44 protein-coding genes (1 of these 44 running past the window's edge) are annotated in these 57671 nt (G+C 69.6%); 26 read left to right on the top strand and 18 right to left on the bottom strand.

Features of this window, described 5'->3' with window-relative positions:
* Window positions 1-896, top strand: partial view of an MFS transporter gene (locus tag JOD67_RS02745; RefSeq protein ID WP_205114666.1) — the 3' portion only. Its footprint begins 346 nt before the window's first position; only the last 896 of its 1242 coding nucleotides appear in the window; its start codon lies beyond the left edge, outside the window; the stop codon is at window positions 894-896.
* An 8-nt stretch (window positions 897-904) separates the two neighbouring features.
* Here JOD67_RS02745 and JOD67_RS41655 read toward each other — a convergent pair whose 3' ends face one another.
* From JOD67_RS41655 to JOD67_RS02710, 7 genes are all read right to left on the bottom strand, one after another.
* Window positions 905-1753 (bottom strand): NUDIX hydrolase, encoded by an 849-nt coding sequence (locus JOD67_RS41655; RefSeq protein WP_205114664.1) that lies wholly within the window; start codon window positions 1751-1753, stop codon window positions 905-907.
* Window positions 1750-3300, bottom strand: coding sequence for a CYTH and CHAD domain-containing protein (locus JOD67_RS02735; RefSeq protein ID WP_205114661.1), 1551 nt, complete (start codon window positions 3298-3300; stop codon window positions 1750-1752). The genes JOD67_RS41655 and JOD67_RS02735 overlap by 4 nt, the downstream gene beginning before the upstream one ends.
* A 13-nt stretch (window positions 3301-3313) precedes the next feature.
* Window positions 3314-5473, bottom strand: a complete 2160-nt coding sequence (locus tag JOD67_RS02730; protein ID WP_205114659.1) for an RNA degradosome polyphosphate kinase — start codon at window positions 5471-5473, stop codon at window positions 3314-3316.
* Window positions 5474-5539: 66 nt separating this feature from the next.
* Window positions 5540-9304 (bottom strand): S8 family serine peptidase, encoded by a 3765-nt coding sequence (locus tag JOD67_RS02725; protein WP_205114657.1) that lies wholly within the window; start codon window positions 9302-9304, stop codon window positions 5540-5542.
* Entirely contained in the window at window positions 9301-13032 is a 3732-nt protein-coding gene (locus JOD67_RS02720; RefSeq protein ID WP_205114655.1) for a S8 family peptidase, read from the bottom strand. The genes JOD67_RS02725 and JOD67_RS02720 overlap by 4 nt, the downstream gene beginning before the upstream one ends.
* Before the next feature lie 134 nt (window positions 13033-13166).
* Complete coding sequence (gene mshD / locus JOD67_RS02715) at window positions 13167-14093, bottom strand: mycothiol synthase (RefSeq protein WP_205114653.1); 927 nt, start codon at window positions 14091-14093, stop codon at window positions 13167-13169.
* 158 nt (window positions 14094-14251) lie between these two features.
* Window positions 14252-15013, bottom strand: a complete 762-nt coding sequence (locus JOD67_RS02710) for a winged helix-turn-helix transcriptional regulator (protein WP_205114651.1) — start codon at window positions 15011-15013, stop codon at window positions 14252-14254.
* A gap of 149 nt (window positions 15014-15162) precedes the next feature.
* Here JOD67_RS02710 and JOD67_RS02705 point away from each other — a divergent pair, with 149 nt between their 5' ends.
* Entirely contained in the window at window positions 15163-15423 is a 261-nt protein-coding gene (locus JOD67_RS02705) for a MoaD/ThiS family protein (protein ID WP_205114649.1), read from the top strand.
* Between the two features lie 555 nt (window positions 15424-15978).
* On the opposite strand, the gene JOD67_RS02700 is transcribed toward JOD67_RS02705, so the two are convergent.
* Together JOD67_RS02700 and JOD67_RS02695 are read right to left on the bottom strand one after the other, a co-directional pair.
* Complete coding sequence (locus tag JOD67_RS02700) at window positions 15979-16680, bottom strand: class I SAM-dependent methyltransferase (protein ID WP_205114647.1); 702 nt, start codon at window positions 16678-16680, stop codon at window positions 15979-15981.
* Window positions 16646-18811: a M1 family metallopeptidase gene (locus JOD67_RS02695; RefSeq protein ID WP_205114645.1), complete on the bottom strand. Its 2166-nt coding sequence runs from the start codon at window positions 18809-18811 to the stop codon at window positions 16646-16648. Before JOD67_RS02695 ends, JOD67_RS02700 begins: the two co-directional genes overlap by 35 nt.
* Window positions 18812-18897: 86 nt before the next feature.
* Between JOD67_RS02695 and JOD67_RS02690 the strand changes: the two genes are divergently transcribed.
* From JOD67_RS02690 to JOD67_RS02650, 9 genes are all read left to right on the top strand, one after another.
* Window positions 18898-19488 carry a sigma-70 family RNA polymerase sigma factor gene (locus JOD67_RS02690; RefSeq protein WP_443734241.1) on the top strand — a complete coding sequence of 197 codons (591 nt, stop codon included), beginning with the start codon at window positions 18898-18900 and terminating at the stop codon, window positions 19486-19488.
* Complete coding sequence (locus JOD67_RS02685; RefSeq protein WP_205114643.1) at window positions 19485-20189, top strand: anti-sigma factor family protein; 705 nt, start codon at window positions 19485-19487, stop codon at window positions 20187-20189. Before JOD67_RS02690 ends, JOD67_RS02685 begins: the two co-directional genes overlap by 4 nt.
* A 21-nt stretch (window positions 20190-20210) precedes the next feature.
* On the top strand, window positions 20211-21140 hold the full coding sequence (locus JOD67_RS02680; protein ID WP_205114641.1) for a nucleoside hydrolase: 930 nt from the start codon (window positions 20211-20213) through the stop codon (window positions 21138-21140).
* A 27-nt stretch (window positions 21141-21167) separates the two neighbouring features.
* On the top strand, window positions 21168-21617 hold the full coding sequence (locus JOD67_RS02675) for a TlpA family protein disulfide reductase (RefSeq protein ID WP_205114639.1): 450 nt from the start codon (window positions 21168-21170) through the stop codon (window positions 21615-21617).
* A 173-nt stretch (window positions 21618-21790) separates the two neighbouring features.
* A complete protein-coding gene (locus JOD67_RS02670) occupies window positions 21791-23194 on the top strand; it encodes a glycosyltransferase (RefSeq protein WP_205114637.1) in 1404 nt (467 codons plus the stop codon).
* A gap of 879 nt (window positions 23195-24073) precedes the next feature.
* Complete coding sequence (locus JOD67_RS02665) at window positions 24074-24556, top strand: DUF4395 domain-containing protein (protein WP_205114635.1); 483 nt, start codon at window positions 24074-24076, stop codon at window positions 24554-24556.
* Window positions 24553-25404: a sulfurtransferase gene (locus tag JOD67_RS02660; RefSeq protein ID WP_205114633.1), complete on the top strand. Its 852-nt coding sequence runs from the start codon at window positions 24553-24555 to the stop codon at window positions 25402-25404. The genes JOD67_RS02665 and JOD67_RS02660 overlap by 4 nt, the downstream gene beginning before the upstream one ends.
* Complete coding sequence (locus JOD67_RS02655; RefSeq protein WP_205114631.1) at window positions 25401-25712, top strand: DUF1416 domain-containing protein; 312 nt, start codon at window positions 25401-25403, stop codon at window positions 25710-25712. Before JOD67_RS02660 ends, JOD67_RS02655 begins: the two co-directional genes overlap by 4 nt.
* A gap of 170 nt (window positions 25713-25882) precedes the next feature.
* Complete coding sequence (locus JOD67_RS02650; protein WP_307782252.1) at window positions 25883-27415, top strand: sugar transferase; 1533 nt, start codon at window positions 25883-25885, stop codon at window positions 27413-27415.
* 337 nt (window positions 27416-27752) lie between these two features.
* Here the strand turns inward: JOD67_RS02650 and JOD67_RS02645 are convergent, their stop codons facing one another.
* Window positions 27753-28565, bottom strand: coding sequence for a calcium-binding protein (locus JOD67_RS02645; RefSeq protein ID WP_205114623.1), 813 nt, complete (start codon window positions 28563-28565; stop codon window positions 27753-27755).
* 163 nt (window positions 28566-28728) lie between these two features.
* Here JOD67_RS02645 and JOD67_RS41650 point away from each other — a divergent pair, with 163 nt between their 5' ends.
* Window positions 28729-31698: a helix-turn-helix transcriptional regulator gene (locus JOD67_RS41650; RefSeq protein ID WP_205114622.1), complete on the top strand. Its 2970-nt coding sequence runs from the start codon at window positions 28729-28731 to the stop codon at window positions 31696-31698.
* A gap of 155 nt (window positions 31699-31853) precedes the next feature.
* Here JOD67_RS41650 and JOD67_RS40995 read toward each other — a convergent pair whose 3' ends face one another.
* Window positions 31854-31985, bottom strand: coding sequence for a hypothetical protein (locus tag JOD67_RS40995; RefSeq protein ID WP_275577041.1), 132 nt, complete (start codon window positions 31983-31985; stop codon window positions 31854-31856).
* Window positions 31986-32069: 84 nt separating this feature from the next.
* On the bottom strand, window positions 32070-33188 hold the full coding sequence (locus JOD67_RS02635) for an LCP family protein (RefSeq protein ID WP_205114620.1): 1119 nt from the start codon (window positions 33186-33188) through the stop codon (window positions 32070-32072).
* Window positions 33189-33405: 217 nt separating this feature from the next.
* On the opposite strand from JOD67_RS02635, the gene JOD67_RS02630 reads away from it, so the two are divergent.
* Genes JOD67_RS02630 through ygfZ form a run of 3 tightly spaced genes read left to right on the top strand, consistent with a single transcriptional unit; the run spans window position 33406 to window position 35343 of the window.
* A complete protein-coding gene (locus JOD67_RS02630; protein WP_205114618.1) occupies window positions 33406-33912 on the top strand; it encodes a heme-binding beta-barrel domain-containing protein in 507 nt (168 codons plus the stop codon).
* A gap of 20 nt (window positions 33913-33932) precedes the next feature.
* Window positions 33933-34361: a Fur family transcriptional regulator gene (locus JOD67_RS02625; protein ID WP_205114616.1), complete on the top strand. Its 429-nt coding sequence runs from the start codon at window positions 33933-33935 to the stop codon at window positions 34359-34361.
* Window positions 34362-34365: 4 nt separating this feature from the next.
* Window positions 34366-35343 (top strand): CAF17-like 4Fe-4S cluster assembly/insertion protein YgfZ, encoded by a 978-nt coding sequence (ygfZ, locus tag JOD67_RS02620; protein ID WP_239553698.1) that lies wholly within the window; start codon window positions 34366-34368, stop codon window positions 35341-35343.
* Window positions 35344-36384: 1041 nt separating this feature from the next.
* Here the strand turns inward: ygfZ and JOD67_RS02615 are convergent.
* Together JOD67_RS02615 and wecB are read right to left on the bottom strand one after the other, a co-directional pair.
* Window positions 36385-37587, bottom strand: a complete 1203-nt coding sequence (locus JOD67_RS02615; RefSeq protein ID WP_205114599.1) for a choice-of-anchor P family protein — start codon at window positions 37585-37587, stop codon at window positions 36385-36387.
* A gap of 450 nt (window positions 37588-38037) precedes the next feature.
* A complete protein-coding gene (wecB, locus tag JOD67_RS02610; RefSeq protein WP_205114597.1) occupies window positions 38038-39180 on the bottom strand; it encodes a non-hydrolyzing UDP-N-acetylglucosamine 2-epimerase in 1143 nt (380 codons plus the stop codon).
* A gap of 133 nt (window positions 39181-39313) precedes the next feature.
* On the opposite strand from wecB, the gene JOD67_RS02605 reads away from it, so the two are divergent.
* Window positions 39314-40276, top strand: a complete 963-nt coding sequence (locus JOD67_RS02605; protein ID WP_205114595.1) for a WD40/YVTN/BNR-like repeat-containing protein — start codon at window positions 39314-39316, stop codon at window positions 40274-40276.
* Between the two features lie 143 nt (window positions 40277-40419).
* Here the strand turns inward: JOD67_RS02605 and JOD67_RS02600 are convergent, their stop codons facing one another.
* Genes JOD67_RS02600 through JOD67_RS02590 form a run of 3 tightly spaced genes read right to left on the bottom strand, consistent with a single transcriptional unit; the run spans window position 40420 to window position 43236 of the window.
* On the bottom strand, window positions 40420-40962 hold the full coding sequence (locus JOD67_RS02600; protein ID WP_205114593.1) for a dihydrofolate reductase family protein: 543 nt from the start codon (window positions 40960-40962) through the stop codon (window positions 40420-40422).
* A gap of 60 nt (window positions 40963-41022) precedes the next feature.
* Window positions 41023-41736: a helix-turn-helix domain-containing protein gene (locus tag JOD67_RS02595; protein WP_205114591.1), complete on the bottom strand. Its 714-nt coding sequence runs from the start codon at window positions 41734-41736 to the stop codon at window positions 41023-41025.
* 24 nt (window positions 41737-41760) lie between these two features.
* A complete protein-coding gene (locus JOD67_RS02590) occupies window positions 41761-43236 on the bottom strand; it encodes a tyrosine-protein kinase domain-containing protein (protein WP_205114589.1) in 1476 nt (491 codons plus the stop codon).
* 145 nt (window positions 43237-43381) lie between these two features.
* Between JOD67_RS02590 and JOD67_RS02585 the strand changes: the two genes are divergently transcribed.
* The 6 genes from JOD67_RS02585 to JOD67_RS02560 all read left to right on the top strand — a co-directional run bounded on the left by JOD67_RS02585 (window position 43382) and on the right by JOD67_RS02560 (window position 52684).
* The gene (locus tag JOD67_RS02585) at window positions 43382-45199 is read left to right on the top strand and encodes a polysaccharide biosynthesis protein (protein WP_205114587.1); all 1818 of its coding nucleotides are present in this window, start codon (window positions 43382-43384) and stop codon (window positions 45197-45199) included.
* Between the two features lie 22 nt (window positions 45200-45221).
* Complete coding sequence (locus JOD67_RS02580; RefSeq protein WP_205114585.1) at window positions 45222-46358, top strand: glycosyltransferase family 4 protein; 1137 nt, start codon at window positions 45222-45224, stop codon at window positions 46356-46358.
* Between the two features lie 217 nt (window positions 46359-46575).
* A complete protein-coding gene (locus JOD67_RS02575) occupies window positions 46576-47916 on the top strand; it encodes a lipopolysaccharide biosynthesis protein (protein ID WP_205114578.1) in 1341 nt (446 codons plus the stop codon).
* Window positions 47906-49351, top strand: a complete 1446-nt coding sequence (locus JOD67_RS02570) for a hypothetical protein (RefSeq protein ID WP_205114576.1) — start codon at window positions 47906-47908, stop codon at window positions 49349-49351. The genes JOD67_RS02575 and JOD67_RS02570 overlap by 11 nt, the downstream gene beginning before the upstream one ends.
* Entirely contained in the window at window positions 49348-50556 is a 1209-nt protein-coding gene (locus JOD67_RS02565; RefSeq protein ID WP_205114574.1) for a glycosyltransferase family 4 protein, read from the top strand. Before JOD67_RS02570 ends, JOD67_RS02565 begins: the two co-directional genes overlap by 4 nt.
* Window positions 50557-50572: 16 nt before the next feature.
* A complete protein-coding gene (locus JOD67_RS02560; RefSeq protein ID WP_205114571.1) occupies window positions 50573-52684 on the top strand; it encodes a hypothetical protein in 2112 nt (703 codons plus the stop codon).
* A gap of 291 nt (window positions 52685-52975) precedes the next feature.
* Here JOD67_RS02560 and JOD67_RS42340 read toward each other — a convergent pair whose 3' ends face one another.
* On the bottom strand, window positions 52976-53539 hold the full coding sequence (locus tag JOD67_RS42340; RefSeq protein WP_372442318.1) for a DUF3800 domain-containing protein: 564 nt from the start codon (window positions 53537-53539) through the stop codon (window positions 52976-52978).
* A gap of 144 nt (window positions 53540-53683) precedes the next feature.
* Here JOD67_RS42340 and JOD67_RS02550 point away from each other — a divergent pair, with 144 nt between their 5' ends.
* The 4 genes from JOD67_RS02550 to JOD67_RS02535 are packed head-to-tail and all read left to right on the top strand — an operon-like array spanning window position 53684 to window position 57580.
* The gene (locus tag JOD67_RS02550) at window positions 53684-54895 is read left to right on the top strand and encodes a DegT/DnrJ/EryC1/StrS family aminotransferase (protein WP_205114567.1); all 1212 of its coding nucleotides are present in this window, start codon (window positions 53684-53686) and stop codon (window positions 54893-54895) included.
* A 26-nt stretch (window positions 54896-54921) separates the two neighbouring features.
* The gene (locus tag JOD67_RS02545) at window positions 54922-55518 is read left to right on the top strand and encodes an acyltransferase (RefSeq protein ID WP_205114565.1); all 597 of its coding nucleotides are present in this window, start codon (window positions 54922-54924) and stop codon (window positions 55516-55518) included.
* Window positions 55515-56591: a DegT/DnrJ/EryC1/StrS family aminotransferase gene (locus JOD67_RS02540; RefSeq protein ID WP_205114563.1), complete on the top strand. Its 1077-nt coding sequence runs from the start codon at window positions 55515-55517 to the stop codon at window positions 56589-56591. The genes JOD67_RS02545 and JOD67_RS02540 overlap by 4 nt, the downstream gene beginning before the upstream one ends.
* Window positions 56588-57580 (top strand): Gfo/Idh/MocA family protein, encoded by a 993-nt coding sequence (locus JOD67_RS02535; protein ID WP_307782251.1) that lies wholly within the window; start codon window positions 56588-56590, stop codon window positions 57578-57580. Before JOD67_RS02540 ends, JOD67_RS02535 begins: the two co-directional genes overlap by 4 nt.
* Window positions 57581-57671: the final 91 nt, after the last annotated feature.

Genomic DNA, 57671 nt, shown 5'->3' with positions numbered 1-57671 from the left:
GCAGCCTGCTGTTCGGCGCCGGCATCGCCGCCGCTCCCGTCGTGGGGGTGGCGCTGGCGGCGTCTTCGACTACGGACGAAGCGAGTCGGACGAAGTCGGTCAGCCTGGTCGGTGCCGCGCAGGGACTGTCGTTCGTCCTCGGCCCGCTGGCCGGCGGCGCGCTCGCGACGGTGTCCGTGCTGCTGCCGTTGTGGATCTCGCCTTCGGTGCTGGTGGTTCTGTTCGTCGTGCTGGCCGTCGCACTCAAGCCGGCGCCGCTTGCGCAGAAGGTTGTCGGGGAGGCGCGGGCGAGGATCAGCCCGTTCGACCGGCGGCTGCTGCCGATCCTGGCGGTGGGGTTCGTGGTCTACCTCGGGTTGTCGATGATGATCGTGATCGGCTTCCTGGTCGCGGACCGGCTCCGGCTGGACTCCGAGCAGACGGCTGGCGCGGTGGGCATCGCGTTCTTCGTGACGGGCGTCGTCCTCGTTCTCACGCAGGGCGTCGTGGTCCCGCGCCTCGGATGGCACGTGCTGCGGCTGCTTCGGGTCGGCGTACCCATCGCGTTGGTCGGGTTCGTCGTGATCGCGGTCGGCGGCCAGCTCTGGTCGATCACCGTCGGCATGGCGCTGCTCGCGGCTGGCGTCGGGCTCGCGATCCCCGGCTACACAACGGCGGCGACGCTGGTCGCGCGGCCGCACGAGCAGGGCGCGGTGTCGGGTCTGGTGTCGGCGAACATCGGCCTCACGTTCATGGTCGGCCCCGTCGTCGGGACGGGCTTGTACGAGGTCGCGCCGATCGCCCCCTTGCTGGTCGGCGCCGTGCTGTGCGTCCTCGCCGCCACGTACCTGTACCTCGCCCCCTCCGCCCGCCGCATCGGCGCCCGCGCCGAGGATCCGGCGGATGCCGTCCCCTGAGGACGGCCTCAAGCCTCGTGCAGCTCGGTAGCGACGTTCGTGCGGCCGGCGCGGTGGATGACGACTAGCGAGGCGGGGGGCAGGGCGACCGGTTCGATGCCCAGCGTCTCGAAGAGGGTCGGCAACACCGGGCGGTGGCTGCAGACCAGCGTCGGGCGGACGGAGTCGAGCAGAATCGAGGCCCGTTCGCGCGTCACTGCCAAAGAGGCGTCCTCGGAGAAGGCCGGCTCGGTTTCGATCGAAAGCCCGAGGGACGACGCGTACGGCCGGACGGTCTCCAGGCAGCGCAGCGCATCGGACGACACCACGCGCGAAATCCCGTACGAGGCAAACAGCTCGACCAACCGAAGAGCCTGCTCCTCACCCACAGGAGACAGCGGGCGGTCGACATCCGCCCCGGGCCACTCCACCCGCGCCGAGGCCTTCGCGTGCCGCAGGACCACCAGCGGCGTCGTGACCAACGGCGAGAAGGCGTCCAGCAAAGCGGCGTCGTGCGCATGGGTGAGCCGCCGGCGTGCATGACCCAGCGGAACGAACTCCCGCCGGTCCACCTCCTCCGACGCCACGAACGAGGACGTCGAGACCGGCAGCCCCGCCCAGTAGTGCACGACCTTGCGCGTCCCGTTCGACAACGGGTACGACACCGGAGGCAACGGCACGCCGAGCCGGATGGCGATCGTCGTCTCCTCGTGCACCTCGCGCACAGCCGCGGCGGCCAGCGACTCGCCGGGTTTGAGCTTCCCCTTCGGGAACGACCAGTCGTCGTACTTCGGCCGATGGATGAGGGCGACCTCGACCTCCCCCATCGCGGTACGGCGCCACACCACCGCGCCGGCGGCGAGAACCTCGGTGTTCACGATCCGCCGTGCACCCACTCGCGGTACTTGCGCTTGCTGGCCTCCTGCCACACCGCGGCGAAGGACGCCCGAGCGGCAGCCGTCAGCCCGAGCTCGCGCTCGTGCAGCACCCCGAGCCAGTACGCCGTCGCGGACGGCACCCGGCCCGATAACGCCAACCGCGACAGCGTCGAGGCAGCGACCACCGAGTCCTGATGCTCACCCAACACGTCGGTCACCGACGACAGCTGGCTCCCCAGCTGCTTCGCCGGCTTCCCCAACGCCGGCGCGCAGGCGTCGGCGGCATAACGAGCCCGCTTCGCCTTGATCCGCGCCGCATGCCACACCTCGTCCGGATCCTCGAGCGACAGCTTCGACACGGCCGACGACAGCTTCTTCCAAGCGTCCTCGACCAGCGGCGGCAGCACCTTGCGCGACGAGCGCTCGGCATCGTCCTTCGTCCGCGGCGCACGCACCGCCTCGACCAAAGCCTCGTGCAGCTTGAGATAACGCGACCCGCCCAGCAACGACAAAGCCTGCTCACGAGCCTCAGAAAGCTCCGCCCCGAGCCTCCGCCGCAGGAACCGTTGTACGTCCTCAGCCGACTCCGCGGGCAACGCCGAAGCAGCATGCGACTCGAGCCGCGCCAGCTGCACCTCCGTGTCCCGGACGGGCCCGAACAGAGACGCGACGAACTGCAGCTCCTCCCGCAGCGGCTCGCTCCACGACGTGTCGAGCAGCGGCCGGAAGACCCGCAGCACCGAACGCAGCCGCCGGATCGAGACTCGGAACTGGTGCACCGAGTCCGGCAGATCCAGCCGCACCCGGATGTCCTCCGAGCGCAGCGCGCGTACGTACGTCGCCAGCTGGTACTGCAACAACGACCGCGCCGGCGACTTCTCCGACACCGGCTCCGGTGCGGGCACCTCGGGCGGCGAAGAGGCGCGACCACCCAAAGCTCGCGCGGCCTTCGAGGTGAACCCACCAGCGACAGCGCCCTCGTCGACCAGCAGCCGGCACACCTGGTCGAGCGTCTTCTCGTCGGCGTCCGGCCGCAGCTCCAGCTCCAGCTCGCGGAACTGAGCAGCCACCGCACCCTCTTCGAGCACGTTCACCCGGTCGTCGGTGAGCTCGGCCAGCTCGATGCCGGCGCCGTTCGACAGGATCCGGATCGCCCGCTCGGTCCGCAGCCGCGCCCGCGGCTCGACCGGAAGCCCAGCGGTCAAGACAGCCACCAGCGAGAGCAGCTGGTCCGGCGGCGCGGCGCCGCGCTTCCCCGACAGCGGCAGCCGGATCTCGTCCCGGACGCCCGCGCCCGACTCGTCGGCGACCTTGAGCTTCAGGTGCCAGCCCTCGTCCGAGCCGCCGGTCCGCATCCGCAGGCTCGCGCCCTCGCGGGCGAGCCGGAGGTCCGCGGTGTCGTAGTACGTCGCGTCGAGCACGACCGTGCCGCCGTCGGCAACGGTGACCAGCAAGGACAGGTCGGGAAGGTGGTACTGCCCGTGGACGCGGAACTTGTACTCCTTCTCGCGCACGATCTCGGGCGAGCCGTTCCGGCTTTGCGCCATGGGCGGTGGCCTCCTAGCGGCGTCGCAAGTTGGCGGTGATCAGGAGCTCCTGCAGGTCGCGCAGGGGGTTCCCGTTCTCGTCCAGGTGCCGCCGGGTCCACTCGGCGTCCTGCCCAAGGTGCCACGCGGCGGTGCCGGCGTCGAACGCGATGTCCAGCAGCTTCGTCAGCTCCTCGACGTGGTCGGCCTGCTCGAGCCGAGCCAGCGCCTCCACCCGGCGGTCCAGGTTGCGGTGCATCAGGTCGGCCGACCCGATCCACAGTTCAGGCTCCCCGCCGTTCTCGAAGCCAAACACGCGGGAGTGCTCCAGGAAGCGGCCCAGGATGCTGCGTACGCGGATCGTCTCGGACAGCCCCGACAGCCCCGGCTGCAGTGCGCAGATGCCGCGAATGAGCAGGTCGATCGGTACGCCGGCGCGCGAGGCTCGATACAGCGCGTCGATGATCGCCTCGTCGACGATCGCGTTCAGCTTGAACCGGATCCGTGCCGGGCGGCCGGCCTTGTGGTGCTCGACCTCGCGTTCGATCCGCTCGATCAGCCCGGCCCGGATCGAGCGCGGAGCGGTGAGCAGCCGGCGGTAGTCGGTCGTCCGCGAGTAGCCCGACAGGTGGTTGAACAGGTCGGTGAAGTCCTCGCCGAGCGCGCGGTCGGAGCTCAGCAGCCCGAAGTCCTCGTACAGCCGCGCCGTCTTCGGGTTGTAGTTGCCGGTGCCGATGTGGGCGTACCGGCGCAGCCCGTCGGGCTCGTCGCGGATGACGAGGCTCAGCTTGCTGTGTGTCTTCAGCCCGATGAAGCCGTATACGACGTGGCAGCCGGACTGCTCCAGCTGCCGGGCCCACCGGATGTTGGCCTCCTCGTCGAAGCGCGCCTTGATCTCGACGACCACGAGGACCTGCTTGCCGTCCTCGGCGGCGTCGACCAGCGCGTCGACGATCGGCGACTCGTGGTTCGTCCGGTAGAGCGTCTGCTTGATCGCGAGCACGTTCGGGTCGGCCGCGGCCTGCTCGATGAAGCGCTGCACGCTGGTGGAGAACGAGTCGTACGGGTGGTGCAGCAGTACTTCTTTCTGCCGTACCGCGGCGAACACGTCCGGCGGATGCGCGCTCTCCACGTCGGCCAGGTCGCGGTGGGTCGCGGGAACGAACGCGGGGTATTTGAGCTCCGCGCGGTCCAGGTCGGCGATCGCGTGCACGCCGGACAGGTCGAGCGGGCCGGGCAGCCGGCAGACCTCGGCCTCGTTCACGCCGAGCTCGGAGACCAGCAGCTCGAGCACGTGCGGGTCGATGTCCTCGACGACCTCGAGCCGGACCGGGGGACCGAAGCGGCGCCGGAGCAGCTCGCGCTCCAACGCCTGGAGGAGGTTCTCGGCGTCGTCCTCCTCGACCTCGAGGTCCTCGTTGCGGGTGACGCGGAACGTGTGGTGCTGCAACACCTGCATGCCCGGGAACAGCTGGTCGAGGTGCGCGGCGATCACGTCCTCGAGCGGGACGAAACGCTGGTCCTCGACGGGGACGAACCGCGGCAGGATCGGCGGCACCTTGACCCGGGCGAAGTGCTCGGTCTGGGTCTGCGGGTTCATCACGACGACCGCGAGGTTGATGCTCAGGCCGGAGATGTACGGGAACGGGTGCGCGGGGTCGACCGCGAGCGGGGTGAGCACCGGGAAGACGCGGTCGCTGAACAGCTTGTGCAGGCGTTCCTTGTGGGACTCCTCGAGCTCGTCCCAGCGGAGGATCTCGACGCCCTCCTTCTCGAGCAGCGGCACGACCTGGCTGTGGAAGCAGTCGGCGTGCCGGGTCATCAGCTCCTTGGTGCGCGCCCAGATCGCCTCGAGCACCTCGCGCGGGAGCATGCCGGAAGCGGCGCGAACGGCGACGCCCGCGGCCATGCGGCGCTTCAGGCCGGCGACCCGGACCATGAAGAACTCGTCGAGGTTGGTGGCGAAGATCGCGAGAAACCGCACGCGTTCGAGCAGCGGAAGATTGGGGTCCTCGGCCAGCTCGAGCACGCGCGTGTTGAACCGGAGCCAGGACAGCTCGCGGTCGAGGAAACGCCCTTCGGGCAGGTCGTCGGCACGGACGTCGTACGGAGGCTCGACGTCGAACTCCGACCTGCTCGCGTTCACCAGCTGCTCGGTACTCACCACGTCATCGTCGCACTGCCTGGTGAACATGTGGTAACCGTAAGGGGATCGCTGGCCGAGTCGGTCACCTGGGCTTTTGGCGCTCCCGGCGCGTTCTCAGCGCAGCTTGTACGCCCTGGTCACCTCCTGGGTGAGAACGTTCCCGGACCTGTCCTCCGCGCGCACTCGCAGGGAGGCGAACGACGCTGTCTTCGGGTGGTGAACGGTGGCCCGGTAGTCGCCTCCCGACCCTCGCAGCGAGGCCGGGCGCCACGTCGCTCCGTCGTCGTACGACACCTCGAGCCGGACCGACTTCAGCCGGGGCTTGGGCGCGTACGGCTGGCCGTCGATCGACAGGTCGAAGGTGAACGACCGCCCTGCCGGCGCGCGGTTCAGCGCGTCGAGCGGCACGTCGTACCGGGCGAACAGCATCGGCAGGTACGCGCAGTCCCGCCCGCGCCCGACCCCGCACTCGTACCAGGCCGGCAGTGCCGACGGCCGCGACGGCGCGGACGAGGCGAGGGTCCAGGCCGACTTCGTCTTCCAGCCCCAGCTCCACGGCGCGTCGGAGAAGCTGTCCACCTCCAGCCGGTACGTCGAGCCGGCGGGCACCGCCTCGAGCACCCCGCGCGCCGTACGCCGCGAGACGACGAGCTCACCGTCGCGGTAGAGCCGCGTCGCCGAGTTCTCCCACCGGGTGTCGAACGCGCCGTAGTGCCCCGCGTCCGAGCTGCCCAGGTCCTCCAGCCAGAAGAACAGCTCGTCAGCGTCCCGGCAGCCCGCGCATGGGATCGCGACCCGGTCCTGCGGCGTCCGTTCGACCCGCGGCACCGGTCCCGTCACCGCCCCGCCGAACCAGGTCCCGCGCAGCATGTCGTTTCCGGAGTAGTACCGGAACTGATCGCGCATCGGCCGTCCGAAAACGACCTCCGGAGTTTCGTAGCCGTACACGGTCCGCTGCCACAGCAGTCCCGGTCGCGCGGTCACGTACTCGGTCCGTTCGCCCGGAGTCCGGAAGTATCGGTTCGCGTCGAAGCTCCAGTCCTGCCACGGTGCGAACGCCGCGTTCACCTCCGCGGCGTCCCGCGCGAGCGCGTCCGCGTGGTACGTGCTCCGCACCGTCGCCACGTCCCGGTCCCGCACGCGCCGCGTCAACGAGCCCGACGGCACGAAGCCGTCGTAGTCATAGCGCAGGTCATACAGGAACGGGCTGTCCGGAGTGCTTTCCAGCGTGAGCAGCCGGCCGCGTTTCGCCCACGAAACAAGGGCCTCCGCCTCCGAAAGTTTCAGAGCGGCGCCCGGGATCGGCAGCCCGCGCTCGACCGAGCCGAAGTACGGATATCCGTTCCGGCTGTAGAGGAACGCGACTCGTGCACCGGCAGCAGCGGCCGCGGTGATCTGCTCGCTCCACTGCCCCTCGACGGCCTCGATCACCGCCACCTTGCCGCGGACGTCGACGGCCGAAAGTTCTGCGGGCGAGGCCTTCCCCACGTCCACGACGCGCAGCCGCAGCCGAGCCTTCGAAAGTTCCGGGGAGTAGACCAGGTACTGCGGCCGGAACTCTCGGAGCGCCGAACCGGAAGCTTCGAGGTCCGGTGTGACCAGCGAGTACTGCGTGACCAGGTGGAAGGCGCCCTTGGTCACCGGCGTGGTCGGTGCGGCGTACATCTTCGTGAACGGCTCGCCCAACGTGTAGCGATAGCTGATCGGCTCGCCCTTCAGCGGCATCCGCCAGAACTCCAGCTTCGCCGAGATGTTCTCGTTGTCCTTGCCGACCTCGACGTTCAGCGGCACCGTGCGGCGGCCGTCGAGGACGACGTTCGCGCCGCCCGGCCCGACGTTCACCTCGGGCGCGCCGACGAACGCGTAGGTGTACTCGCCGGCCTCGATCGTGGTGACGACGGCGTTCACGCTGTACGTGCCGACCGGTACCCGCAACGTCGCCTTGCCCTGCGCGTCCAGGTTCGGGAACGCGATGAGCTTCGACGAGTCGTCGACGTTGCCGACCTGGACCGTCGCGCCGCGGTTCGGCGCGCCCAGGCGGTCGAGCACGGTGAGGGACAGGTCGTACGACTCGGGCTCCTTGTTCAGCCCGAGCGGCAGCGCGACACGCACGCCGCCCGCGCCCTGGCCGACGAGGTAGCCGCTGTACAGGCCGGCGTCGCCGAGCGCGGGGTCCACGGTCACGTCCACGGTCGCCGTCCCGCCAGCCGGGACCTCGACCGACAGCGCGCTCAGCGTGACCATCCCGGCCGGCGCGGCCGTGCCGTCGGCGACCTCCGCCGACGCGGTCAGGTCGAGCGTGACCGCGGCGCCGGTCGTGTTGGTGAACGTCACGGTCCGCACGATCGGGTCGAGCTCGGTCTGTGGGTACGGCAGGTAGCCGAAGTTCAGCGGCGTCGGCCCCGCGAACACGCCCTGCGCGGTCGCCTTCGCGACGTCCACGCGCCCGCCGCCCTGCTCGTAGACGGTCAGGTCGTCGCGTGGTTTCGCGGTCGAGACCAGCGCGGCCTTCACCTGCGCGGGCGTCCAGTCCGGGTGCTGCTGGTGCACGATCGCGGCCGCGCCGGCGACATGCGGCGTCGCCATCGAGGTGCCGGTCAGGCTCGTGTAGTTCTCGTCGACCGGCGTACCCAGGCTCGTTCCGGCCGCGCGGGCGGCGACGATGTCGGTGCCCGGCGCGGTGATGTCCGGCTTGATCGCATGGTCGCCGGTACGTGGTCCACGGCCGGAGCTGCTCGCGAGCTCCTCGGCCTTCGTCACGTTGCCGACAGTGAGCGCGGCGTCGGCCGTGCCCGGGTTGGTGACGCTGTAGCCGCTCGGGCCGTAGTTGCCCGACGCGATGACGAACAGCGTGCCGGTGCTGGCCGTGAGCTCGTTCACGGCCTGGCTGAGCGGGTCGGTCCCGTCGGACGCGTACCCGCCGAGGCTCATGCTGACGACGTCGGCGCCGTTGCCGGTCGCCCACTCCATGCCGGCGATGATCCACGAGTCGTAGCCGCTGCCGCCGTCGTCGAGGACCTTGCCGTTCATCAGCATGGCGCCCGGCGCGACGCCCTTGCGGGAACCGCCGGACGCGGCGCCCGTGCCGGCGACGGTCGCGGCGACGTGCGTGCCGTGGCCGTGGTGGTCGACGGGGGAGCCGCCGCCGGTGAAGTCCTGCTGGGCGCCGACCTTGCCGGCGAGGTCCGGGTGGGCGGCGTCGACGCCGGTGTCGAGGACGGCAACGGTGGTGCCGGTGCCGTCGAGCCCGTTCGCCCAGGCCTCCGGCGCGCCGATCAGCGGGACGCTCACGTCGAGCGACGCCTCGACCTTGCCGTCCAGCCAGATCTTGTCGATGCCCTTGTCCAGTTGGCCGTTCGCGCCGTCGACCGCGGACCAGAAGCCGGCGGCGGCCTGCTTGTCGAGCGTCACGGCGGCGCCGTCGATGCTCGGCAGCGCGAGCGTCGCGTCGCTCGCGGGGAGCGCCTCGGCCTGCGCGAGCAGGCTGGACCGGGACCGCGAGGCAGTGCGGTCGTACGTGACGATCAGCGGCAGCAGCTTGGCCTTGTCGTCGGTGCGGCCCTGCTCGATCAGCCTGGTGACGTTGAACAGTTCGGCGTCGACCGTTCCGGCGCGGACGTACGGCGCGACGCGCTCCGGCAGCACGTAGGTGTCGCCGTCCTTGGTGTACGCCTGCACGGCACCGGAGACGCGGTCCACCGCGACGGACGTCTTGCCGCCGACCTCCGTGACGGACACGACGTCGCCGGTGAGCAGCGTGACCCGCTGCGACGGCTCGCCGCCGGCCACGGGCGTGACCGGAGCGGCGGTCGCCGACGAGGGTGCGAGCCCCGCCAGGACGAGCGCGGCGGCAACGAGGGTGCTGCGAACAGCCTTCATCGGGTCTCCAAGCGGTAGGCGCGCTGCACGGTCTGGTCTACGGAGTCGCCCTTGCTGTTCCAGGCGCGAACCTTCAACCAGACATAGCCATTCGTCTGCTCGAGCTTCGGATGCCGCACGCTCACCCCGAACTCGCCGCGGCCCTTCTTGCGGACAGATGCCGACGCCCAGGTGGCGCCGTCGTCGAGGGAGTACTGCACCTGCATCCCGGCCACCGGCGTCCGGTCGCCGGCGCCGGACAGCGGTGCCGCATGGATGTCGAAGCGGTACGTCCCGTTCGCCGGCGCTCTGTTGTGCAGGCTGAGCCCGAGCTCGTACCGGAGCTGGATCAGCGGCTCGAACGCGCACGCGTTGGTGTCGCCGGTGAACGGGCAGGCGTACGCCGGCGGCAGCTTCCCAGGCTGAGGCGGCTGGGAGCGGAACACCCACTCGGTCAGCACCTTCGGCGCCAGCGCGGTCGGCTCCGAGCCGGGCTGGGTGTAGTCCATCGTCAGCCGGTACGTGCCCGCGCCCGGTGGGAGTTGGAACCACCGCCATGACGAGCCGCTGCGCGGGAGCTCGGTGTCGCCGCGGAACAGCCGCACCTCCGGCGGGGCGAACCACGCGTACTCGTAGTGCTTCCCGCTCGCGTCCAGCCGGTACTTCCCGGTGACGAACCGGTCGCCCTGCCGGCAGAAGGTGCAGTCGAGCGTCGTCGGGTACGCGCCGGCGACGTCGACCGCGCCGTACGTCATCGGCGCCTCGCCCCAGGTCTCCGTCCCGCGGCGCTCACCCCTACCGGCCGGGATGCGGTCCCACGTGCGCAGGAACGTGTCCTCGAGCCAGGTCTGCCTCGTCCACCGCAGGGGCGGGCCGCTGTTCGCGACCAGCTCCGTCCAGGCCGCCGGCGCATGGAACGGCACGGCGAGCTGGGCGCTGTCCGGCATGTTCGCGCTGAATGCGAACCACGCGATTTCGCCTCTCTGCGTTGGCGAATCGCTGTGATAGCGCGCGGGGATCGTCGTCAACTCGCGCTTGCCAACGGTCGGGTCGCCCTTCGAGGGCCAGCCGCCGTCGTGCCCGAGCCGCACGTGATAGACGCGTTCGGGAGTCTGCCGTCCGTCGATGGTCAGCTTGGTCGGGCGACGTGCGATGGCCTTGCGGAGCGCCTCGCCCTCGTCCCGGCTCAGCCCGAGCTGGAGGATCGGCTCGGCGCGGACCTCGTGGGCCTTCGCGCCCGCGAGGTCGGCGTAGGCGAGCACGCCGGCGACCTCGGCGGCGGCCGCACGGTCGGTCACCCGTTGCAGCTCGTTGATGAAGTAGGAGTACGGGTACGGCTCCCCGGAGGGGATGCCGACGCGGACCAGGGCGAGTTTGCCCTTGGCTGGTTGGAAGTTCTCGCCACCTCCGGCGAAGACGACCGGCAGCGTACGCCGACCCGCGAGCGCCGGTCCGGCGGCGTACGGCCAGTACGCGGGATGCAGGCCGGGCACGCGAACGAGCTGCGAGCCGAGCACCCACTTCGTGTACGACTCCGTAGATCCCGTCTTCGGCCGCGGTCCCGGCGTGGTGAACAGCTCCCAGTCCGTCGACTCGTCGAACAGCGCGCCCATCCGGAACGAACGGCCGTCCGACAGCTGCCGGTTGACGCCGATCTCGCCCATCATCAGGTCGACGTCCTCGCCCACGCGAGGGTTGCGGCGCTTCGCCTGGCTGGCGTCGAGCGTCACCGCGGTGTCGGCGGCGACGTCGCGTTCCGACGCGACCGCGATCGTGGACTCGCGAGCCTCGAGCTGCCAGGTGGTGATCTGCGCGTAGACGTCGTACACGCCGGGCGCGACGTCGAACGTCGCGTTGCCCTCGGAGTCGGACCAGCCGAAGTGGTACCAGTTGCGGAACGGGTCGTTCGCGACGAAGCCCGGGTTGGTCTTGACGACGTGGATCGGCAGGCCGAGCTCGGCGGGCTTGCCCCGGCGGTCCTTCAGGCTGACGGTCAGCTGCTGGGTCTCGCTCGCCTCGTACAGGCTCCACGGCGTGCGTACGGTGACGCCGCCCGGCGCGGTCGCGGCGACGATCCCGCTGTAGACGCCCGCGTCCAGCAGCGCCGGCTCGGCGGTGAGGTCGACGGTCGCGGAGGCGTGCGGCGCGACGGTCAGGCTGGTCGTTGCGAGGTGGACCGCGGCGGCGGGGACGTCTCGGCTGTCCCAGCCGTTACCGGTCACGCCGAGCTCGAGCGTGACGGCTGCGTCGGTGTCGTTGGTGTACGTGAGCGTGCGGGTGACCGGGTCAGTCGCGGGGTCGGGCAGCCGGCCGAAGTCGGCGGTCGCCGGCCCGTACACCCGTTGCGCGAACGCCTTGCCGACGTCGACGCGGCCGGCGCCCTGCTGGTACGCGGTGTAGGCGCCGGGGGCAGCCGTCGAGACCAGAGCGGACTTGAGCTCCGACGCCTGCCAGTCCGGATGCGCCTGTGCGAGCAGGGCCGCCGCGCCGGCGACGTGCGGCGTGGCCATCGACGTTCCGCTGGCGCTGGTGTAGCGGTCGTCGACCGGCGTACCCAGGCTGGTGCCTGCGGCGCGGGCGGCGACGATGCCGACGCCCGGTGCGGTGAGGTTCGGCTTGACGATCGCGTCGCCGCGGCGCGGACCGCGGTTGGAGAAGTCGGCGAGCGCGTCCTGGTCGTCGACCGCGCCGACGGTGAGCGCCTCGGTGGCCGCGCCCGGCGTACCGACCGCCGCGTCCGCGTAGTCGTTGCCGGACGCGATGACGAACAGCGTGCCGGTCTCCCGCGTCAGCGCGTCGACCGCGAGGCTGCCCGGGTCGGTGCCGTCGGTCGGCGGTGCGGACAGGCTGAGGTTGACGACGTCGGCGCCGTTGGCCGCGGCCCACTCCATGCCGTCGATCGCCCACGACAGCTGGCCGGAGCCGGCGTTCGTGAGCACCTTGCCGACCATCAGGTCGGCGCCCGGAGCGACGCCCTTGTAGGTGCCGCCGTTGCCGGCGACGATCGAGGCGACGTGGGTGCCGTGCCCGTTGCCGTCCACGGGGGACGCGTCGTCGCTGAAGTTCTGCTCGGCGACGACCTTGCCGGCGAGGTCGGGATGCTCCTTGTCGATGCCGGTGTCGAGGACCGCGACCTTGGCGCCGGTGCCGTCGAAGCCCGCGGCCCAGACCGAGGGTGCGCCGATCTGCGGGACGCTCACGTCGAGGTCTGCCTCGATGGTGGCGTCCAGCCAGACCTTGCGGACGTCGTTCGCCAGGCGGGCGCCATCGCTCGTCAGCATGGACCAGACGTCGGTTTGCTTGGGGTCGTACGCGACGGCGTCGATGCTCTCGAGCGTCGCTGTGGCTCCGGCGGTCACGGCCCGGCGGGTGTTCGCGTACTGCACGATGACCGGCGGCGGGCCGGACTCGCTCAATGCGGCGACGTCGAACAGGCCCAGGTCGAGCCTGTCGGCGGCGAGGTGCGGCGCGGCGTCGGACGGGATGACGTACAGGTGCTCGCCGTCGGCGGCGCTGCTGAACGTGACCGGCGTGCCGTTGGTGCGACGGGCAGGGCGAACGGTGAACGTACGCTCACCGGTCGGCGTCGCGGCGACCGTGACCACGTCGCCGGTGAGCAGCGTGACGGTGCTCGTCGCAGGAGGCGTGGCGGCGTTCTGTGGCAACGGTTCCAGCCCGCTGTCCGCCGAGGCGGTGGACAGCGAACCGGTGATCAGGACTGCGACGACAAGGGGGACGGCAAGTCTCACAGCGCACTCCTCGCAGCGAGGGACACGCTGAAGATGACACCGAAATGCTCAACGCAGGAAGAAGATTGGTTGGCCGGTAAGCGTCACTGGCGCAATCACGACAGGTGATTTGTCCGGATCGCGTAGGAACGCTGTCAACTCAGGCTTGCGGTACCAGGGTGCCGATAGCGGACATCGGTATCGACGTGGTCGAAGCCGAGCTTCTCGTACAGCTTGATCGCCTTGTCGTTGTCGGACTCGGCGTACAGCATGACGACCGGCAGGCCGCGGTCCCGGAGACTGCGCAGACCGGCGACGAGCAGCGCCTTGCCGAGCCCGCCGGCCTGGGCGGCGGGGTCGAGGCCGAGCACGTACACCTCGCCCGCCCGGGCGTCCGGTGCCTCACCGCGTACGGGCGGCTCGTGCACCTTCGTCCAGTGGTAGCCGACGAACTGGCCGTCCCGGTCGGCGACGAAGAACCCAGCCGGGTCGAACCACGGCTCCGCGAGCCGCGCGTCCAGCTCGGGCTGCCGCCAGCGACCCTGCTCGGGGTGCTCGGCGAACGCCTTGGCGTTGACCGCGAGGAACGCCTCGTCGTCCTCGCCCGGCCGGAACGTCCGGATCGTGATGCCCTCGGGAACGGGGAAGTCGGGGAACGGCAGCGCGAGGTCGCGCCGCATCCGCCACAGCTCGCGGGCGGCTTCGAAGCCGGTGTCGGCGGCGATCTTGGCGGCGTCCGGGTGCGGGCCGTGCGCCCAGACCGCCAGCGCCTGGCCGGCTGCCGCGGCGAGCAGCTCGTCGACGAGTGCCCGCCCGATCCCGTGCCGGCGGTGCGTGGGGTGGACGACGACGTCGCCGCCGGCGGTGCCGTCGGAGCGGTGCAGTCGCGCGTACCCCACGACCGTGTCGTCGACCGAGCCCAGCAGGTGGGTGGTGTCCGGGGCGTCCCCGCGCAGGTCGATTGTGGCCTGCTCGTCCAGCGGCCGTACGCCGTCAGCCGAAGCCGCGGCGTCGATCAGCGCGACCACGTCGGCGTACTCGTCGGGGGACAGATGCTCGACCTGGCGCACAGAAACCGTCACCTGGCCCAAGGTACGCGGCCGCAGCTGCGAGCGATGTGCAGGAGCCACGTGACGGCAGGCATCGCGGGCTCCCGGTCGCAAACTGTGGGGTTCTGGTAGCAACACGCCAGCGTGTTGCTACCAGAACCCCACAGTTTGAGCTTCGCGTGGGCCGTGGGTCAGCGGGTGGAGGTTTCCGAACGGCTGTGCACCGGCGAGACCTCGTCCGCGTCGTCCTCCGGCAGCGGCTTGTGCTCCTCGCCGGACGGTGGCGCGACGAAGCGGTACCCCACGTTGCGTACGGTCCCGATCAGCGACTCGAACTCCGGCCCGAGCTTCGCCCGCAGCCGGCGTACGTGCACGTCGACCGTGCGCGTGCCGCCGAAGTAGTCGTACCCCCACACCTCCTGCAGCAGCTGCTGCCGGGTGAAGACGCGGCCGGGGTGCTGGGCCAGGAACTTCAGCAGCTCGAACTCCTTGAACGTGAGGTCGAGCGCGCGCCGGCCGAGCCGGGAGGTGTAGGTGTCCTCATCGATCACCAGGTCGCCGCGACGGATGACGTGCGGGCGCTCCTCCTCGGTGATCCGCTGCGCGAGCCGCCCCATCGTGAGCCGGAGCCGCGCGTCGACCTCAGCCGGGCCGGCCGTGTCGAGCAGCACGTCGTCCATGCCCCAGTCGGCGTTGACCGCGGCGAGGCCGCCCTCGGTCACGATCACGAAGAGCGGTACGCCGATGCCCGTGGTCCGGATCACCCGGGTCAGGCTGCGCGCCTGGACGAGCTCGCGGCGGGCGTCGACGAGGACGGCGTCGGGCTGCTGCACCTCGAGCAGCGCCGAGGCCTCGGCGGGGACGACGCGGACGTGGTGGCCGAGCAGCGCCAGCGCGGGCACGATCTCGGCAGAGGGCTGGAGCGCGTTCGTCAGGAGTAGCAATGTGCTCACCGGCGACTCCTTCTATGGGTCCTGCCGGGGCCGACCGCGCTGTCGCCCAAGTCCGACTATCCAGGCAGGATATCGAATGAGCGCGGCGCGGTGGACGTCGTGCCGAATGCTGGGCGTGACGCGTACCACATCCTGGGAGGCCGCAAACGATGGCGAACGTGACGATTCGCTACTGGGCGGCGGCCAAGGAGGCGGCCGGCCTGACCTCGGAGAACGTCGAGGCGTCGACGCTCGCGGACGTCATCGAGGCGGTCGTCGCACGGCACCCCGACCGCCCGCGGCTGGCCACGGTGCTCGGCAGCTGCGCGTACCTGGTGAACGAGCAACCGGTCGGCAAGCGCGACCCCGCCACGGTCCCACTCGCCGACGGCGCCCAGGTCGAAGCCCTGCCACCCTTCGCAGGCGGCTGAGCTCATGGCGACCGCTCGCACGCGTCGGCCGCGGACGGCCTCCACGGCGTCGGGTCGCGGTGCTCGGCGGCGGCGGGTGGCCCTGCGGTGACCAGACGACGGCCTTCGGCCGGAAGAGTCGTCCTCGGACCCCGGAAGCCGCCACCGCCGAGCGTGCTGGTTGCGGTCGTGAGCCGGATCAGCGCTCATGGCGACCGCTCGCACGCGTCGGCCGCGGACGGCCTCCACGGCGTCGGGTCGCGGTGCTCGGCGGCGGCGGGTGGCCCTGCGGTGACCAGACGACGGCCTTCGGCCGGAAGAGTCGTCCTCGGACCCCGGAAGCCGCCACCGCCGAGCGTGCTGGTTGCGGTCGTGAGCCGGATCAGCGCTCATCGCGACCGCTCGCACGCGTCGGCCGCGGACGGCCTCCACGGCGCCCCGGCGACGGCGAATGATCATGTTTACATGATCATTTGCCGCTCTACGTGGGATACACCCCGCGTAGAGCACCCACTCACCAGGTAAGGCGGCATCGGTGCCCCTCCGCCAACACCGCCGAGCGTGGTGGTGCCGCGGTCAAGCCGGCTTCTCCGCCACCAGCAGCACGGGCGTACGGCGGCGCAGGCGGTTGCCGTCGCGGGCCTCGCGGATCATCAGCTCGGCGGAGTCGCCGAGCGCCGCGCGGAGGTCGTCCTGGTGCGCCAGCCACACCTCGAACAGCCGCAGCCACTGCTCCAGCCAGCCCTCGACGGGCACCCGCGCGACCTGGGTCAGGCCGGCCTCGACCAGCAGCGGCTCCCACGACTCGATCGCGTTCGGCCGCTCCGCAGTGATCGTGTCCTCGGCGCAGGTGAACGCGAACCGCCCACCTGGCCGCAGGATCCGGCGGACCTCGGCGAATGCGGCCGCCCGATCAGGCGCGAACGGCAACGCGTCCATGCTCACCGCGCCGTCCGCGCACTCGTCCGGCAGCCCGGTGTCGGCGAACGATCCCACCTGGAACCGCGCCAGCCCGGCCGGTACGAAGTCCGCCGCTCGCCGCGACGAGATCTCCACACCGACCGGGCTGATGTCCACTCCCACGAGCGAGCACGAGAACGCTCGCGCCAGCCACAGCCCTACGCCGCCCCGGCCGCAGCCGAGGTCGGCCAGTGTCGACTCCGGCCCGAGCCGCAGCCAGGCGACGTACTGGCCGAGCGTCCACCACGTACACGAGCTGTACGGGTCGACCTCGGCCGGGAAGTCACGGCCGTAGGCCTCCGCCGTCAGCTGAGCCATCAGCGGATGGTCCGAAGCCTCGTGCGCCTGGTCGTAGAGAGCCGCGGTCTCCTCGGATGTCCTTGTCGTCGCCATGCGGAGGATTCTGCCGGCCGCGCGCCTTCACCGCCGCCGCGGAAGCCGGCAGCGGCGGCTGCTTCAGCCCGAACAGCCACGGGTCCCAGACGGCCTTCGACAGGTCGCGGCCGGCGAGGCGTTCGGACAGCTGGAGGAAGCCGTCCGTGGTCCCGTTGCCGTCGGCGTTGCGCTTGGTCCACGTGCGCAGGATCCGGAAGAACGTCGCGTCGCCGACCGTCTTGCGCAGCCGGTGCAGCACCATCGCGCCGCGCTGGTAGATCGGCCAACCGAACAAGGCCTCATGGCCCGGGTCGGTCATCTTCAGCTTCCAGAACTCGGTGTCGCCGTCGGCGAACCCGTAGTTCAGCTTGAACGTCTCCTCCTCGGTCGCGACGCCGTCATGCGCGTCCCACATCCACTGCGCGTACGTCGCGAAGCCCTCGTTCAGCCAGATGTCCTTCCACCGTGTCAACGAGACACTGTCACCGAACCACTGGTGCGCGAGCTCGTGCGCGAGCAACCCGTCCGGCGCGCCTGGTTCGAACGCCGCGCGCGGGCTGTAGATGGGCCGGGTCTGGTTCTCCAGCGAGAAGCCGAAGGACAGATCGTCGACGATCCCGCCACCGACGTGGAACGGGTACGGCCCGAACCTGCTGCCGAGGAAGCCCAGGATCTCCCCGTGCCGGGCGAACGACTGCTGGAAGATCTCGCCCTCCGCGTCCGGTGCCTTCGCCCGCGGTCCGGCGATCCAGTTGTTCTTGTTCTTCGGGCTGCCCGCCGGCGCGCTGGTCGCACGCCAGCCGTCCATCGGGCTGCTGTCGGGCTCGAACGAGGTCGTCCCCGTGCCGCCGGGACCGACGATGTCGTCCACGAGCAGGCCGGGCCGTCCGGACTCGAACTCGTCGGTCACCAAGGCGATCGAGACCTCGACGGTCCGCTTCTTGTAACGGGTCAGGTCGACGGCCCAAGGCACGTAGCGGTCCTCGTCGCCAAACCAGTAGTGCCACGCGCCGGTGCTGCCGGTCGGCCGGCAGCCGTTCTCATCCAGCGGCTTGTAGTAGTGCTTCAGGAACGGGTGGAACTGGAGGTAGTACTCGCAGAATCCCGCGTCCTCGCTGGTCGTGTGGCCGTTCAGGTCCGGCAGCGTCGTCCACTGGTCGGTGCCCGCGGGCCTGGCTTCGACGAACGCGAGGCCTCGGCCGGCCAGCCAGAACGACAGCTTGCCGCCGTTCGCGGGGACGGTGATCGTGCGCGTCAGCCGCTTGTACGACGGGTTGGCGAGCTGGGAGATCGCGTACTGCTTGCCCGTTCGCGGCCGCGGTGTGTAGAGGTCCGGGTCGACCGCGTCCCAGAACGTGATGCCGTTCTTCCGGTAGCTGCGCAGGTCGAACTGCCCGATCGTCGCGGTCGCGAGGTACGGCGCCATCGGGTCGCGCGCGTCCCAGGTCCACGTCGTCCAGCCATTGCTCGTCCGCTGGCCGACGAGCGCGCCGTTCGCGACCGCCTCGACGCCCTGGGGGACGGTCACCCTGAACGTGAACGACGCCTTGTCTGTCGGGTGGTCGTTGACCGGGAACCAGGTCGAGGCGCCGTGCGGCTCGCCGGCGACCAGTGCCCCGTCGTCGGTGGCGACCCACCCGCTGCCGCCGAGCGGGTCGTCGGGCGGCGGGATCGGGACACCGTCGTACGTCACGACCGTCGTGAACCCGACGCCGCGACGCAGGCCGCGGGACGGCGTGATGGTCAGCTCGCCGTTCGCCCGCGTCCACTTCGCCTGCCTGCCGTTCACCGTGACGGCGCGGACGGTGAGGCCGTCGAGGTCGAGGTTGAACCGGGACAGGTTCTGCTTGGCGCGGGCGCGGATCGTCGCCTTGCCGTTCAGCACGTCCGTCTTCGGTGTGTAGCGCAGGTCGAGCGCGTAGTGCTGGGCGTCGTACCCGCCGTTGCCGTCGAGCGGGTAGTACGGATCGCCGACCCCTGGAGCGCCGGGCCCGAACGGTCCCGCCTGGGCGCCGGCCGGAAGGGCCAGCAGACCGGCGAGAAACGCGGCCACGGGTAGGGCGCGTCTGGACATCACAAACCCCCGTGTTGTCGTCAGCCAATCAGATCTCTGTGGGTGATCATGCCAATCCAGCGAGGATTGGACCTACGATCGGGCGCGTGCCGGATGAACCGAACAGGCCCAGGGACCGTGAGGAAGGTGTGGGTTCGGCTGCGTTGTCCGGAGCGACCGCAGACGAGGAGTTGATCCGGGAGCTCTATACAGAGCACGCCGGACCGTTGCTCGGCTACGTACTCCGGCTGGTTCGTGGGGATCGCCAGCGCGCGGAGGACGTTGTCCAAGAGACGTTGCTTCGAGCCTGGCGCCATCCGGAGTCCCTCGATCCCGCCCGGGGATCGTTGCGAGTCTGGCTCGCGACCGTGGCCCGCAACATCGTCGTCGATGGGGAACGTGCCCGGCGCGCCCGACCGTACGAGGTCGGGGAGGACGCGCTGAGTGTGGTCCCGGCCGACGGCAACGAGATAGACAAGGCGATGCTCGCCTGGGAGGTCATGGAAGTCCTCGCAGAGCTCGCCCCGCACCATAGAGAGGTAGTCGTTGAGGTGTATTACCGCGGCCGATCGGTCGCGGAGGCGGCGTCGGTGCTCGGCGTACCGCCCGGAACAGTCAAATCCCGTACGTACTACGCGCTGCGCCAGCTCAAGCTGTTGCTGGAAGAGCGCGGCATGACCCCGGAGGTGGCGCTATGACCTGCGCGGAGGTTCGCGCGGCGCTCGGCGCGTACGTTCTCGGGGCGCTCGATCCGACGGAAGCGGCGGCCGTACGGGAGCACCTCGCCGGACACGCTGAATGTCGAGCCCTGTACGAAGACATCGCCGGCCTGCCCAAGCTGCTGTCCCTCGTGACGCCGGAGGAGGCCGAGCGCGGCCTGCCGGTGCCGAGCGAGACGGGCTTGCGGGCCGTGCTGAAGACGGCGCGCGCGGAACGGGCCCGGTCGGCCCGTCGGTCGCGCTGGATGATCGCCGCGGCGTCCGTCGCCGTGCTGGCCCTGGGGCTTGGCGGACTGGCTGCCGGTCGGGCGCTGGCACCGGAGAAGATCGTCACCGTCACGACGGCCGCGCCGACACCGACCCGCAACTTCACCTCGCCACCGCGGACGTTCCAGGCCGACAACGCGACGACCAATGTCAACGCGAAGTTGACGATGAACCCCGTTGCCTGGGGGACCGAACTCCGCTTGGAGATGCAGGGCACGGGCCTGACGCTGGGCGAGGTCTGCGCGCTCCGGGTGTACGACAAGGACGGCAAGCTCTGGGACGCGGGCAGCTACCGCGTCGCGTACAAGGCCGGCGTCCGCTGGACCAGTGGCGTCTGGCTGCCGGCCGACCAGATTGGGCGGATCGAGGTCCTGGCGCACGGCTACAAGAAGCTGGTGACGATCGAGACCTAGCCGGGTGCCTAGGGTTCTGGGGTGGGCACACCGATCATCCTTGACTGCGATCCGGGGCACGACGACGCGATCGCGATCCTGTTGGCCGCTTCGCATCCCTCGATCGATCTGCTGGCGTTGACGACGGTCGCGGGCAACCAGACGTTGGAGAAGTGCACGCTGAACGCCCGGCGGGTGTGCACGGTCGCGGGGATCTCGGTGCCGATCGCGGTGGGTGCCTCGGGTCCGCTCTCGGGCGAGCTGCACGTCGCGGCGGAGATCCACGGCGAGTCCGGATTGGACGGGCCCTCGTGGCCCGCGCCGTCGGTGGACGTGGTGTCCGAGCCGGCCGTCGAGCTGATGCGGCGGGTGTTGCTGTCGCATCCTGCGCCGGTGACGCTGGTGCCGACCGGGCCGTTGACGAACGTCGCGGCGCTGCTCACGACGTACCCGGAGGTCCTGCCGCGGATCGGCGAGATCGTGCTGATGGGCGGGTCGACGGGGCGCGGGAACGTGCGGCCGTACGCGGAGTTCAATAGTTGGGTCGACCCCGAGGCAGCGGCGATCGTCTTCGCGTCGGGGCTGCCGGTGACGATGGTCGGCCTGAACACCAGCCACCAGGCGTTGGTGACGCCCGAGGTGGTCGCGCGGCTCGAGGCGTTGGGGACGCCGGTGGCGTCGATGTGCGTGGAGCTGATGACGTTCTTCGCCTCGGCGTACTCGGCTGTGGAGGGCTTTCCGGCGCCGCCGCTGCACGACCCGATCACGCTGGCCCGGGTGATCTCGCCGGCGCTGGTGCGGTGCGTGCCGGCGTACGTGTCGGTGGAGACCGCGGGGGAGTTCACCCGCGGGGCGACCGTGGTCGACTTCGGCAACCGGACCGGGCTGGAGCCGAACGCCCAGGTGGCGATGGAGCTGGACGTGGAAGGGTTCTTCGACCTGATCGTGGAGTCGGTCGCTTCGTATGGGTGATTTGGTGGGGGTCGTACCCTCGAAAGCGTGACTACCGGCCTGATCGTGCTCGCCGTCGCGCTCGTCGTCGCGACCGGTGCGGGGCTGCTCAAGCGCCGGTACGACGGGTGGTTCCGTGGCGCCGCCAAGGCCGAGGAGCCGGAGAAGGCTCAAGCGGAGACGCTCTCCGCTCAGGACCTGGACGGTCATGAGCTGGGGGAGCGGGCGACGCTGCTGCAGTTCTCCTCGGCGTTCTGCGCCCCTTGTCGCGCCACTCGTCAGACGTTGCAGAGCGTGGCGAAAATCGTTCCCGGCGTCGTTCATGTCGAGCTCGACGCGGAGCACCATCTGGACCTCGTCAACCGCCTCAACGTGATGCGTACGCCGACCACTCTGGTGCTCAACGCCGCAGGTCAGGTGGTTGCTCGGGCCTCCGGGGCCCCACGCAGGGAGGCCGTGCTCGCCGCCCTCGGCGAGGCCGTCGAGCCGCTGACCTGACGAAAGTCATACGTAAAGAATCAGGGATCCGGGGGATCCCCGATTTCGTCTGACCTATGGTCTGGTCCACCATATGCACGCGGACTCGTGCCAGAGTGACGCTCGGAGTTCATAACGGCTCCGGATGGGAATGCATTTAGACAAGGCCGACAGGCGACATAGGGAGCCGGTCCATGGTCATCCGCCCGCTGGAAAGCGCGCGACGGGTGCTACGTCCGCTGAGGGGCGCTCGCAGCACCTCATCCACCACCCAAGCGCCTGCCGAGGTCGCGGCCCAGGCCCCGCCGACGCTTCGTGTCGCGCACTTCTCCGATACCTGGCTGCCCCGGCGAGACGGCATCGTCACGGTGCTGCAGACGCTGGCCGGCGCGATGGACGCCCTCGGTCACTCCAGCCTGCTCGTGGTGCCCCGGCACCCCGATCTGCCCAAGGACGACAAGAACCTGCTGCAGATCCCCTCGGTGCCGATCGGGATCGCGCAGTTCCGGATCGCCCAGTGGCCGCGGAGCAAGCACGTCGAGAAGATCGCCCACTGGCTGCCGAACGTGGTCCACGTACACACGCCCGGTCCCATTGGGTTGCTCGGCATCTTCACCGCCCGGCGCCTCGGGCTGCCGCTCGTGCTGCACTACCACACCGATCTGCCCGCGTACGCCGACGCGTACCGGCTGCCCACGTCGGTCCTCAAGGCCGTGATGGGCTGCTACGCGATGCGGCTGTCGGCGCCGAAGCTGAAGTACGAGAAGCAACCGAACAAGGACGAACGCCGCCGCTCGGTCATCGACACGGGCACAGCCCTGCTCTTCGCCGACGCCGACGCGGTCCTGGTCCCGACCCCAGCGATCCTGAACCGCTGCGGCGGCCTGCCACTGCTGGCGGATCGCATCTACATCGCACCCGCTGGCGTGGGCCTGCCGGAGGTGCCGGCAGCGTCGCGCTCGGCGTTCCGGCACGAGCACGGCGTGGGCTTGGACGAACCAATGGTGCTGTTCGTCGGCCGGGTCAACCGCGAGAAGGGCATCGACACCCTGACCGAGGCGTTCGGCCACGTGTTGAAGAAGGTGCCGACCGCGCGCCTGGTGATGGTCGGCGCTGTGTACGAGAAGGGCTGGGTCAAGAGCCTGCTCGACAAGGCCGGAATCGCCGAGCGGACCGTGCTGACCGGCCAGCTGTCGCCCGACGAGGTGGCACGCGCCTACGCGGCCGCGGATGTCTTCGCGTTCCCGTCGATGACGGACACGCAGGGGTTGGTGGTCCAGGAGGCTGCCCTGGCTGGGTTGCCGTCGTTGCTCGCCGACCCGGCTCTGCACGCCTCGAGCCCGATCGCGGCGGCTGGGGTTTTGGCCAGCTCGGATCCTGCTGAGTACGGGCAGGCCTTGACGGAGCTGCTGACGGATCCGGAACGCCGAATGGCTCTCGGACAGGCTGCACGCGACTTGGCGCGGACGAACACGCCGGACGAGTTCGCCGAGCTGATGACCACGGTGTACGGCAGAGCGGTGCGTCGAGCCGCCTCGGCAACGAGAGAAAGCCGCCGCCGCCGCTTCCGCCCCTCCAAGGCCAAGCTCATCGCCTAGAGGTTTTGAATGAAGGGCACCTTCATTCGAACCTATTGAATGAAGGTGCCCTTCATTCAAAACAGCGGGGACGGAACCACCCGGCTTCATCGAAACCACAAGAAGCCGGTGGGACCCCCAACAAGCAACGCGAGCACGGCAACAAACCCCAGCAACAAGGAACCTCCCCCGGGACACCTGTTCCGGGGGGCAGGGGCGGCGCGTGAAAAACAGGTGGCCGGGCTGGGGCGAGTCAAGTGCCGCAACGCGGTCGCGAAGCGACGTCGCCCCTCTGCGAAGCCGCCGCGACGCCCTTGACGCGCCCCGGACCGGCCACCACCATCGACCGCCGCCACAGTCCCCGAAGAGCACCGACCCCAAGAAGAGCTCTCATCGAGGACCGCACCAAGACAGCACCAGAACCAGAAGAGCTTCGCCAAGAAGAGACCGGCATTGGATGAAGGGCACCTTCATCCAACCCGCCCCACCCACCCCGGCGGTGATCATGAACGTGATCATGAAGACAAACCATTCGTATACGCCGGTTTCCCTTCATGATCACGTACATGATCACGGACAGCCGGCCCAACCACAGAGGTGCCAAGCGACCAGGATCCGAGACGGCGTCCCATCCAGTGAGACAGCCGTGACACCGTGGCGTGCTGTCCGTAGCCTGGACAACGTGCTGCGTACGACTTCAGGGCGCCCGGTGTTCCGGACGTTCCTCCTGACCAAGCGGCGTGCGGTCGACAACTGCCGCACGGCCACCTGCCTGTGTCGCCCCTTCTGACGGGACGGCCAGCGCCGCTGCGCTAAGCACCAAGCACAAAGTTCGGCCGTCTCCCGCGCTTCCCGCCAGAAAGCGCGCGCTTTCCCCTGCCCGCAGTCGTCAGGAGAGCCATGTCCGAACAGACGAGCACCAGCACCACCCCGGCGATCACCGCCAAGGGGAAGCTCGACCCCCGCGGTCCCCGGTTCGCCGCCGGCATCACCGTCGTCGTGCTCGCGGTCGTGCTGATCACCGCCAGCCCGATCATCCTCGCCCTGCAGGCGCTGGTGTTCGCCGCCGGCGCGTTCCTCGGCCCCAAGAACTCCCCATACGGCCTGCTCTACGCCGGCCTGATCAGGCCCCGCCTGCAACCTCCACGTGAGCTCGAGGAGGAGGCCCCGCCGAGGTTCGCGCAGACGCTCGGGCTGGCCTTCGCCATCGTCGGCCTCGTGGCCTATCTGTCCGGAGCGACCGTTGTCGGAGCGGTCGTGATCGGTCTCGCCCTCGTCGCCGCGTTCCTGCAGGCGGCGTTCGGGTTCTGCCTCGGCTGCGAGATCTACCTGCTCGCCCGCCGCGTTCTGCATTCGTCGCCAAGCAAGGAGGTCTCCGCATGAGCCGTGACGCCACACTCGTCTCCGCCGACTGGGTGGAAGAGCGCCTGGACGACCCGAAGGTCGTGCTGGTCGAGGTCGACGAGGACACGACCTCGTACGACAAGGGCCATATCAAGGGTGCGATCAAGCTCGACTGGAAGAAGGACCTGCAGGACCAGGTCCGCCGCGACTTCGTCAACAAGGAGCAGTTCGAGGCCTTGCTGTCGCAGCGCGGGGTGAGCCCTGACGACACGGTGATCCTGTACGGCGGCAACAACAACTGGTTCGCGGCGTACGCGTACTGGTACTTCAAGCTGTACGGCCACCAGGACGCCAAGCTGCTCGACGGCGGCCGCAAGAAGTGGGAGCTCGACAGCCGCGAGCTGGTCGAGGACATCCCGCAGCGCGCGGCGACCAACTACACCGCGCAGGACCCGGACCTCGCGATCCGCGCGTTCCGCGACGAGGTCGTCGACGCGATCGGCCAGCGCAACCTGGTCGACGTCCGGTCGCCCGACGAGTACGCCGGTCGCCTGCTCGCTCCGGCGCACCTCCCGCAGGAGTCCGCACAGCGCCCCGGCCACATCCCGACCGCGGTGAGCGTGCCGTGGAGCAAGGCGGCGAACGAGGACGGCACCTTCCGTTCCGACGACGACCTGCGCACGATCTACGGCGACGCGGGCGTGGACTTCGACAAGGACACCATCGCCTACTGCCGGATCGGCGAGCGGTCGTCGCACACCTGGTTCGTGCTGCACGAGCTGCTCGACCAGCCGAACGTGAAGAACTACGACGGCAGCTGGACCGAGTACGGCTCGCTCGTGGGCGTGCCGGTCGTGCTGGGCGACGAGCCGGGAGCCGCCTCATGACCGCTGACGGTTGCGCGGCCCCCGTGGGTGGGGCCTCGCTGAAGGGTGTGGACGTGGACTCGCAGGCCGTGATCCAGGGCGTCGTACGGCGTGACTCGGTCCCCGTGCCGAACGCGTACGTCCGGCTGCTGGACGGCTCGGGCGAGTTCGCGGCCGAGGTTCCGACGAACGACGGCGGCGAGTTCCGCTTCTTCGCCGCGCCTGGCACGTGGACCGTACGGGCGCTCGCTCCGAAGGCCTCGCCGGCGGACTCCGCCGTGGTCGCGGAGCTCGGCAAGGTGGCGAACGTGGAGTTGGCGATCAGCTGATTTCCAGCTGACGGCAGGCAGGCAGGACGTCCCCGCACCGGTCCGGTGCGGGGACGTCGCCCTTCTCCGGGCCTGTGGATAACCCAGGGGTCCGTTCGGTGATGGGCGGATTCGGCCCTATGCTGGGCCGCGCTGTTCAGGGCCGTTCAGGGCGACTGTCGGGGTGTCACGTGGTAACGCTGAGGGATCTGGAAGACGACCGGGCTGCCAGCCCGGCCTCACCCCTACCCGGCACGCCCGCCCCACGACCCAAGCAGCTCAAGCCGGCGCACGGCATGGCCTGGTTCGCGGGCGGCGTCGCCGTCCTCGACCTCGCGCTGATCGGGATCGCCGTCATCGCCGCTCAGGCGCTGCGGTTCGGCCCGAACGAGAACGAGATCGCCGGTGCCTGGCGCGGCAGCGCGCTGGGCGGCGTGCCGTACTCCGTCGTCGCCGTCGTCCTCGCCGTCTTCTGGCTGGGCGTGATCGCCGCTCGCGGTGGCTATTCACCGCGGATCTTCGGCGCCGGCGCTGACGAGTTCAAGCGCATCGTCAGTGCCAGCGTGCTCGCCGCCGGCCTGGTCGCGATCGTCTGTTACCTGGCCAAGATCGAGCTCGCCCGCGGCTTCGTCGCGGTCGCGTTCCCGCTCGGGACGCTGTTGCTGCTGATCGGCCGGTACGTCACGCGCCGCTGGCTGCACCGGCAGCGCAAGCGCGGCCACCTCACCCACAGGGTCCTGCTCGTCGGCATGCCGGCGCAGGTCGGCGAGACGCTCGAGGTCATCCAGCGCGAGCCGCGGATGGGCTTCCAGGTCGTCGGCGCCTGCATCCCGCACCTGTCCAAGGAGCCGGGCGACGACCTGCGCCAAGGCGGGTTGCCGATCCTCGGCGCGCTCGACGACGTAGCCGCCGCGGTCGCGGCGTCGGGTGCCGACACCGTGGTCGTTTCTGGTCTGCCCGGCCGTTCGTCGCGGCTGTTGCGCCGGATGTCCTGGTCGCTGGAGGGCGCTGGCGTCGATCTGGTCGTGTCGCCGGCTTTGACCGACGTCGCGGGGCCGCGCATCCATGTACGCCCGATGGCGGGGCTGCCCTTGCTGCACGTCGAGGAGCCCGACTTCGTCGGCGCCCGCCGGCTGGTGAAGGCGGCGTCGGACTGGGTCGCCGGCTCGATCCTGACGCTGATCGCGCTGCCGCTGCTGATCCTGATCGCGGTCGCGATCAAGGTCGGGGACCGCGGGCCGGTGCTGTTCCGGCAGACGCGGGTGGGGGTGCACGGGAAGGAGTTCCCGTGCTTCAAGTTCCGTTCGATGGTGGTCGACGCCGAGGCGAAGCTCGCCAAGCTGCAGGAGGAGAACGAGCACGACGGCGTGCTGTTCAAGATCAAGGACGACCCGCGGGTGACGCGCGTCGGGAAGATCATCCGGCGGCTGTCGCTGGACGAGCTGCCGCAGCTGTTCAACGTGCTGCGCGGCGAGATGAGCCTGGTCGGCCCGCGGCCCCCGTTGCCGTCGGAGGTCCAGCAGTACGGCGACGACGTCCGCCGGCGGCTGTTGGTGAAGCCGGGGATCACCGGTCTGTGGCAGGTGTCCGGCCGGTCGAACCTGTCCTGGGAGGACTCGGTCCGCCTCGACCTGTACTACGTGGAGAACTGGTCGCTCTCGACCGACATCGTGATCCTCTTCAAGACCGTCCGCGCCGTGCTGGCTCGCGACGGGGCCTACTAGGCGCCCTGGGGGCACAAACAGATCAACGTCGGTGTCGTCGCGGCCTGCGACACCGACGTTGATCTCCCCCCTTACTTGCCACCCCCGTGGCCGTTCCCCCCGTGATTCCCCGTTGCCGAAGCTGGTTGCGGACCCCCGGGACTACTCCCGCTCCTCCAGCTCCAGGTCGTCGGCGTGGCGAGCGACCAAGTGAGCAGCCAGGCGTTGTTCGATCTCCTGATCGACCTCGAGCCGCCGCTTCTCGCTCATCGCTCCCACCGCGATCGGTATGACGATCGCGTAGACCTCGTCACATCGATCGCAGTGGTAGACGTTCATGGCCATCGGCGGGCTGGGACTAGGCAGGCGGAGCGAGAATCGCCCCGAGCGTGTTCTTGCCGATGTCCTTGATCCAGATCTCCTTGAACGTCGTCGGATGCGGGCCGTCGAGGTAGGCGAACTTCACCTTGCCCAGCGTCGGCGACGGGCAGAACACCTGCTCGACGTCCTTCTGCCGTACGGTCACCGCGAGGTTGCCGTTGGCCGAGAACCGCACCACGAACTGAGCGCCGTCCTTCTGCGCCGCCGGGATCCGCTCGATCTTGCAGCTGAACTGCGGCTTCTTGCTGATGTCGACGCGCGGGATCGTGCGGCCGTACGCGTAGACGAGCTTCGGGTCGAACCCGTTGTTGCCGAGAACGAACGGCGCGAAGATCATCGAGTCCTTGTCCTTGCGGTTCGCGTCCTCATCGCCCACGAAGACCTCGCTGCCGTCGCCCGGCGCCCAGATGTTGATGTCGCTGCCGGTGTCGCCGATCAGGACGTCGCTGTTCGGCGCGGTGAAGTTCTCCCGGCCGCCGATCAGGATGTCGTGCCCCTCGTTGCCGACCAGCACGTCGCTGCCGAGCTTGCCGATCAGCAGGTCGTTCGACCCGCGCCCGAACACCACGTCGGTGTTGTCCAGGTGCTGCTTGGCCGCCACGCCGGGCGGCTGGATGAACGTGTTCTGAGCGTTGTCGGTGTCCAGGCCCTTGTGGACGTCCTGACCCGGCGTTCCCGGAATCACCGCGGCCTGAGCGCCGCCGATGGTCACCAGAGCAAGCGCGGCAACCGCCGCCGCCCCCACGGCCGGCCGAATGACCCGCCGAAACAGCCCAACCTGAGAAACCACGGTGGTTTCCTCCCCTTCGAAGATCGTGTCGCCGAGCGGTTCACCCGGCACTCATCAACCTAGGAAGGCCGCACCCACCCCCACATGAGGCGCAGTGCCTTAGATCACGCCGCCATCGCCTTATTCGTAGGCCGCCAGCACGAATTGCAGGCATAATCGACACGTGGCAGTCCCGGAAGGGCCGTCGCCGTTCGTCGGTCGACAGGCTCAACTGGAAGTGCTGCGGTGGGCATGCGGGCGGGCTGCAGAAGGTACGCCGTCGACGGTTGTCGTCGCCGGCGAGGCGGGCGTAGGCAAGACCAGGCTTGTCTCCGAGCTGTTGGCCGACCCAGCGAAAGCTGAGGTCCAGGCCCTCGTAGGCGGCTGCCTGCCCTTGGGCGGTGGCGGTGTGCCGTACGCCCCGATCATCCAGGCGCTGCGCGCCCTCCATCGTTCGTCCGCGGGCGACTGGCCGGCGGACCTCGCGCGGCTGCTCGCCGACGACCAGGACGCGACCGCGGTCATCCCCGGCCTCGAGGCGCGGGTCAGCCCGACGGCTCAGTCCCGGCTGTACGAGTCCGTGCTCGCGCTGCTGACCAGGCTGGGCGCCGACAAGCCCGTCGTCCTGGTCGCCGAGGACCTGCACTGGGCGGACCGGTCGACGCTCGACCTGCTCGGGTACGTCGCCCGCTGCCAGACCGAGGGCCGCGTGCTGCTCGTCCTCACGTACCGCAACGACGAGCTCGGCCGCGCGCACCCGCTCCGCAACTGGCTCGCCGAGCTCCGCCGGCTGCCGCACGTCGAGGAGATCGAGCTGCCGCGGCTGTCCCGTACGGAGACCGCCGCCCTGCTGTCCGGCCTGCTCGCGGCGCCGGCCGACGCCGACGTGATCGACGCGGTGTACGACCGGTCCGAGGGCAACCCGCTGTTCAGCGAGACGCTGCTGCCGTTCGCCGGCACGCCGGACGCCGGCCTGCCGCCGACGCTGCGTGACCTGCTCGCGAGCCGGCTCAACGCGCTGCCCGAGCACGTGCGCCAGGTCCTCCAGATCGCCGCCGCCGTGGGGCACCAGGTCCAGCACCAGCTGCTCGCGCGCATCGCCGACCTCGACGACCGGGCGCTGATGGACGCGATCCGGACAGCGGTCGACTCGCAGATCCTGACGCCGGTCGGGATGTCGTACGAGTTCCGGCACGCGCTGTACCGCGAGGTCGCGTACGACGACCTGCTCCCCGCGGAACGGCAGCTCCTGCACGGCAGCCTGGCCCAGCTGCTGACCGACGAGCCCGCGCTGAGCGCCGCCGACCAGTGGGCGACGACGGGGGAGATCGCCGAGCACTGGTACGCCGCGGCCGACCTCGAACGCGCGCTCGGCAGCGCGGTCGAGGCCGGGCTCACGGCGGAGAGCGTGTACGCGTTCGGCAACGCGCTCGACCAACTCACCCGCGCGCTGGAGCTGTGGGACCGCGTACCTGACGCCGACCGCATCGTCCCGCTCGACCGCGTCACCGTGCTCGCGCACGCGGCGCAGGCGGCGAACCTGGTCGGCGAGGAGGGCAAGGCGATCGAGCTGTCCCGCGAGGCGATTGCCCGCGTCGACGTGCTCGCGGACCCGTACCGCGCGGCGCAGCTGTCGGAACGGCTCGGCGGCTACCAGCTCTACGCCGGCCACTACGACCAGGCATACGCCGCGTACGACTGGGCGCTCGACCTGCTGCCGGAGAAGCCGCCGACGGCCGAACGCGCCCGCGTACGCGCTGGCCTCGCGATGCTCGCGATGGCCTGGTCCCGGCTCGACGAGGCGGTCGAGTCGAGCCGTGAGGCGATCACGCTGGCGCGCGCGGTCGGCGCCCGGCGCGACGAGGGCTGGGCGTTGAACGCGCTCGGCGTCGTGACCGTGTACCAGGGCCGCGTCGACGAGGGCGTCGGCTACCTGCGGGACGCGCTGCGGATCGCGCGGGAGATGGACAGCCCGGACGAGCTGATGGCGGCGTCGATCAACCTCGGGCACATCCTCGGCGTCGTGGGGCGGTACGAGGAGTCGATCGAGGTGTGCCTCGCCGGGGTCGTGGACGCGCGCCGGGTGGGGCTGGAACGGCAGGACGGCAGCTTCCTGCAGGCGAACGCGGCCGAGTCGATGATCAAGGCCGGGCGGTGGTCCGAGGCGGGCGTGCTGCTGGCCGAGGCGGAGGCGTTGGGGTCGCGGGGGATCCGGGCCTTCCCGGTGCTGCACCAGCGTGCGCTGTTGGCGACGGCGCGGGGCGAGTTCTCGGTCGCGGTCGACCGGTTGGCCGCGCTGCGCCGGCTGCTGCCGCCGCACGGCGGACCGGACGCGTACCGGCGCGGGCTGCTCGAGGAGGAGGCGTCGCTCGCGGTGTGGCAGGGGCGTACGTCCGATGCCGTCTTGGCGGTGGAGGAGGGTTTCGCGCTGGTCGAGGGGTCGGACGAGGAGCGCTTCGCCGGGACGTTGGTCGCGCTGGGGTTGCGGGCTTACGCGGACGCGGCTGATCGGGGCGCTTCCTCTGGCGCGCTCGAGGCAGGGCGGTTGTTGGCTGGGCGGGCGGCTCTGATGCGGCCTGATCCGTTCGTGGGGGCGGGGTCCCTGCCGGAGCCGCTCGCCGTGGCCGCGCAGGCTCGGGCCGAACGTACGCGGGTGTCAGGCTCGCCGGACCCGCAGGCGTGGGCCGAGGCCGCCGCTGCGTGGGCCCTGGCAGGGCATCCGTACCCGGAGGCGTACGCGGCCTGGCGGGAGGCGGAGGCCGTCTTCGCGCTGGGCGGATCGTCGGACGCGGCGGTGGTGTCGTTACGCCGCGCCCGCTCGTTGGCCCGGCAGCTGGGGGCGGAACCGTTGCTGGAGGAGATCCGGCTGCTGGCCCGCTGGCAACGCGTCGACCTCGACCGCGCGGAGCCGGCGGCCCCGACGCCCGACGTCGCGGCCCACCTGGGCCTGACGCCGCGCGAGGTCGAGGTGCTGGCCCTGGTGGCGGCCGGGCGGACGAACGCCCAGATCGCCGAGGCGATGTTCATCTCGGCCAAGACGGCGAGCGTCCACGTCTCGAACATCCTGCGCAAGCTCGGCGTCGCGCGCCGTGAGGAAGCCGCCCGCATCGGCCACCACGCAGGCCTCGCCCCCCAGCAGGCAGGCGACGCCTGACGGCTGGGTACCGACGCCGCTTTACCTGGTGAGTGGGTGCTCTACGCGGCGTGTACCCCACGTAGAGCGGCGAATGATCATGTAAACATGATCATTCGCCCTCACCGGGGGAGTCGCTCGGGAGCTAACGGACGGCCAGCCACTCTCCTGGCGGCCTAGAGCAGGACCTGGTTGTGGTTGGACACGACCCGCGGCGGCGGTGCCTCGGCGACCGCGGCGGACTGGCCGACGGCCAGGCCGCCCAGCAGACCGGCGACGGCGAAGATGGCAGCGATGACCTTGCGCATGGGTGCTCCCCTCGTTGGCGATGTCCCACCACCATCGCCAACGCCGATGCACAAACTCTGGGCACCGGCTGGGAAGCCGCCCGCCTACTTGACCTTGTCGCCGAGCACCTCGTCCTTGCCGTGCTCTGCCAGCCAGGTCGCGATGTCGTCGGAGCGCACAGAGCTCCACAGCGCGCGGGCCTTCGCCTCGTCGAGGTAGACCACCGACTGCGAGCCCTCCATGCCGGTGCCCTTGGTCGGCACGGTCATGAACGTCACGCCACTGCCGCGCAGGTTGCGCATCCCGATCGCCAGGTCACGCATCTCGCCGGTGGTGAACTTGTCGTCGACCGAGAGGTTCTGCGTCACCGCGTTCATCGCGTTCGTCAGCTTCACCGGGTTGGTGATCGTCCCGTTCGACAGGGTCTGTTTCATCAACGAGCGAAGGAAGTTCTGCTGCCGCTTGATGCGGTCGAAGTCCCCGCCCGGCAGGTGCTTGCGCTCGCGAACGTAGTCGAGCGCCTCCTCGCCGGTCAGTGTCTCCGTACCCGGCCCGAACGTGGCGCCGCTCGCCGCCCGGACCTCCTTGTCGAACGTCATCGACACGCCGCCGAGCGCATCGGTCAGCGCCTTGAAGCCGTTCCAGTCGATCACCGCGAGGTGGTCGATCCGCAGCCCGGTGATCTTCTCCACGGTCTGGATGTAGAGCTTCGGTCCGCCGAGGGAGTACGCGGCGTTCAGCTTGTTCCTGCCCTCGCCGGGGATGTCGACCCAGCTGTCCCGGGGGATCGAGATGAGGTACGCCGACTTCCGGTCGGCCGCGATGTGCAACACCATCATCGTGTCGCTGCGCTGGCCCTTGGCCTCGAACGCGTCGCCAGCACCCTCGCCGGTCGTGCCCACCTCGGCGCGGCGGTCACTGCCGGCGAGCAGGATGTTCATCGCACCCGCGCCGGCGCCCGTCACCTTCTGCGGCCGGTCAGCCTCGGGGATGTCGAACGCGTCGGGGATCCGGTCCACCTGGTTGCCGAGCTTCTCCGAGAACAGGAAGCCGGTGAGTACGAGCCCGCCGCCGAGCAGCAGGACCAGGGAGACGAGGATCACCACGACCGTACGGGTGCCCTTGCGTCGCTTACGGCGACGAGGCGCCTGCTGGGGCGGCTCTTCGTCCTCGCGGAGCGTGATCGAGCGGAGACCGTACTCCGTCTTGTCGTCGTAGCTCATGTTCCCTAACGTCCTAGGCGCGGCTGGGATTGCGGTGGTCCAGTATGACTGACGCACTCCAAAGCGCGTTGGTTGTCCCCAGTTGGCACCGGGGCGCCCGTAGACTCGCGGGCATGTTCGAAGCCGTGACCGCGGCGTTGCTCATCGTCGCCGTTCTCGCTGTCGGTGGTCTCGCCGTTGCCGTTCTGTACCGCCTCGCCAAGGGCAGCGGATCGTGATGGCACCGTTCCAGATCCCCGCCGACCTGCACCCCGACTGCGCGCCGATCGCGTTCCTGCTCGGGCGGTGGGAAGGCCGTGGGCACGGGGACTATCCGACGATCGAGAAGTTCGAGTACGGCCAGGAGATCGTGTTCAGCCAGAACGGCAAGCCGTTCTTCTTCTACACCAGTCGCACGTGGCTGCTCGACGCCGAGGGCACGGCCGTCCGCCCGCTCGCGATGGAGAGCGGCTTCTGGCGGCCGCGGCCTGAGAACGAGCTCGAGGTCGTGCTCGCGCACCCGACAGGCTTTGCCGAGATTTGGTACGGATCGATCGAGGGCGCCAAGATCGAGATCGACACGGACCTGGTCGCGCGGACGAAGAGCGCGAAGGAGTACACGGCCGGCAAGCGCCTGTACGGACTGGTCGACGGTGCGTTGATGTACGCGTACGACATGGCCGCTGTCGGGCAACCCCTGCAGCCGCACCTGTGGGCGAAGCTCGAGCGGGCGGACGCGCCGTAAGCCGTAAGGTGGGGAACACGATGAGCGCCGAGAACACCGAATGGCAGCACGAGCTGCGAGCCCGTGGCTACCGGCTCACGCCGCAGCGCCAGCTCGTGCTGGAGGCGGTCGAGGAGCTGGGGCACGCGACGCCCGAAGAGGTGCTGACCGAGGTCCGCCGCAAGGCGCAGGGCGTGAACATCTCGACGGTGTACCGGACGCTCGAGCTGCTCGAGGGGCTGCAGCTCGTCACGCACGCCCACCTCGGGCACGGGGCGCCGACGTACCACCCGGGCTCCGCGCCGGACCACGCCCACCTGGTGTGCCGGGGGTGCGACCGCGTGATCGAGGTCGAGCCTGTGGATGTGGCGCCGCTGGTGTCGGTGCTGGAGTCGAAGTACGCGTTCCGTACGGACGTGCGCCATCTCACGGTCTTTGGTGAATGCGACCGTTGCGAGCCTGCGACGTAGAGTCTTGGGTGTGACCAGTCCGCTGCTGTCCCTCCCCGGCGCCGTTGCCGCCGACCCCCCCGACGCCGGCGTCGCCGCGCACTACGGCGACCCGATGCGGGAGCAGCGCGCGCTCGCGGAGTCGCGTACGGGTTTCGTCGACCTGTCGCATCGCGGGGTCGTGACCGTCTCGGGGCCGGACCGGCTGGACTGGTTGAACAATCTGACGACCCAGTTGCTCCTGGGCCTGCCCGCCGGCGCGTCGACGACGGCATTGTTGCTGTCGCCGAACGGGCATGTGGAGCAGGCGTACTACGCGGTGGACGACGGGACGACGTTCTGGATGCACCTGGAGCCTGGTGCGGCCCCGGCGGTGGTTGCGTTCTTGGACAAGATGCGCTTCATGGCGCGGGTCGAGGTCTCGGACCGTACGGCTGAGTTCGCCGTGGCGTGGACGCCCGCTCCGGTCGAGGGCGACACGTGGCCGGTGCGGTCGGGCGTGGACTCGTTGGGCGGATTCGAGCACTTCCTGCCGCGGGCGTCGGAGCTGTCGTTCGGAGCGCCGGCCGGCATGTGGGCGTACGAAGCCCTGCGAATCGCGGCGCGGGTGCCGCGGTTGGGCCTGGAGACGGACCACCGAACGATCCCGAACGAGGTCGGCTGGCTGGAGTCCGCGGTGCATATGGACAAGGGCTGCTACCGGGGCCAGGAGACCGTGGCGCGCGTGCACAACCTCGGCAAGCCACCGCGGCGGTTGACGTTCCTGCACCTGGATGGGTCCGTGGACACCCTGCCGGCACATGGCGCGCCAGTGGTGGTGAACGAGCGCGAGGTGGGCTTCGTGACCTCAGCGGCCCGGCACTACGACCTAGGACCGATCGCCTTGGCGCTGCTGAAGCGAAACGTGCCGGTAGACGTGGAGCTGCTGGCCGGAGGAGTAGCAGCAGCCCAGGAAGTGGTGGTCTCGCCAGAAGCCGGACTTCACGTCCGAGCAAGGATCTAGCAAGACACCACAAGAGACCGCAACACGGCAACAAACCCAAGCAGCATGCAGACCTGCCCGCGATACGGGTTCCGGGGAAGCACCACAAGCGACGCGAGCACCGCAGCAAGCCCCAGCAGCAAGGAACCTCCTCCGGGACACCTGTTCCGGGGGGAGGGGGCGGCGCGTTTGAAACTGGTGGCCGGTCCGGGGTGGGTCAAGGGCCGCTCCGCGGTCGCGAAGCGACGTCTCTCCCCTCCTGCGCGAAGCGCCCCCGGAGAGGCGCCCTTGAGGCGCCCCGGACCGGCCACCACACTCGGACGCCGCCACAGTCCCCGAGAGCTCCAAGCTCTCGGAGGGCGCCTGTCGCAACAGTGAAGAGCTGACCAAAGAAGAGCTCTCGCCACGCTGGCGCGCAGCACCTCCGCGCAATGAGGTGTGCGGCCACCGGCTCGACTGGGGTCCGCCCAGTATCTCCGCGCGACGAGAGGAGCGGCCACCCGCTCGGCTGTCGTCCGCGCAGCTGCACTGTCTGCGGGGTGCTGTCGGCGTGCGGAGTCGAGATCTCCTACTGATGGGTCGCCTCGGGAGTTTATGGGCCGCCCTCAATGTCAAGGGCGCTTCGCGTCTCGTGACAATCAGCTTGCGTGGTTGGTGTTGTTGCGTGGCTGGGGGCTGATTGCCACGAGATCAGGCCGTGGCCGGCCTGACCCTTGACATTGAGCCTCTCGGCGGCCCGACGCAGGTCGTTAAGGGCAGGCTGCGCCTGCCCACCCGTGCCCCGTGGCGACCCGGTTCGAGCAGCGGCGCTCGCGTTCCCATGACCAGCTCAGCTTCACGCACTCACCTGCCGCGGTCACACCCCGGCCATCTCCGGTGGTGGCCGTCGCCATCGTCGTTAGGGCGAAGAGTATTAGCGCTATAGCGACCAAAAGTCTTCGTGCTCATCCCGATCGGCCCTCGCGTGCTCAGCTGCCGCAGCCCCAAGGGGAGACATGCGAGGGGGGCGGCCCCCGAAAGGCGCCGCCCCCGTTCACGAGGTGTTACTGGTACTGCAAGGTCCTACAGTGCCGGCAGGATGCTGGCGGAGGCGTAGGAGATCTCCACCTTCGAGTTCACCGGCAGTCCGTGACGCGGAGACTTGATCACGACCTCGATCTGGGTGACCGTGATGCTCGTCGACGTCTTGCGGATCTTGTTCAGCGTGATCTGGACACCGAGCACGTCGATCCGGGTGTTCGGGCCGATGTCGGTGTCGAGCACCTGCTTGCCACCGATCCGCAGGTTCACGAACTTCGAACCCCTGTCCGACAGCTCCACCGGTCCGCCGGCGGACTGCTTCGCCGTGGCGACGGACTTGATGGCGTCTGCCGTGATCAGACCGCCGAGCAGGTTCACTCCGGCGAGCTCTGCTTCGACCCGCGACTTCGCGGGGTCACCCGCGGAGCCCTCGGCCTTCGTCGCAGCGCCCTTCGCCCTGGCGATGCCGCCCAGGTCACCGGAAGCGACCCGGTTGGACGACGTGCCACCGAGGCAGGGAACCGCGACCAGGGAGGTCGGGCCCGACTCGACGGTCTTGTCGAGCAGCGTCACCTTGGTGGCGAAGCCGCGGCCACCGAGGTAGCCCACCGCCGGCGGGGTCAGCTGCGCGTTAGCGCGGCCGATGGTCACGTCGACGTTGAACTTGTTCCCCAGCTGGCTGTTGGGGAGGACCTTGACGTGCAGAGCCGTCGTGGTCGTCTCGAACGTGCCGTTGGCCTTGGTCCGAGTCAGCTGCTCGTTGAGGATCACCTCGGCGATCTTGCCAACGCCGGGCAGAGCAACCTTGATCTTGGTGTTGGGCCCAACCTCGGCGTCGATCTTCTTGCCGAGGATGGTGAGGTCGGCGAGAACGGACTTGTTCTCGGCCTTCCAGCCGTCCGGCGTCGACTTCACCTTCGCCTCGGCCGTGATGGCCTTGGCGCGGATGATGCCGCCGAGCAACGAGGTGCCAGCGGTCGTGGACGTCGACTTCGTCGCCCGCGAGTCGCCCCATTCGGAAGAGTCGACCGTCGTGACCGTAGCGCCGGCCTTGCCGACCCTTCCGAGGTCAGCGGCGGCCGAGTTGTTCTTCGCCTTCTTGCCCGGGGCCGTCGTGCAAGCAAGGCTGACGTACGCCGTCGGGCCGGACATAGCCGACCGGTCGGCGTTGTAGACGCTGGTTCCATAGGCGTACGCCGTGAAACCAATCTCTGGGCCGGCCGCGTGGGCGGCGGCAGGGGTCACCGCAACCAGCGTGCCAGCGCCCACGAGGGTGGATGCCAGAACGCCAGCAAATCGGCGCCCGGCCGTACGTAGATGCATCGAGCCCCCTCAATCAGGGTGTCGGTCCGTTGGGTTCTAGCTAGCTCACCGTAGGTAATCACAAACTCACCTACTGTTCGCGAAGCCGGACGGCATGCTAGCCAGATCCAGGTCTCATGTACAACACGTGATCACGCATTCACGTGACGTGTCGCCCTGAGGGGGCATTCTGGCCCAAAATGCAACTAACCCCCTCCGGAGCCGAAAGACTACATGCTGCGAGCGTTTCGCTACGCAGGGGGAGGGGTTACCGAGGAGTTCGGGCGAGTCGCCCAGGGTAGTGACGATAGAACCAGAAATGGCCGAGATAGGCCATTTGGAGCGGCGTGTCCCGGAAGACCACGCCGGAGTCAGCCGTGGGTCAGCTGTGGGTCAGCCGTCGAAGTCGGCGATCCGGAAGCCGGTCCCGAGCAGGTCGGCGATCGCCGCGACGCACCGCGGCGTCGCCTTCCCGTCGCCGTATGGGTTCATCGCCGTCGCCATCCGCGCGTACGAAGCCTCGTCGTCGAGCAGCGACAGCAGAGCCGTCCGCACCGTGGACCGCTCCGTCCCCACCAGCCGCACCGTGCCCGCCGTGACGGCCTCGGGCCGCTCGGTGTTCTCCCGCAGGACGAGCACGGGCTTGCCGAGACTCGGAGCCTCCTCCTGCACCCCACCGGAGTCGGTCAGGACGAGAGCGGAGTCGCTCATCAGCCGCGCGAACTCCGCGTACGGCAGCGACTCGGTCAGCAGCACGTTCGGCAGCCCGCCGAGCGCCGGCTCGACGACCTCGCGCACGACCGGGTTGCGGTGCAACGGCAGCACGACCGAGATCTCCGGGTGGCTCCTGGCCACGTCGGCGATCGCACCCACAGCAGACCGCATCGGCTCGCCCCAGGACTCGCGGCGGTGCGTGGTCACGAGCACGATCCGCCGCCCGCTCTCGACCAGCGACGCCAGTGCGGGGTCGGAGTACGGGGCACGCCGCGCCACCACGTCGAAGAGTGCGTCGATCACCGTGTTGCCGGTCACGACGATGTCCGACGAAGGGATGCCCTCGGCGAGCAAGTTCGCGCGGTTCGTCGCGGTCGGCGCGAGGTGGACCGAAGCCAGCCGGCCGGTCAGGCGGCGGTTGACCTCTTCGGGGAACGGCGAGTACCTGTCGTCCGTACGCAGGCCCGCCTCGACGTGCACGACCGGCACCTTCTCGTAGAACGCGGCGAGCGCGGCAGCGAACGAGGTCGTGGTGTCGCCCTGGACGACGACCGCGTCCGGCCGGACCGACTGGATCACCGCGGAAGCCCCGGTGAGCACCCGGGTGGTGACGTCGGCGAGCGTCTGGCGGGGTGTGATGATGTCCAGGTCGTGATCGGGAACGATCTCGAAGAGCTCGTTGACCTGGTCGAGCAGCTGCCGATGCTGGCCGGTGACCACGACGACCGGCTCGAGATCGGGCGCCTGACGGAGGGCGCCGATCAGCGTTGCCACCTTGACGGCTTCGGGACGCGTCCCGTAGACGATCATGACGCGTCGCACTTTCGGTCCCTTTCGGCCAGGCTGCATGCGGGCAAGAGGGTATCCGGTCGGGCCTGAACCCCGGCCGGTCGGCTACCGTGGCGTCGATCAATCTGGGGATGCAGGGTCCTGCTAGGAACGGGAGGAACCCGGCGTGGCACAGGTAGGCAGGATCGGGGTCATCGCGCTGGCCTCTCTTGTCGTGGTCGACGTCGTCCTCGTCAGCTTCGCGATTCAGCACGTCCGCAGCGGCAACGCCGACCCGCGGACGGCTCCCACACCCCTGCCCTCGATCTCGTCCCCCGCGGTCGAGCCGTCGCGTACGGCCTCGCCGAAGCCCACGGGCTCGGCATCGCCCTCGGCGACCGCTCCGGCGACGCCAGCGGCCACCGGCCCGGTGCTGATCGACATCGGCTCGGGGGACGCCGTGGCCCGCGCCACGGTCGGCACGTGTGGCGACGGCGGCGGATCGGTACAGCTTTCGACCGACGGCGGCAAGACGTTCTCCTCCGCCGGACTGCCGGACGAGGCCGCGGTGATCCTGCGGATCGCCTCGTCGGACTCCGACAACGCCTGGGTGGTCGCGTCGTCCTCGGACTGCTCGGAGGCGACGACGTACCGCACGTCCAACGGCGGTGAGTCCTGGGACGACTCGCAGGGCTCGGCCGGCAGCTGGCACAAGGTCGGCGACCCGGCCGCCGAGGTGCACGCGCCGGAGGGAACGGTGGACGTGCCCTGCGCCGACGAGGCGACGGTCACCGGGCTGAGCACGCTGTCGCAGGAGCTCGCGTACGTGCTGTGCTCCGACGGTCAGGTCCTCCGCTCCCGCGACGCCGGCGGCTCGTGGCGCGAGCGCGGCAAGGCGGTCGGCGCCCTCGACCTGGACTTCGTCGACGAGACGTCGGGCCTCGCGGCCGCGACGGGTGACTCGTCCTGCGAGGGCGTCGCGATCATGAGTACGTCGGACGCCGGCGAGACCTGGGAGCAGAGCGCCTGCGTCGAGACCACGTCCACCTCGCCGCCCGACATCTCCGCCGCCGGCGAGCGCGCGTACCTCGCCGTCGCCGGCACCGTCTGGTACTCCACCGACACCGGCGAGACCTGGGAGCGCCGCTAGGGCGTGAGACGTCGTGGTCGCCTTACCCGGCCAGTGGCCCCTCTACCTGGCGTCCACGCCACGTAAAGGGGCCAATGATCATGTAAACATGATCATTGGCCCCCAGAACTGGGCGGGACGGGACCGGTCGAACCAACCGCGGGTCAGGCCGGGCGGAGGTGCAAGGCCACGATCCCGTTCCGGAACGTCCGGCTCTCGGCCAGCGTGAACTTCCGCGCGCCGGCGGCCTGCGTCCAGGTCGCGGCCTCGCCCTCGCCCATCACGAGCGGATAGACCAGAACCCGGAGTTCGTCGACCAGCCCGGCGTCGAGCATGGTCCGGGTCAGCTCGCCCACCCCGGACTGCACGAGCGGCCCGCCGTCCTCCTGCTTCAGTTCCGTGAGGCGCGCGACCGGGTCCGTCCCGAGCAGGTGGGAGTTGTTCCACGCCAGCGGCTCGGTGAGCGTCCGCGAGGCGACGTACTTCGTCATCGCGTTCAGGGACTCGGCCTGCGGGAAGTCCGCGGTCGGCCAGAACGCCGCCATGCCTTCGTAGGTCTCGCGGCCCATCAGCCAGGCATCCGCCGACGAGAAGACGTCACCGATGAAGGCGGTCGACTCCTCGTCGTGGTAGTCGAAGGCGAAGTTCTCGGGATGGTCCTGTACGCCGTCGAGGCTCACCTCGACGGTCACGATGATCTCGCGCATGCGCCCGATCCTGGCGACGACCAACGCCGCCGTCTTGTACCGAAGCGCGGACGACGACAACTAGGCCGCGGGCGCCTCGAGGATCACGTCGAGGTCGAGGAGCCGATCGGTCCGGATGAGCTCGGCCGGCGTGTAGCCGACCAGCTGGCGCATCGTCCGGGTCAGATGCGCCTGGTCGAAGTACCCCTCGGCATGGGTGACCTCGGCGATGGACGCCCCCGCCCGGAGGCGCACCGCCGCGGCGCGAGCGCGCGCGATATGCAGCGCCGTCCGCCGGGGGATGCCGACCGCGTTGCGGAACCGCTCCTGCGAGGTGCGGCGCGCGAGCTGCCCACGAGGGTCGTGCCACAGGTCCTCGACGACCGGGTCGTACGCCAGCAGCCCGGCGCGCTCGAGCCGGGAGACGAACACGTCGACGTTCTCCGGCGTCGGCAGCTCCCACGAGTCACCGAGGAGGTCGAACCGCCCGTTCCGCGCGACCGGCAGCGTCACGTCCTGCTGGTTGGCCAGGGTCGCCGGCCGGAACGGGCGCATGAACGCCCCCAACCGCAGCTCGACGCCGAAGAACTCGGCCTCGCCGGGCACCTCCATCGCCGTAGCCCGGGTCTCCGGACCGCGGAAGCTCACGATCGTCTCGCCCTCGAAGCGCGTGAACGCGACGCCCACGTGCACCGCCGCGAGTGACATGAACGGGGTCGGGCCCGTGCACAGGCTCGACCAGACGCGTTCGATCCGCCCGACCGGACCGGACTGGGTCGCGACGGTGATGGCCATCGCGCCATCATCGCGAAGGATCGCTCAGAGCGCCGCGATGCCCTCGCCGCCGCGGTGGGCGCGACGGCGGCCGCCGCCAGTGCCGTTGCTGTTACCGCCGCCACCGGAGGCGCCATTGTCGCGGGCGCCGTTCTGGTTCTCCTCGACGCCGTACCCGTAGCCGTACCCGTACGTGTAAGCCTCCGGCCCCTTCGCCGGCGCCATGTTCAGCACCGTGCCCAGTAGCCGCGCGTCGACCTTCGCCAGGTTGCCGATCGCCTGCTCCACCTGGTCGCCGGTCGTCTTCCCGTGCCGAACGATCAGCACCGCGCCATCGGCCTGCCGCGCCAGCAGCGCCGCGTCGGTCACCGGCAGCAGCGGCGGGGCGTCGATCAGGATCACGTCGGCCCGCTTGTCCAGCTCCTTCAGCAGCAGCTGCATCGCCCGCGACTGCAACAGCTCCGACGGGTTCGGCGGGATGGGCCCGGACGCCAACACCTCCAGGGGAATGTCACCCCAAGGCTGGATCGCGTCCTCCGGGTCGACCCGCCCGATCAGCACCGACGTCAGCCCCACGGCCGACTCGATCCCGAGGTACTCGCCGACCCGCGGCCGGCGTACGTCGCCCTCGACCAGGATCACCCGCTGACCGGCCTGCGCCAGTGTCAACGCCAGGTTGCACGTGGTCGTCGTCTTGCCCTCGGAGGGAACCGACGACGTCAGCACGATCGTCTTCGGCGACCGGTCCACGTCGATGAACTGCAGGTTGGTCCGCAGCTGCCGGAACGCCTCGGCCCGTGGTGATCGAGGCTCGATCTGCACCACCAACGGGTTGGTGGCGGCCTCCTGGTCGTGCGCGATCACCGCCAACGTCGGCGCACCCGTGCGGGCGGAGAGGACGTCGGGCGTCTTGATCGAGTTGTCCAACGACTCCCGCAGCACCGCGATCGCGACCCCGAACGCCAGCCCGAGCACCAGCCCGAGCCCCAACGTCCGGGTCGGTGTCGGCGCGATCGGCGACGTCGGCACCTCCGGCGCGTCGATCACGGTCGCCTTGATCGGCGATGGCGAGTCCGGCGACGGTCGTTCGAGCTCGGTCACGAACTTCGCGAACTGCGACGACACCGCCGCGGCCAAAGCTTGCGCGCGCCTCGGGTCGGTGTCGGTCACGGTGATGTCCAGCAGCACCGTGTCCGGAACGACCTTGGCCTTGACCTTCGCGGCCAGCTCCGACGGCTTCATCTGCAGGTTGAGGTCCTGAATGACCGCGGTCGTCACCGACTCGCCGCTCACCAGGTCGGTGTACGACTTGGCGCGCTGTTGGGAGAACAGGCCGCCCTGGTACGCGCTCGCCGCCGAGTCCTCGGTCTGCGTCACGCTCACGAACAGCGTGGTCTTCGCCGCGTACACCGGCGTGGTCCGCAGGACCAGGATCGCGGCAGCCGCGACCGCAAGGGCCGCGCAGATGGTCAGGATCAACCACTGCTTGCGGATGGTGCGCAGGTATTCTCGCAGCTCCACGGGGAGCGACCTTCCTGATCGTGAGGACACGCGTTCGTCCGAAAGAGTGTGGCATGCCCATGGGCTTGCACCACGGTCCGTCCACTACTATGCGGCTTTCGGTTACGCTGTCCAGCTTGCCCGAGCTGAGAGGGATACCAGTCTGATGCACGGGAGTGGCATTGCCCAGTCCCGTCCCTGGTACCGCGTCGCGACCGCGGCCGGCGACGCGCTCACCTGGGTCATCTCCCTCGCGGTGACGACCGTCTTCCGGTACGACGGCCAGCTCGATCGGGTGAACACGTTCGGTCTCGTCATCACGATCGTCGTCGCGGCGTCGTTGCAGCTCATTCTCGGTTTCCTCGCCAAGCTGTACCAGGGCGGTTACCGCCTCGGCAGCTTCGACGAGGCCGTGATGGTCGGCGCGGTGAGCCTGGTGATCGGCGGAACGCTGCTGGTGCTCGACCTCGCGGTCCAGCCCAGCCGGCTGGTCCCGCTCTCGGTCCCGTTCGGCGGCGCGATGGCCGCCGTTCTCGGACAGGTCGTGATCCGCGCGGTCATCCGCCGCTACCGCGAGGGCAGCAGCCGACCACGTGGTGGCGTACGAACGTTGGTGTTCGGCGCCGGCGACGGCGGCGAGCAGCTGATCCGTTCGATGCTGACCGATTCCGGCAGCCCGTACCTCCCCGTCGGCATGCTCGACGACGACCCCGGCAAGCGGCACCTGCGGCTGTCCGGCGTCCGGATGCTGGGGACGAGGCACGACCTGGAGCACGTCGCGAAGCAGACCGGCGCCGAGGTCCTCGTCGCCGCCGTGCCGAGCGGCTCGGCCGCGATGTTCCGGGACCTGCACCACACCGCGAGCCAGGCCGGCCTCGAGGTCAAGGTGCTCCCCGGTCTCGCCGACCTGCTCGCGCCGAGCCACGTCACGATCCGCGACATCCGAGACATCGACGTCACCGACCTGCTCGGCCGGCACCAGATCGACACCGACATCTCCGCGATCGCCGGCTACCTCACCGGCAAGCGCGTCCTCGTGACCGGCGCCGGCGGCTCGATCGGCGCCGAGCTGTGCCGGCAGATCTACCGGTTCAACCCGGCCGAGCTGATGATGCTGGACCGCGACGAGTCGGCCCTGCACTCGGTGCAGCTGAGCATCCACGGCCGCGCGCTGCTCGACGAGGGCGACGTGATCCTCGCCGACATCCGCGACCGAGAGAAGATCTTCTCGGTCTTCGCCGAACGCCGCCCGCAGGTCGTCTTCCACGCCGCGGCGCTCAAGCACGTGCCGATGCTCGAGCAGTACCCCGACGAGGGCTACAAGACCAACGTCCTCGGCACGGCGAACGTCGTCTCCGCCGCCAAGCACTCCGGCGTCGACAGGTTCGTCAACATCTCCACCGACAAGGCTGCCAACCCGACCAGCGTGCTCGGACGGACCAAGCGGCTCGCCGAGCGGATCACCGCGTTCTTCGCCCAGGACGGCGCGGGAACGTACCTCAGCGTCCGCTTCGGCAACGTGCTCGGCAGCCGCGGCTCGGTGCTGACCTCGTTCGCCCGCCAGATCGCCCAGGGCGGCCCGGTGACCGTCACGCACCCGGACGTCACGCGCTACTTCATGACGATCCCGGAGGCCGTCCAGCTCGTCATCCAGGCCGGTGCGATCGGCCGGGACGGCGAGGCGTTGGTGCTCGAGATGGGCGAGCCCGTCCGCATCGTCGACGTCGCCAGGCAGCTGATCGAGATGGCGCACCGCGACGTGGAGATCGTGTTCACCGGCCTGCGCGAGGGCGAGAAGTTGCACGAGGAGCTGCTCGGCTCCGGCGAGGTCGACGAGCGCCCGTTCCACCCGCGGATCTCGCACGTCACGGTTCCGCCGCTCGCCCCGGACCTGATCGACTTCGCGCACGTTCTGGGCCGCAAGGACAAGCCGGTCACGAGGCTGCGGAGCGCGCGCTCTACCCTCACTACGGGCCAAAGCTAATCCGTCGACCGTCTGTGATCTGATGACCGAACGAGCCCTAGGGCACAGCCCGAAGGCGGTGCACGTCAGCATCGTCCACCAAGCCAGCGACGTCCGCGTCTTCGTCCGCGAGTGCCGATCCGTCGCCGCCGCGGGCTACGACGTGACGCTGTTCGCGCGTTCGCCGCACCCGTTCGAGGAGGACGGCGTCCGCGTCGTGCCCGTTCCCGAGCCGACCAACCGGCTCGCGCGGATGACGGTCGGTACGTGGGGGCTGCTCAAGCCGCTGCTGCGCGAGCGCGGCGACGTCTACCACCTGCACGACCCCGAGCTGATCCCGCTGGGCATCGTGCTCCGGATGCTCGGCAAGAAGGTCGTGTACGACGCGCACGAGGACCTGCCCGCGCAGGTGCTCGGCAAGGTCTGGATCCCCAAGCCGCTCCGCCCGCTCGTCGCCGCGTTCGCGCGCCTGGTCATCCAGCTCGCCGGACGCGGCCTGTCCGCGATCGTCGCGGCCACGCCGACGGTCGCCGAGGGGTACGGCAAGGCCCGCAAGGTTGTCGTCTGCAACTACCCGCTGATCCTGGACGACCGCGCGCCGATCCCGTACGCCGACCGCACCGGCGGGCTCGTCTACGTCGGCGCGCTGTCCGGCATCCGCGGCTTCCACACCATGCTCGAGGTCGCCCGCATCGTGCACGAGAAGCGCGGCGTCGGCCTCACCCTCGTCGGACGGCTGCAGCCGGCGACGCTGGAGGCCGAGCTCGCGGGCAAACAGGCGTACGTCGACTACCGCGGCGTGCTGCCCTCGCCCGAGGCACGGCGGCTGATGGGCGAGTCGAAGGTCGGGCTCGTGCTGCTGCAGGCGACCAAGGCGATCGTCGACGCGCTGCCGACGAAGATGTTCGAGTACATGGCGGAAGGCCTGCCGGTCGTCTCGTCGAACTTCCCCCTGTGGGCGGAGATCGTCGAGGACTCCGGAGCGGGCGCCGTCGTACCGCCGAACGACCCGGGAGCCGCGGCCGAGGCGGTGCTCGCGATCCTCGACGACCAGGAGGAGGCGGCCGCGATGGCGGACCGAGGCCGCAAGGCGGTGGCGGAGCAGTACAGCTGGGAGCCGGAGCTGCGTAAGCTGCTCGACCTGTACGCGGAGCTCGCGCCGGCGCCGCAGATGAGATGACGACTCCCGACGTGGTCGAGGAGGAGACCCCCCGCGTGTGGGGCCTCGCCATCACTACGAACCCGTGGAACCACGCTCGGTGGCGTCGGCTTCCGGGGGCCGAGGACGCCCTCTCCGGCCGAAGGCCCCCTGGGCGCCGCAGGGCCACCCGACGCCGCCGAGCACCGCGACCCGATGCCGCTAGGCCGGCCACGGCCGACGCGTGCGAGCGGTCGCCATGAGGACTGCGAAGCGCGGCGTGGTGCAGATCGTGCTCGGAACGGTGCTCGGTCAGGGCCTGGTCGTTCTCATCTCACCGATCCTCTCGCGCCTGTACGGGCCGGCCGACTTCGCCGTCCTGCAGGTGTTCACTGGCGTGGTCTCGGTGCTGGCCGTGCTCGTCACGCTGCGCCTGGAGCTCGCGATCCCGCTCGCGAAGGACGACAAGGAAGCCCGTTCGGTCTTCGCCGCCGGCCTCTGGGCGACCCTGATCGGCTCGGTCGTGCTCGGTGTCGCGGGTTGGCTGACCGCGCCCCTCTGGGCGCACGGCCAGACGCTCGACGCACTTCGCGCGGTGTTCTGGATCGTGCCGCCGACCGGCGCCGCGATCGCCGCGTTCCAGCTGGTCTCGGCGCAGCTGATCCGGGGCGAGCGTTACCGCGACCTTGCCGTACGCAACGCGACCCAGGGCGTGGGTACGGCGGCCGCCCAGCTCGGCTTCGGCCTGCTCGGCATGCAGCACCTCGGCCTGCTGCTCGGCACCGGCCTCGGCCGGCTGTTCGGCCTCGCGTCGATGCGGCCGCGCAAGCGGACGGAGCCCGTCGAGAAGCTCGCGGTGGGAGATCTCACCGCCGCGGTGAGCAGGTTCCGCCGGTTCCCGCTGGTCACGACGTGGTCGGCGGTGCTCAACAACCTGTCGAGGTACGCGGCGTTCCCGCTGTTCGCGGTCACCTTCGGCGTGCTGGCGACCGGCTCGCTCGCGTTCACGACACGGCTGCTGGCGCTCCCTGTCACCGTGGTCGGCCAGGCCGTCGCGCAGGTCTACCTCGGCCGCGGCGCGGCCGCACAGCGGACCAACCCGAAGGACCTGCCGCGCCTGACCTGGTACGCGACCGGCCGGCTCGCGCTGCTCGGCATCGTGCCGACGCTGGTCGTGATCATCGCCGGGCCGTGGTTGTTCGGCGTCGTCTTCGGTGACCAGTGGGTGCGCGCCGGCGACTACGCGCGGATCCTCGCGCTCGCGTTCCTCGCGCAGTTCGTGACCACGCCCGCCACGCACGTGTTCAACATCGTCGAACGGCAGGGCCTCGCGCTGATCGCGGACGCCGTACGGCTCGTGCTCGTCGTCGGCGGCCCGCTGCTGGTCTGGCAGCTCGGCGGCTCCGACCTCGCCGGTGTGACGGCGTACGCGGCCGCGGTCTTCGTCTCCTACCTGGGCGTACTCGGCCTGGTCTGGTGGGCGCTGCGCGATGCGGCAAGGCGGCCCGGATCGTCGAAGAAGCCTGACGGCATGTCCGTCAGTCGACCGCATGCCGGTGGCGAAACTGAGCGAGCCGGAGCCGCGTCAGATGAAAGCTAGCCAACTGCAGACGCCCACTCGAAGCGGCTCCCGCGCGCACGCCGCGGCGGCGCCCAAGGACAAGCGAGAGAAGGTCGAACGGATCGGCATCCGCGGCCTGCTCTGGCTGCTGGTGTTCGCGGTCGCGCTCGGTCTCGTCGACTACTACCTGATCGCGCCCAACTTCTCCTACCTCGGCTTCACCCACGAGACGCCGCGGCCCGGTCCGGTCGCGATCCTCACGGTGTCGTACCTCTTCGCCGCCAGCCGGCTGCCGGTCTCGTGGGAACGGCCGTCGACGCTGATCTACTGGATGCTGTTCGCGCTGGTCGTCGCGCCCGTCCACGTGGTGCCGGCGTTCATGATCGACCGGCCGCCGGCGACGTGGGGGATGGTGTTCTCCATCTCCGCCGCGTTCTTCCTGCTGGGCTTCGTCTACTCCGTACGCCCGCAGGCGATTCCGCGCCCCGCGCTACCGCAGAAGTTCTACTGGTTCTTCGTCGTCGGCGTCTGGCTCGCGTTGATGGCCGTCGTCGTCACGCAGTACGGCTTCCATTTCCAACTCGTCTCGCTGGCCGACATCTACGAGGTGCGCAGCGAGTTCCGCGACACCGAGGCCGAGATGACGCGGGTGATGAAGTACGCGTTGCCCTGGCTCGGCTTCGTCGTCGCGCCGCTCGGCATGGCGTACGGCTTCCTCAAGAAGAACTACGTCTTCGTGGCCGCGGGCATCTTCACCGAGCTGTTCCTCGTCGGCGTGAGCGGCTTCAAGTCGCTGCTGTTCTCCTCGCTGCTGGTGGCCCTGCTGGTCGTGATGGTGCTGCTGTTCGAGCTGCGGAAGCTGGGCAAGCTCGTACCGCCGCTGCTCGCCTGCAGCGCGCTCGGCGTGTTCGCCGTCGACTGGCTGACGAACGGGTACTTCCTGTCGTCGATCTTCATCCGCCGGCTGATGCTGACCGCGGGCGTGAACACGAACTACTACTTCGAGTTCTTCTGGGATCGTCCGAAGGCGCAGCTCGGGCACGGTCTGCTCTCCGGGTTCGTCGACTACCCGTACCCCACGGTGCCCGCGAAGCTGATGGGCATCGTCTACTACGGCTCGGACAAGACGAACGCGAACGCCAACCTGTGGGCCGACGCGTTCAGCAACTTCGGCATCTGGGGCGTGCTCGGCTTCACCGTTCTGCTCGCGCTGCTGCTGCTCGTGATCGACGCGACCGCGGTCAATCTCCCACGTGCGTTGGCGATGATCGTGCTCGCGATGCCCGCGCTGTCGTTGTCGAACAGCGCGCTGCTTACCACGTTGCTCACCCACGGCGTCCTGCTCGCGGTCGTGCTGCTCTACCTGATGCCGGTCGAGAGTTCGCCGATAGATGTGCCCAAACAGCGAAAACCTGGTCACCTGGCCGCCGTCCGCCCGTCTGCCAACCGCCTGCCTGCGAAGGAAGTTCGATGACCGACCGTCCCTACCGCGTGCTCGTACTGAACCAGTTCGCGCTGCCCCGTACGGAGAGCGGCGGAACGCGGCACGTCGAGCTCTTCGGCCGGCTGCAGGGTTGGGAGCACCTGATCATCGCGGGCAACCGCAACAACTACTCGCGGAAGACGTTCGAGTTCCGTTCGCCGGAGTTCAGGACCGTGCCGACGACGTCGTACTCGTCGAACGGGCCGGCGCGGATCGTGAACTGGATGTCGTACGTCGTCGGCTCGTTCTTCGTGGGCTTGCGGCAGCGTGACGTCAAGGTCGTGTACGCGTCGTCGCCGCATCTGCTGACGCCGTTCGGCGGTTGGCTGCTGGCGAAGGTGAAGCGGGCGAAGTTCGTGCTCGAGATCCGCGACCCGCACCCGAAGGTGTTCGTCGACCTCGGCTACCTGCGCGAGGGTTCGTTCGTGCACCGGGTGCTGTCGGGGCTGGAGCGCTTCTACTACAAGAAGGCCGCGCGGATCGTCTCGACGTCGGCCGGCTACTCGGCGGACGTCGCGGCTGCGGGCGGGGACGTGGGCAAGTTCGTGCCAGTGACGAACGGCGCGGAGCCGAGCGACTTCGTTCCCTCGATCACGCGGGCGGAGGCGCGGGAGAAGTTCGACTTCTCCTCCGACGCGTTCGTGGGCGTGTTCGCCGGCGCGCACGGGCCGAAGGACGGGCTGGACATCGTGCTGGACGCGGCCGCGCTGCTGCCTGCGGTGACGTTCGCGCTGATCGGCGACGGGATGGACAAGCCGAAGCTGGTGGAGCGGGCTCGCGCGGAGGGCCTGACGAACGTACGGTTCCTCGAGCCGGTGCCGAAGCGGGAGCTCGCGAACCTGTTCGTCGGCTGCGACTTCGGGCTGCACACGATGGCGGCGCTGGACCTGTTCCGGGCGTTGAGCTCGAACAAGTTCCACGACTACCTCGCGGCGAAGCTGCCTGTGGTGTCGAACGTGCCGGGCGAGGTCGAGGAGATCCTCGCCGAGTCCGGCGGCGGGCTGTCCGGGATCCCCAAGGAGGGCGAGGACGACGGCCAGGCGCTGGCGGACGCGATCTCCGAGCTGCGGTCGCGGTCGCCGGAGGTGCGTGCCGAGATGGGCCGGAATGGGCAAGACTGGGTTCAGCGGAACTCGTCACGTACGGTGATGTCTGCGAGGTTGCAGTCCACGTTGGACGCCGTGGTCGGCCGGTAGGCCTTTTGGGGAGGCGATGACACGAGGGATCGGCGCGGTCGCCTGCGCGCTCGCTCTGCTCGGGTCGTTGCTGGGCTGTGCGAACGCGGTCGAGGTGCGCCGTGCTTCGTCACCTTCGCCTTCGCCGTCTGGCTCGGCGGCGGTGAGTACGGCGCCTTTGCCGCCGGCGAAGTCGGACCTGTCGCCCGCCAACGCCGGGTTCGAGGGCGCTTCGGGGAAGTGTCCGGAGTCGTGGTCGTGCTCTGCCGCGGGCGGCGCTCAGGCTGCTCTCTCGTCGTCGCAGAAGCACGACGGTGTGCGGTCTTTGCGCGTCACCGCTCCTTCGGCGAAGGACCGGTACGTGCTGTCCAGCCAGCTGCTGCCGGCCGAGCCGCAGCGGCAGTACGTCACGACGATCTGGCGCCGGTCGGCCTCGCGGGCCGAGGTCGGCAGCGAGTCGATCCGGCTGATCTTCCTCGACAGCGCGCGGCGTTGGGCGGGCGCGTCGAGCCAGCGCGGCACCCGTTCGGTGGCCGACACGTGGGTCGGGCTGTCCGCGCGGGCGGATGCCCCGGCGAAGGCGGCCTACGTCCAGGTCGAGGTGACGATCCAGGGTCCCTCGCCGGGCGTGTTCCTGGACGGGCTGTCCGTACGGCACCGGCCGATCCTCGACGTGTGGGGCGGGACAGGCTTGCAGCGTGGGACGTCGGGGGACACGTTGGTGCTGCAGTTCACGACACCGACGCATGACGGGGTGCACCTCGGCGCGCTGCGGGTGATGGGGACGCGGCTGGCGGTGGAGTCGCGGTCTCGGTTGTCTGGCGGGTTCTCGTACCGGCTGTTGGGGCGGGCTTCGTACGACTCCTCGTCCAAGACGATCGAAGTGCGGCCCGGCGGGGCGGCGAAGATCGTCGTGACCGGTGGGCGGTTTGCCGCGTCGTCAGGGACGGGGTTCGCGAAGGCGATGATCTGGGACCCGGTCGCCGAGGCTGAGTTCCCGATCTTCGTTGCTTTGCAGAACTTCTCGTCGTCGGAGTCGCCCTCGCTGATGGGCTTCGCCAGCACGCTGCTCGCTCGTCGGGCGGTGGACCGGCTGGCGGCCTACCTGGACACGCGGATGACGCCGTCGGGTGGCTGGTCGATCGCGCACGAGCTGTGGCCTGCGACGCCTCGTGAGGATCCGTTGGCGATCTCGTCGCTGACCGAGGGCTATCTGTCGCGGGTGCAGGCCTCGTCGTCCGCTTCGTCGCGTGCGTTGGCGGAGTCGCGGGCGCGGCGTGGGTTGGACTGGATGGTTCGGCACCAGCGTGCGGATGGCGGCTTCGGGCTGCCGTGGCCGTACGGCGCCGCCCAGGGGCACTATCCCGCGCGGGCGCACTATCTGCCCGGGCACAAGCAGCATCCGGCCGGCGAGGCTTACGCGGTACTGACGGCGAAGGCCGGCTTGTCGTTGCTGACGGGCTACAAGGTGCTGGGCGACCAGAAGTATCTTTCGGCCGCGCAGAAGGCTGTGCGGAAGTTGCTGCGGGGGCCTTCCGGTTTCCAGTGGCTGGACGCTGGCCGTACGCGCGGGTCGGTGCCGTACTGCGACCTCGAGCCGATCTTCGACCCCGGCTATCCCGCGGTGGCGGCGCATGACGTCGTTCCCCGCTTGAAGAACACGGCGGTCGAGGTCTACAACATCGACGGCGCGACCCTCTCGTTCATCGCGGCGCTCTACGAGGAGACCGGCGACCAGTCCCTGCTGCGGTACGGCGACGCGCTGGCTTCGAACCTGGCTTTCCGCATGAACCCCAACGGCTCGATCCCTTACGTGTGGTACCAGACGTCGTACAAGTCCGGGCCCTACGCGAATATCGTCTTCTCGGGGCTCTTGACCTATGGAGAGCTGCGGCGCCGTCAAGACTGGATTGACAAGGCGCGCACGGGCTACTCGTGGATGGCGAACAAGGACGCGACGGGGTACTTGCCGAACGAGGCCTACGCGACCAGCTTCGGCCTCGACGTGTCGCTGGACGTGACCCAGTACCTCACCAACGCCGTGGGCACCCAACGCTCCAACGGCTCCTTCAGCGGCGGCACAGCCACCCGCGAAGACGCCGTCATGTTCGCCGTCCTCTCCGCCATGCTCCTCGACGTCGGCGGCTAGCTCGCGGACTCACCTGTCGTGACACACTTGCCCCAGAAGCCGCCGCTTCGCGAAGCGGTTGGAAGTGAGCTCGGGGTATTCCCGCCGGAGACGGGGTCCCGAGCTCGCGCATTTCAGCCGTCGATCACGCCGTCCACGCCGCGCCTCGTTGTCGGTGAATGGCACTGTGGATCAGAGTGGCCCACACTCACCCGCCGTGAGATACTGAGCACAGAAGCCGCCGTTCCTCGGAGCGGTTGGAAGTGAGCTCGGGTGTTCCTGCCGATGTGGTGGGGCCCCGAGTTCGCGCTTTCAAGGCTCGATCGCGATGTCCACAAGCCCGGCAAGGAGCTCGAGATACTTCGGCTCGTCGATCCGTGCGGCGACCACCGCGCCGGCGATGGCATCGGCAGCCCAGAGCAGCGGCTCGAGCTGGCCACGTTGATGAACGAGCCGGAGTTCCTCGTCGACTACTCCGGTGACACGCAACCGGTTGAGATAGTCCCGTTCACGAAGGTCGTTCTTCGGCTCCCGTGCCTCGGCGATGATGTGAGTCACGCGCCGATTCTCAAGCTCATGGGTAAGCCGGTTGAGACACTTTCGCCGGCGACGGTCAGGTCGCTCAGGCGGGAGGACACTCCGCACCACGGCGACATGCAAGGCGGGGAGCTCCACGATGGTCTTGATCACGGCGAGCCGATTCCGACCTGACAGGTCGTACCAGTGGAGCTTCCGTCGGCCAGGCGGACGAAGAGCGTCCATCGCTTCGCGCACCTCGTCGGCGTGCGCGTCCTCGACGAGGGTCGCGGCAAAGATGTAAGTGCCCGGGTCCAGGCGTTGGTTGGACTCGGACTCGTCGACATAGGCACGCCACACGGGCTTTTCCACCGTTCGGTCGCTGCAGCAGGAAATGCGCCAGCGTGGGCGACCAAAGAGGTGGAGACACTGTGCGGTGCGGCAAATTGTAGGTTGGTCCTCCGACAGGTCCCGACAAACAACGCACTGCCACAGAGGAGCTCGATGTCCACAGGAGCGTTGGCGTTCGAGGGCGGGACGCCGGTGCGGACGCGGACGTTGCCGCCGTGGCCGTATGTGGCTGAGGACGAGATCGAGGCGGCCGCCGCTGTGCTCAGGTCCGGCAGGATCAACTACTGGACCGGCACCGAGGGGCGCGAGTTCGAGCGCGAGTACGCCAAAGCCGTCGGCGCCACGTACGCGGTCGCGCTCGCGAACGGCACGCTCGCCCTGGAGCTCGCGCTCAGAGCGGCCGGTGTTCAAGCAGGCGACGAGGTCATCGTCCCCGCCAGGACCTTCGTCGCCACCGCCAGCGCCGCGGTCGCCGTCGGTGCGACCCCGCGAGTAGTCGACGTCGACCGCGACTCCGGCGCCATGACCGCCGACACCGTGAAGCCGGCGATCACCGACAGGACGAAGGCGATCGTCCCCGTCCACCTCGGGGGCTGGCCCGCGCAAATGGACGAGCTGACAGCGCTAGCCGACAGCATCCAGGCCAAGGTCGTCGAGGACTGCGCCCAGGCCAACGGCGCGACCCTCGACGGCAAGCCGGTAGGCAGCTTCGGGCACGCCGCGGCCTGGTCGTTCTGCCAGGACAAGATCATCACCACCGCCGGCGAAGGGGCGATGGTCACCACCGACGACGAGGACATCTGGCGAGCGGTCTGGGAGTACAAGGACCACGGCAAGTCGTACGACGCCGTCTACAACAAGGAGCACAAGCCCGGCTTCCGATGGCTGCACGAGTCGTTCGGCACCAACGCACGCATGACCGAGGTCCAGGCAGCCATCGGAAGAAGGGCCCTGGCAAAACTGGACGAATGGTCCGGAACCAGGCAGCGGCACGCAAAGACGCTAGACGAAGGCCTCAACAGCATCCCCGCACTCCGCGTGACCACCCCGCCGAAGAACGTCAGGCACGCCTACTACAAGTACTACGTCTACGTCCGCCCCGAACGCCTCAACGCGGGCTGGAGCAGGGACAAGATCATGCAAGCCGTCACCGCCGAAGGCGTCCCCTGCCTCAGCGGCAGCTGCAGCGAGATCTACCTGGAGAAGGCCTTCGACACCACCGGACGCCCCAAGCACAGGCTCCCCATCGCACAAGAGCTCGGCGACACGTCACTCCTCGTACACGTCCACCCGACCCTCCAGGACGCGGACATCCAAGACACGGTCGAAGCCATCCAGAAGGTCATGGCCGTCGCCGGACACTGACTGTCACTGAGTTAACCTGACCCGCGATGGCCCCCAAGATTGCAGACAGTGCGGACGTTGACGAGCGCGCCGAGATCGGCGACGGTACGAGCGTCTGGCACCTCGCCCAGGTCCGTGAGCACGCGGTCCTCGGCGAGCGCTGCGTCGTCGGCAGAAGCGCGTACGTCGGCCCCGGCGTCGAGATCGGCGACGACGTCAAGATCCAGAACCTCGCGCTCGTCTACGAGCCCGCCAAGCTCGCCAACGGCGTCTTCATCGGCCCCGCTGTCGTCCTGACGAACGACCACTTCCCGAGAAGCATCGACCCCGACGGCAACCAAAAACGCGGCGGCGACTGGGAGATGGTCGGCGTCACCGTCCAAGAGGGCGCCAGCATCGGCGCGAGAGCGGTCTGCGTCGCTCCCATCACCATCGGACGATGGGCGATGATCGCCGCCGGTGCCGTGGTCACCAAGGACGTTCCCGACTTCGCGCTCGTCGTCGGCGTTCCGGCCAAGCAACGCGGCTGGGTCGGCAAGGCCGGCGTCCCCCTCAAATCCGCCGGCGACAACCGCTGGCACTGCCCCCAAACCGGCGCGACCTACCTCGAGGACGCCGGCACCCTGCGTGAGGAGAACGCATGAGCGCCCAGTCCATCCCGGCAGCAAAGCCGCTGATCGGGGAGGAGGAACGGCAGGCCGTCGACCGCGTCATCGCGAGCGGGATGGTCATCCAGGGCCCTGAGGTCGCCGCGTTCGAGAACGAGTTCGCCAAGCTCGTCGACGGTCGCCACTGTGTCGCGGTCAACTCCGGCACCAGCGCGCTCCACGTGGGCATGCTCGCCGCGGGCGTCGGCCCCGGCGACGAGGTCATCGTGCCGAGCTTCACGTTCGCAGCCACGGCCAACTCCGTCGCGCTCACCGGTGCCACCCCGGTCTTCGTCGACATCGAGCCGGACCACTTCTGCATCGACCCCAAGGCCGTCGAGGCCGCGATCACCAGCAAGACCGTCGGCGTCATGCCCGTCCACCTGTACGGCCACGCGGCCGACATGGACGCGCTGCAGGCCATCGCGGACAAGCACAAGATAGGCATCTTCGAGGACGCCGCCCAGGCGCACGCCGCGAAGTGGAACGGCAAGCCGGTCGGCGCGTTCGGCACGTACGCCGCGTTCTCCTTCTACCCGACCAAGAACATGACCTCGGTCGAGGGCGGCATGGTCGTCACCGACGACGAGAACTTCGCCCGCCAGGTCAAGCTGCTGCGCAACCAGGGCATGGAGCGCAAGTACGAGAACGAGGTCGTCGGCTTCAACTATCGGATGACCGACGTCCACGCCGCGGTCGGCCGCGTGCAGCTCACCAAGCTCGCGGGCTGGACCGAGCAGCGCCAGCGCAACGCCGCCTACCTCGACGCGAACCTGCGCGGCGTCACCATCCCCAAGGTCGCGAGCCAAGCCGAGCACGTCTACCACCAGTACACGGTGCGTACGGACGACCGCGACGCCATGGTCGCGAAGCTCACCGAGGCGGGCATCGGCACCGGCGTCTACTACCCGATCCCGAACCACGAGCTCCCGAGCTTCGGCCTCACGCTCGACCTCCCCGAGACGGCCAAAGCCTGCCGAGAGGTCTTCTCGCTGCCCGTCCACCCGTCGCTGAGCACCGACGACCTCGAGCGGATCGTCACCGAGGTCAGCAAGGCGGCCGGCCTGTGAGCGCCACGCTGAAGGCAGGCCTGATCGGCCTGGGCATGATGGGCCGCCACCACGCCCGCGTGCTGCGGGGCCTGGACGACGTCGACCTGGTCGCCGTCGCCGACCCGATGGGCGACCCGCACGGCGTCGCCGGCAGCCTCGAGGTGCAGCCGAACGTCGAGAAGCTGATCGCCGCGGGCATCGACCTGTGCGTGGTCGCCGTTCCGACCCAGTGGCACGAGGAGATCGGCCTCCAGCTGGCCGAAGCCGGCGTCCACACGCTGATCGAGAAGCCGCTGGCGAGCGACACCAAGGGCGCCACCCGGCTCGCGGAAGCGTTCGAGGCGGCCGGCCTGGTCGGCTGCGTCGGCCACATCGAGCGCTACAACCCCTCGCTGCAGAACCTCCGGGTCCGGCTGGAGCAGGGTGAGCTGGGCGAGATCTTCCAGGTCATCACCCGCCGGCAGGGCCCGTTCCCGAACCGGATCGCCGACGTCGGCGTCGTCAAGGACCTCGCGACGCACGACATCGACTCGACCGCCTGGGTGACGCGGCAGTCGTACACCTCGGTCTCGGCCCGTACGGCCCACAAGAGCGGTCGCCAACACGAGGACCTGGTCGCGGTCGTCGCCCAGCTCGCCGACGGCACGGTCGTGAACCACCTGGTCAACTGGCTGTCGCCGCTCAAGGAGCGCGTCACGGTCGTCACCGGGGAGAAGGGCGCGTTCGTCGCGGACACCCTGACCGCCGACCTCACGTTCTTCGCCAACGGCGTGCAGCCGACCACGTGGGACTCGGTCGCCTCGTTCCGTGGCGTGTCCGAGGGCGACGTGATCCGGTACGCGATCCCCAAGCCCGAGCCGCTGCGGACGGAGCTGCTCGCGTTCCGGGACGCGGTGCTCGGCAAGCCGTCCGATGTCGTCGGTATGCGCGAGGGTGTGGCCATTGTGGAGGTCGCCGAGGCGATCATCGCCAGCGCGGCCGAGGGTCGCACCATCGACCTGAGCTAAGGCGTGGAGCGTCTCAAAGCTATGGTGACGGAGTGCGACGCGGTGGCGCGTTCACGTACGATCCGGGGCGGCCGACCGATCGTGCCTGACA

Source organism: Tenggerimyces flavus, from assembly GCF_016907715.1.
GTDB lineage: Bacteria > Actinomycetota > Actinomycetes > Propionibacteriales > Actinopolymorphaceae > Tenggerimyces > Tenggerimyces flavus.
This window is presented reverse-complemented; position numbering and strand designations above follow the sequence as displayed.

Coding starts and splice junctions, on each gene's coding strand:
- JOD67_RS02560 (WP_205114571.1), top strand. CDS start 50,573: ATGACACGAGGGATCGGCGCGGTCGCCTGCGCGCTCGCTCTGCTCGGG.
- JOD67_RS02655 (WP_205114631.1), top strand. CDS start 25,401: ATGACCGCTGACGGTTGCGCGGCCCCCGTGGGTGGGGCCTCGCTGAAG.
- JOD67_RS02670 (WP_205114637.1), top strand. CDS start 21,791: ATGGTCATCCGCCCGCTGGAAAGCGCGCGACGGGTGCTACGTCCGCTG.
- JOD67_RS02705 (WP_205114649.1), top strand. CDS start 15,163: ATGGCGAACGTGACGATTCGCTACTGGGCGGCGGCCAAGGAGGCGGCC.
- JOD67_RS02570 (WP_205114576.1), top strand. CDS start 47,906: ATGAAAGCTAGCCAACTGCAGACGCCCACTCGAAGCGGCTCCCGCGCG.
- JOD67_RS02700 (WP_205114647.1), bottom strand. CDS start 16,680: ATGGCTCAGCTGACGGCGGAGGCCTACGGCCGTGACTTCCCGGCCGAG.
- JOD67_RS02660 (WP_205114633.1), top strand. CDS start 24,553: ATGAGCCGTGACGCCACACTCGTCTCCGCCGACTGGGTGGAAGAGCGC.
- JOD67_RS02545 (WP_205114565.1), top strand. CDS start 54,922: ATGGCCCCCAAGATTGCAGACAGTGCGGACGTTGACGAGCGCGCCGAG.
- JOD67_RS02565 (WP_205114574.1), top strand. CDS start 49,348: ATGACCGACCGTCCCTACCGCGTGCTCGTACTGAACCAGTTCGCGCTG.
- JOD67_RS02585 (WP_205114587.1), top strand. CDS start 43,382: ATGCACGGGAGTGGCATTGCCCAGTCCCGTCCCTGGTACCGCGTCGCG.
- JOD67_RS02665 (WP_205114635.1), top strand. CDS start 24,074: ATGTCCGAACAGACGAGCACCAGCACCACCCCGGCGATCACCGCCAAG.
- JOD67_RS02695 (WP_205114645.1), bottom strand. CDS start 18,811: ATGTCCAGACGCGCCCTACCCGTGGCCGCGTTTCTCGCCGGTCTGCTG.
- JOD67_RS02625 (WP_205114616.1), top strand. CDS start 33,933: ATGAGCGCCGAGAACACCGAATGGCAGCACGAGCTGCGAGCCCGTGGC.
- JOD67_RS02635 (WP_205114620.1), bottom strand. CDS start 33,188: ATGAGCTACGACGACAAGACGGAGTACGGTCTCCGCTCGATCACGCTC.
- JOD67_RS02550 (WP_205114567.1), top strand. CDS start 53,684: ATGTCCACAGGAGCGTTGGCGTTCGAGGGCGGGACGCCGGTGCGGACG.
- JOD67_RS02600 (WP_205114593.1), bottom strand. CDS start 40,962: ATGCGCGAGATCATCGTGACCGTCGAGGTGAGCCTCGACGGCGTACAG.
- JOD67_RS02630 (WP_205114618.1), top strand. CDS start 33,406: ATGGCACCGTTCCAGATCCCCGCCGACCTGCACCCCGACTGCGCGCCG.
- JOD67_RS02580 (WP_205114585.1), top strand. CDS start 45,222: ATGACCGAACGAGCCCTAGGGCACAGCCCGAAGGCGGTGCACGTCAGC.
- JOD67_RS02540 (WP_205114563.1), top strand. CDS start 55,515: ATGAGCGCCCAGTCCATCCCGGCAGCAAAGCCGCTGATCGGGGAGGAG.
- JOD67_RS02595 (WP_205114591.1), bottom strand. CDS start 41,736: ATGGCCATCACCGTCGCGACCCAGTCCGGTCCGGTCGGGCGGATCGAA.
- JOD67_RS02730 (WP_205114659.1), bottom strand. CDS start 5,473: ATGTTCACCAGGCAGTGCGACGATGACGTGGTGAGTACCGAGCAGCTG.
- JOD67_RS02735 (WP_205114661.1), bottom strand. CDS start 3,300: ATGGCGCAAAGCCGGAACGGCTCGCCCGAGATCGTGCGCGAGAAGGAG.
- JOD67_RS40995 (WP_275577041.1), bottom strand. CDS start 31,985: ATGCGCAAGGTCATCGCTGCCATCTTCGCCGTCGCCGGTCTGCTGGGC.
- JOD67_RS02725 (WP_205114657.1), bottom strand. CDS start 9,304: ATGAAGGCTGTTCGCAGCACCCTCGTTGCCGCCGCGCTCGTCCTGGCG.
- JOD67_RS02575 (WP_205114578.1), top strand. CDS start 46,576: ATGAGGACTGCGAAGCGCGGCGTGGTGCAGATCGTGCTCGGAACGGTG.
- JOD67_RS02685 (WP_205114643.1), top strand. CDS start 19,485: ATGACCTGCGCGGAGGTTCGCGCGGCGCTCGGCGCGTACGTTCTCGGG.